This window comes from Methylobacterium sp. Leaf113 (genome assembly GCF_001423325.1).
Lineage (GTDB): Bacteria > Pseudomonadota > Alphaproteobacteria > Rhizobiales > Beijerinckiaceae > Methylobacterium.
This window is the reverse complement of the sequence record NZ_LMNJ01000003.1, coordinates 112,395-153,624: the sequence shown is the minus strand read 5'-3', so window position 1 is coordinate 153,624 and position 41,230 is coordinate 112,395. Positions and strand designations below refer to the sequence as shown.

Sequence of the window (41,230 nt, the reverse complement as noted above, 5' to 3'; positions counted from 1 at the left end):
GGCCGCGGTGGTGCGCCGCCTCAAGCCGGGCAGCCCGCTGCTGGGCACGCCCCTGGTGCCGGTGGTCTACCGCATCAACATGCGCGACCCCAACAGCCTATTCCTGACCCAGGCCTTCCGCATGCGCAATCGCGATCTCGTCTACGTCTCCAACGCCCCCTTCACCGAGGTCCAGAAGGTCCTCTCCGTCTTCTCTACCGTCACCGCGCCGGTCTCGGCCGGCGCTTCCCTCTACGCGACGGCCAGGTAAGCCGGTCCCGGATACGAAAAAAGGGGGCGCTGAACGCGCCCCCTGCAGCCGAAACTCAATCGATTTCGACCTAGAAGTACGACTTCAGAGTGCCGCGACGGCGAACGTCGAGGGTGGCACAGTGGAACGAGCCGCCGAACGGTCCATAGGACAGGAACGGCGCCGGGATCGGGTCGAAGCCCCAGTCCTTGAGCGCCTTGATCAGCGTCGGCTGACTCGCATCCACGACGATCTTTTTCTCGTCCAGCGCCAGCACGTTGATCGAGGTCCAGGGCGAGCACATGGAGATCTTGCTCATGAAGCCCTCGACTGGGTCGGGGCGCGGCGCGATCAGCACGTCCCACTTCTTGAGCACGGCCGGCAGCTTCTCGACGTCGATGTAGTCCGGATTGACCAGCACCTTGCCGGGGGCCAGCGGCATAAAGGATGAGTCGATGTGCATGGGTTGCGGGCAACGGCTCTCAATCTCGTGCACCCGGAAGCCCGGACCGAGGTGGCGCCGTAGCCACTCGATACCCATCAGGTTGGTCACGTTCGAGCGGGTCACGAACAGGTCGCGGCCGCACCGCACGAAGTCAGCCGCGTCGAAGACCGGCTCGAACTCGTTGACGGTGAACTGCATCGGCTCGCCGCCTTTGAGGTTCGGCACCCGGTAGTCGTAGTTGTACAGATCGTCGGTGAGCTGCGGACGCGGGGCTGAGGTCCAGCGCGCGCCATTGCGGAAGTATTCCTTAAACAGCGACCGGTAGGCATCGCCCTCGAAGTAGCGCGAGCGCCAGCACATCGGGCTCTCGATGATCTCGTCGCCGATGACGAGGTACGGATCACGAGGGCAGGCGACGCAGAAGCCGCGGGAGGACCATTGGGGGGCCTTGAACTTGCGCGAGAAATCGATCGGGTCCGGACGGCGGATCTTCACTCCTTCGCCGGCCAGAATCGAGATGAAGTTGTCGAGCTCCTTCTGGGCGAGCTTCTTCATGAACTTCGGATAGCGGAAGCCCGAGGCGAACCTGTAAAACGGCTGAGCAGCCCGCGGCAGGTTGAAGATCACGGTCAAGTGGTGTGTCGGAATGGTCGCACCGTCCAGACTTCCGACGATGACCTCTTCCAGCGGATCCCATTCGTTCCAGGCCATCACCGGGGAACTTGCAGCGGGCGCACGCGTGGCGCCGAAGCCGCCGCCGGCGTAGCGCTCCATCTGCGCGTCGTCGCGCACGACCTCGTCGGCCGTCATCTGTGATTCGCGGTCCATCTGATCCCGTTCCCCTGTCCGCCCGGACGGCTGATTCTCGGGCTTTTCGCCCTGCGCCGCTTTGGTCCCGACTGTGTCTCTCGGGTGATAGACAACGGTTCTCAAAGCTGCAACTTCCGAAGACATTCAACGTTTCCGGCGGTTTTTTGCGGTCGGAAACACGGCGGAATCTCGTTGTGATCCGCTGCACTGCAGGCCGAAAGGGGCCCATGAAGCGTCTCACGACATTGGCCCTGATCGCCGGTCTGTGCACAGTCGTCGGCCTGTTCCTGTCCTCTGGCCTGGAAGACGTGGCGGCCGCGGTCGTCAGCGCCGGTTGGGGCGCGCTGATCGTGGTTGTCGCCCGAGGTTTTGCCGTAGCCTGGGCCGGTCTCGGCTGGTTCGTGATCTTCCCGAAGGCGACGCGCCCGACACTGCGGGACTGCCTCACGCTGCGCTTCGTGCGCGAGGGTATCAACACGTTGCTGCCGGTCGCCCAGGTCGGCGGCGACTTCGTCGGTGCCCGTCTCCTGACCAAGCGCGGCGTCCCCGGCGGCATCGCCGGTGCCAGCATGTTCGTCGACCTGATGACCCAGGCGGTAACTCAATTCCTCTTCACCGTGGCGGGCGTCGTTCTCCTCGCCTGGATCGCGGGGGATGGCCCGATCGTCCGGACCGTGACCGGCGGCCTTGCCCTAGCTGCTCCCGCCCTCGGTGCCTTCTATCTCATCCAGCGCCGAAGCGGTCACAAGGTGATCCAGGCCTTGGTCAGCCGGTTCGCCGGCTCGCGCGAATGGCGCGCGCTCGGCGCTATCGACGTACTCTACGACAGCCTCAAACGACTTTACGGCCATCGCGGCCGTGTCGCCGGTGGTCTCGGCATTCACCTCATCGGCTGGTTCATCGGCACCGTCGAGGTCTACGTGGCCCTCCACTTCATGGGCTACCCTGTCAGCATCGTCGAGGCGGTGGTGATCGAGAGCCTGGCCCAGGCGGTCCGTGGCGCTGCCTTCGCGGTGCCGGGTGCCCTCGGCGCCCAGGAAGGCGGCCTCATCGCCCTGTGCGCGATCTTCGGAATCCCGGCCGAGGCGGCGCTGGCGCTGTCCCTGGTCAAGCGCTTGGCGGACTTGCTCGTTGGGGTGCCTGGTCTCTTCGCCTGGCATGCTCTTGAGGGATCGAAGCCCGATCCGATTATGGCACCGGAGCCCCAGAGCGAGCCTGGCTTGCGGCATGACCTCCTCGTCCCAGTGCTTGCCAATGATTTGGGTGGACGGCCCCGCACCGAACCCAAGCTCGGAGAACTCAAGAAGTGCGCCTGAAACGCGTTGCTGTCGCGAGCCTCGTCGCGGCCCACTTGCTCCTCGGCTCGGCCGCCCATGCGACCGACGATCCGGCCGCGACGTCGATCGGCAAGGTCTACGCGACCTTCGAAAGCGCCCTGAAGAACGCGCCGAAGGATGTCGGAGCCCGTGCGGGGACCATCGGCCCGACCCTGGGCGAAGCCTTCGACTTTCCGGCGATGATCCGTCTGGCCACCGGGGCCAAGTGGAAGACCTTCACACCCGAACAACAGGGTGCCCTCACAGACGCGTTCGGACGCTACTTCACCGCGACCTACGCCACCCGCCTCGCGCAAGCCTCCGGTGGCAAGTTCAGCGTGAAGCCGCAAAGCGAAGCGCGCGGTCCGAACCGCGTGGTTCAGACCGAGGTCGCCAACAAGGACGGCGATACCTCGCAGGTGGATTTCCTGGTCGGCCCGGAAAACCGGGTGCAGGACGTCTATCTCAACGGCAATGTCAGCGAGGTCGCGAGCCTTCGCGGCAGCTTCACGGAGCCGCTGAAGACCGGCGGGGCGGAGGGCCTTCTCACCTTCATGCGGGATCGTACCGCCGGCATGCTCGCCGTCAAACCAGCGCCTTAGAGTTGCGACAGAGACGCCCGGACTTTGTTCCTCCCGTACGACAAACGATTCGCGCCGCTCGACTTCGCGGCACTCTCACGAGCCCCGTGACCGAGCGATGCCCCTGATGGACCTGACTTGGCTCTCGCATCTCCTGCCGCTGATCGCCCTGGTCGGTTGCGTGTACGGACTGACTGCCGCTGCCTTAGCCGGGCGTTTTGCCCGCAAGGCAGCGCCGGCCCTGGGTGATGGGGCGCCGTCCGTCACGATCTTGAAGCCGCTCTGCGGAATCGAGCCAAACCTGTACGAGAATCTCGAGACTTTCTGCCAGCAGGCCTATGCCGCGCCCGTGCAGGTGATTTTTGGCGTTCAGAACGCCGCCGATCCGGCGATCGCCGTCGTCCGTCGTCTGCAGGCCGCCTATCCGGCGCTTCGGCTCGATCTTGTCATCGACGCGCGCCAGCACGGTTCGAACCGAAAGGTTTCGAACCTCATCAACATGTCGACCCGAATCTCCCACGAGATTGTGGTTCTTGCCGACAGCGACATGGTGGTGAAGCCCGACTACCTCGGCCGGATCGTCGGTGAGCTGAGGCAGCCGGGCGTGAACGGGGTGACTTGCCTGTATCATGGGGTCCCTGCGCATCGGGGGATCTGGGCCCATCTCTCGGCTCTCGCCATCGACGTGCAGTTCTTGCCCAACGTGGTGATGGGCACATCGCTCGGCCTCGCACAGCCTTGCTTTGGATCCACCATTGCCTTCTCCACCAGGGCACTTGGCGAGATCGGCGGCTTCGAAGCCTTCCGCGACGACCTCGCCGACGACTATGCCATCGGCGAAGCGTTGCGCGCCAAGGGCGGGGTCGTTGCAATCCCGAGCTTCACCATTGGGCACACCTGCGTCGACACGGATTTGGCGAGCCTGTGGAGCCATGAGCTTCGCTGGAACCGCACCATCCGCAACGTCGATCCTGCTGGCTATGCCGGATCGTTCGTAACCCATGCCTTTCCGCTCGCCCTGATCGGAGCTTTGATCCCGGATGCTGGAACCACCGCCCTGGCCGTGGCGGCCTTCGCCCTCGCGTGCCGGATCATCCTGTGCGTCCGCCTAGAGCGGGCCTTCGGCCTTGCTCCGCATCCCTACTGGCTGTTGCCGATTCGCGACATCCTATCCTTCATGAACTTCACCTGGAGCTTCGTCTCCGGTGCTGTGACATGGAAGGGCCATGATTATCGCGTGGTTGCGGACGGTACCTTGATCCCCGAGACGACGCTTGGGCGCGATGCTGGTGCATCGTCACTCTGACCTTCCGTTTATTCTCCCATTCAACTGTCCCCTGTTCTCGCTGAGGCCTTGAACCCCATGCGCACCCTCTTCCTGCAGGCTCCCACTTTCGACGGCTTCGATGGCGGTGCCGGTTCCCGCTATCAAGCCAAACGCGAGATCAAGTCGTTCTGGTACCCGACCTGGTTGGCCCAGCCTGCCGCCCTGGTGCCGAACTCGAAGCTGATCGATGCCCCGCCGCACAACATCAAGCTGAGCGAGATCGTGGCCCAAGCGCATGATTTCGACCTGGTTGTGCTGCATACCTCGGTTCCGTCCTTCAAGTCGGACGTGAAGACGATTGAAGCCCTCAAGGCCGAGAACCCGAAGCTCATCGCCGGCCTGATCGGCGCCAAGGTCGCGGTCGATGCCGCTGGCGCGATGGCCCAGGCCCCGGTGGTCGATTTCTGTGCCCGCAATGAGTTCGACTTCACCGTCAAGGAAGTCGCTGACGGCACTCCGATGTCCGAGATCAAGGGGCTGTCCTATCGCGATGCCAATGGCAACGTGGTCCATAACGAGGACCGCGAAATCATGACTGACATGGATCAACTGCCGTTCGTCACGAGCGTGTATAAGCGCGATCTCCAGATGGAGAAGTACTTCATCGGGTACCTGAAGCACCCCTATATCTCGTTCTACTCGGGCCGTGGCTGCAAGTCGCGCTGCACCTTCTGCCTTTGGCCGCAGACGGTCGGCGGTCATACCTACCGCACCCGCTCGGTCGCGCACGTGATCGAGGAGATCAAGTACTGCCTGAAGGAGTTTCCCCAGACCAAGGAGTTCTTCTTTGACGACGACACCTTCACCGATAACCTGCCGCGCGCCGAAGAAATCGCCCGCGAACTGGGCAAGCTCGGTGTGACTTGGTCGTGCAACGCCAAGGCCAACGTTCCGCGCGATACCCTGAAGGTGCTCAAGGACAATGGCCTGCGCCTGCTGCTCGTCGGCTACGAGTCCGGCAACCAGCAGATCCTGAACAACATCAAGAAGGGTATGCGCGTCGAGGTCGCCGAGCGCTTCACCAAGGATTGCCACGATCTCGGCATCGCCATCCATGGCACTTTCATCGTCGGCCTCCCGGGCGAAACCCGGGAGACGATCCAGGAGACGATCGCGTTCGCCAAGCGCATCAATCCGCACACGATTCAGGCCTCGCTGGCGGCACCGTATCCCGGCACTTTCCTGTACAAGCAGGCGGTGGAGAACGGCTGGCTGGACGTCGCAAACGCGGAACTCGTCGACGAGAACGGCGTGCAGATCGCACCGCTGCACTACCCGCACCTGTCACATTCCGAAATCTTCGCGGCTGTCGAGGAGTTCTACCGGAAGTTCTACTTCCGCGCTCCGAAGATCGCCTCGATCGTTTCCGAGATGGTCCGTTCGCCCGACATGATGAAGCGCCGTTTACGCGAGGGTGTGGAGTTCTACCGCTTCCTCAAGGACCGTCAGACCAGCGCTGCAGCCTGAGCTCGACGCAGGTTCGATTCGATACCCAGACACAATGAGGCGGCCGGGCTGGAAAGCCCGGCCGTTTCGCGTCGTGGGGCTACAGCCCCTACCTTAGGGGGAGGGTCCCGCCTCCCGTTACCCGGAGTCGTCCTGTGAAGCGCTTGGTCGTTACCGCCGATGATTTTGGCCTGAGCCTTCAGATCAATGAGGCGGTGGAGCAAGCGCATCGTGACGGCATCCTCACCGCTGCAAGCCTGATGGTATCTGCCCCGGCCGCCGATGACGCCGTGGCTCGGGCTCGGCGTCTGCCCTCCCTGCGCATCGGTCTTCACTTGGTGATGGTGGAGGCTTGGCCGACCCTGCCGCCTGAGCGTATTCCCGATCTCGTCACCCCGGACGGTCTGATCCGTAGCGACATGGAGCGACTCGGCCTCGACCTAGCCCTCAAGGCCTCGGTGCGGCGCCAACTCTCGGCTGAAATCGAAGCACAGTTCCAGGCCTTCCGCGCGATCGGCCTACCCCTGGACCACGTCAACGCCCACAAGCATTTCCACGTGCACCCGATCATTGCCGGTCTGGTGCTCGCAGCGGGCCGTCGTCATGGCATGCGGGCGATCCGAGTTCCGCGCGAGACCCGCGCTGTCCTGCGGGCGGCAGAGCCGGGCGCAAATCCGAAGCCGGCCCTCGACACAGCACCCTGGGCGGCCTTGCTGGCCGTACGGGCGCGTCATGCAGGCCTCCTGATTCCGGACAGGACACTCGGACTCGCCTGGTCCGGGGCGATGACGCCAGCCCGAGTGCAGGGGCTGCTGGCGCATCTGCCAGACGGATTGACCGAACTCTACACTCACCCTGCCACGGGGAGCGGGTTTCCCGGCGAGGCGCCGGGTTATGCCTATGTGGCGGAGCGTGATGCGCTCGTCGCCCCCGAGAGCCTCGCGGCGGCCGCCAGATTCGTAAGAGGGGGATTCTCAGACTTTCTCGCCTGAGGACGGATCAGGACTGGTGGCGAACGAAGAATGGGCGCGGAGGGGACCCGCGCCCATTCTTCGTCTTATGGAATTTCCGCGCGGCCTACTTGGCCGCGACCGTTTCCGCGGCCTTGGCCCGGGTTACGGGCGGTAGAGCGGCATCGCCCTCGGGACGCTTCGGGCCGGGATGCTTCGGCGGCGGCCCGAGGAACGCCGGAACCACGAAGAAGGCTGCCACCAGGGTGAAGAACAGGGACAGCGCGAGAAGCTTGCCCATGCTGGCCGTGCCCGGATGGCTGGAGAGCACCAGTGAGCCGAACGCAGTACCGGTGGTCAGCGCCGAGAAGAAGATCGCTCGCGTCAGGCTGGAGGCCAGCATGTCGGTGACGCCTGCCCGCCAAGCGATGACGTAGTAGATGTGGAAGGCCACGCCGACCGCCAGCATCAGCGGCATCGCGATAATGTTGGCGAAGTTCAGCGGCATCCCGACGATATGCAGGGCCATGAGCGTCCAGAGGGTTGCCAGCACCAGCGGCCCGAGGGTCATCGCAACGTCCCATGGCTTCCGGAGCGCCACCGACAGGATGATGAAGATCAGGACGAGTGCGGTGATCGCCGCCTGCAGGAAGGCGCCCAGGATCGTGTAGCTCGACGACGTCGTGGCTACCGGCGCGCCGGTGGCATGCGGCGCGACGCTCTGCACGTCCTTGGCGAAGTTCCGCAGCACCTGGTTGTCGTTGGCGTCCCCGCTTGGATGTACTTCGATGCGTGAACGTCCGTCTGCGGCGATCCATTCGGCCTTCAACTTAGGCGGAAGGTTGTCGAGGGTGATCTTCTCCGGGTTCAGGAGGCCGGACAGACGCGAGAGCAGGGTCTTCAGATCCGTCGTTAGAGCAACGCTCGCCGCCTCGCGAGTCGCGACCGGAGCAGCTGCCAGTTTGTCGAGATCGGTCGCAAGCTCGCCCGCTGCCTTGGCGCCCGGAGCCGTGGAGCCCGCCGCGATACCGCGCAGGGCCGTCACCGCCTCCTTCATCGCCTTGACGTTGTCGGCATCGGTCGGCGGCGGCGGCTTGCGGCCGGGATTCAGGACCGGCCCCAGCAACTGTGCGGTCTCAGCGATAATGGCCAGCTTCTGGTCCTGGTCCGGCGGCACGAAGGTGTCGATGTCGATGACCTTCGCCACGGATTTCAACTTCAGCAGCTTCTCCGCAAGCGCCGGCACCGCGGCCACCGAGGGTGCCATGACGTCGATGATGTTCGGGCTCGTGGCCGGGTCCTTGATCAGGTCGAGATAGGTCGAGATCGATTCCACTTTCGGGCTGCGCAGATGCATCGGGTTGGAATCGAAGGGCAGCTTGAACAGCAGCGGGATGCCCGCGAGCGTAATCAATCCGACGCCGATCAGGATCGGCTTTCGGTTGCGGATGATCCACGGATCGACGCCCGCGAGCCAAGCGGTCTCTACCGGCTCGCGCTCGCCCTTCGGCTTGAAAACCGCGATGAGGGCCGGCAGCAGGGTGAGGCTGAACAGGTAGGCGACGATCATGCCGACGCCGGCGATGAGGCCGAGCTCCGAGACGCCGCGGAAGGCAGTCGGCAGAAAAGCGAAGAAGCCGGCGATGAGCGAGATGGCCGCCAGGGTCAGAGACCAGCCGACGCCCCGAGCTGCCGCCCGCATGGCGGAGAGGAGGTCAGGCTGCTCGAACCGATCAGCACGGTAGCGCACGGCGAACTGGATACCGAAATCGATGCCGAGGCCCACGAAGAGCGCCGCGAAGGCGACCGAGATCGGGTTGAGTTCGCCGACCATCAGCAGGCCGAAACCCGCAGTCACGATGAGGCCAGCGAAGGTGGTGATCAGGACCGCGCCGATCAGCGGGGCCGAGCGGAGTGCAAGCCACAGGAACAGCACGATCGCACCGACCGTGACGCTATAGTTCAGCAAAGCGTCCTCTGAGAGGGTGGCGAACTCGTCGTCAGCCACTGCGACGGGGCCGGTCAGACGCATGCGTGGACGGTCGGCGAATTCAGGGCCGCCAAGGGTATTGATCTTGAGTTCCGACGCGACCTTGCGCACCGCCTCTGTCGCGTGGGCGCCGGGTTGTAGCGCGTTGTAGTCCAAGACGGGCTGGATCATCACGAACTTGCGCAGATCTGTGCTCTGCGTCTGTCCGTTGGAAAGCAGCGTCTGCCAGGACATGCGCGCCGGCTCGCCGGCCAGGACCTTGCGCACGGTGGCGTCGATCTGGGTCATCGGCAGCTCGAGATCCTCGAGCTTGGCATCGCCACTCTTGATGCCGCGGGCGCCAAGGCCGAGAACGCGCATGATGCCGCGAAGAGACGGGTCGGCCGCCAAAGGCCCGAGGAGGCCCTGCTGCTGGACGAGTTGCTCCGTGGTCTTGGTCAGCTCTTCCTGCGACATCAGCAGGAAACCGTTCTTCTCGTAGAAGGCACCGCCGTCCGGACGGTAGACCGACTCGATCATGGTCTTATGTCTGGCGATCGCCGCCGCGAACTCGGCCGCCGCCTCCTCGGCCTCCTCCGGCGTCTTGCCGTCGATGACGGCCACCAGGGTACCGGTCCGCTGCGGGAACGCAGCTTCATAGTTGATCTCGTCCTGACGCCAGGGGACATCCTTGTCGATCAACCGCTCGACATCGGTATTGATCTTGAAGAGATGAGCGGCCGCACCGGCGCTGGCAACGGTAATGAGTGCGACGAGAGCTATGACCAACCAGCGACGCTGGACGGAAAACGCGACGAGCCGTTCGATCACGAGTGTCCTACCTGCTTCAGCGATCTCATTCCGATGCAAGCACGCCGACTACCGGCGCTGCGGCCGACGCGGCTGCACAAGGGGAATCGATCTGTTCGATGCCGCCGGTTATCACCAGTCGCCGCGAATCCCGAATCTCAGCTTCCAGCGCCCCTAGGAAACCCAAGCGGGGCTCCCGGAAAGGCACTGATCAACCGAATCGCATGACATTGACGACATTGCGTGAATGGCCGGTTCACCTATCGACCCAACGGCAGGAATGCAACGCAAACAAGGCGAGCGTTCCGGCTTGGGACCTTTTGTGCGATCTCGCACCGCATCTTCGTCGCGTACCGCGTCTGGATACGGGCAGCTAATGCGCTTTCCCCACGGCCAAGCTGGGGCTCTGGCATGCGGCTTTCGAATAGGAATATGGGCATCCGATCGGGTTATAGGCGGTCCGTCATGGCGCGCTTCGGCACGAGAGTGCTGCATTCTGTGGCCGGATAGTTTCAGCTGCCGCCGAACTTGTCGGAACGGCGCCGTTTCGGGGCCTTTCGGGATGGTTCCAAGCTAGCTTGCTGGAATTTGGCCTTTTTTCACGCTAAGCAGCCCGATACATCGGGGCCAACAACAAGGAGCCGCGTCTTGGGCATCCCTATCCGGTACGTCGCGAAGATCGGCGGCTACATTCTGAAACAGCACCTCACCGGTCGCAAGCGCTATCCGCTCGTGATGATGATGGAGCCGCTGTTCCGCTGCAATCTTGCCTGCGCCGGTTGCGGGAAGATCGATTACCCGGACGAGATTCTGAACAAGCGCCTGCCGGTGGCCGACGCTCTTGAATCCGTGCGCGAGTGCGGTGCACCCGTGGTGGTGATCGCTGGTGGCGAGCCCCTGCTGCACAAGGATCTGCCGCAGATCGTCGAGGGCATCATCGCCCAGAAGAAATTTGCCATCGTCTGCACCAACGCGCTCCTCCTTGAGAAGAAGATCAAGGAGTATAAGCCCAGCCCGTACTTCACCTGGTCGATCCATCTCGATGGCGACAAGGAGATGCACGACCAGTCGGTGTGCCAGCGTGGCGTCTACGACAAGGCCGTGGCGGCCATCGCCAAGGCGAAGGAGATGGGCTTCCGGGTCACCATCAACTGCACCTTCTTCAACAACTCGTCGGCCGACAAGATCGCCAACTTCTTCGATAGCGTCACGAAGATGGGCATCGATGGCATCACGGTCTCGCCGGGCTATGCCTACGAGCGCGCGCCCGACCAGAAGCACTTCCTGAACCGCAAGGCGACCAAGGAGCTGTTCCGCGGTGTGTTCCGGCACGGCAAGGAGAAGGGTCGCGAGAAGTGGACCTTCCAGCAGTCGGGTCTGTTCCTCGACTTCCTGGCCGGCAACCAGACCTATCATTGCACCCCGTGGGGCAACCCGACCCGGACCGTGTTCGGATGGCAGAAACCCTGCTATCTGCTCGGCGAGGGATATGCGGCGACCTTCAAGGAGCTGATGGAGGAGACCGACTGGGATTCCTACGGCACCGGCAACTATGAAAAGTGCGCCGACTGCATGGTCCATTCCGGTTACGAGGCCTCGTCGGTGGTCGATTCCGTGAAGAAGCCTTGGAAGCCGCTGATCCATGCCATCCGTGGCATCAAGACCGAGGGCGACATGGCGCCCGAAGTCAGCCTCGAGAACCAGCGCCCGGCCGAGTTCGTGTTCTCGCGCAACGTCGCCCAGAAGCTGTCCGAGATCAAAGCTTCGGGTGTGGACACCAAGCGCGAAGCTCGCAACCGCACCGCGGCCTGATCCGCTCCACTTATGTCGAACGAGGAAACCCCGTCCTGCTCTGGCAGGCGGGGTTTTTCGCTTTGAACCGCCCTTGCGCAGGAGGGTCTGACGCCAGAGGGAGACAGGTGTAACTCAGGCGGGCTCGGAGCTTAGAAAGCCGAAATCCCGCGCTTGCGGGACGGAACGCCGAGCCCGCCGCCATCGGGAACGGCTGCCTGTGTCGTCGGTTCGGACGTCACCGGGACAGGCTGAGCAACAGGGGCTGTTGCGGCGGCTGCGGAAGGAACCTTGCCGACGCGCTCGATGCGGACCCCGACATAGTCGCCCCGCCGCCAGGCGACCCGGACGAGGCACAGAAAATCCCGGCCGATGATCCGCAGCATGAAGACCGGTGGAAGGTCCTGCTTGGCCCCGATGCAGATCCGGGCGCCGGATTTCGAGACGTCCTTGACGGTGCAGGGAATCTCGGTCCCGTCCCGGAACCGGATGGTGGCGATCCAATTGGTCGGGCTGCGCTCCTCGCGGCGCGGTACCGGCGCGTCCTGAGCCTGCTCCGAATGCTCCATGTCGGTCGTCAAAGCCCCATCTCCGCGATCGGCTCGCGCTCGAATTCTATAGGGCCGAGACTCTTTACAGATGGATAGTGTTTCTCGGGCAATGCCGGTTTGACTGCGCGGGAAACGGCTCTCCCTTCACGTTTTCGCGAAACCCGAAATCGAAAGGCTTGACGATGGTCATCCGCAGCGGGCGAGCGTCCCGGCCTTTCGAAGTGCAAGTGACGGACGGATCTGGTTTCCCTGACAGCCCAATCGAGCGCTACAAGCGCGGAGATGCGGCGGAAGCGCCCCAGGAGCCTTGCCTTGCCGGCGCGAATCCTGATAAGGCAACCGCCTTTCCGCGATGCATCGACACATCGCCGAGGCCGCCGTCAGGTGCCTCGTTCCCGAGACCCTATGGACAGGCGGCGGGCTGATCGCTCGACCGACGTGAGACCGATGAAGATTCGCAACTCCCTCAAGTCCCTCCGCGGCCGTCATCGCGACAACCAGATCGTGCGTCGCAAGGGCCGTGTCTACATCATCAACAAGACGCAGAAGCGCTTCAAGGCCCGTCAGGGCTGAAGGGTTCGCTGCCGCCCCCGACGGGACGCGGCAAGCGCGCACGTTGACGTGGCGATGCGGGGCGAGGAAGCTCCGCCCATGTCGCCACACGATCCCGCCCGATCCTGCCTGAGAGCCGCGCTTGTCGCGGCTTTCTGCGTTCTCTCCGTGCCGCTCGTCCGGGCGGCTCCGGTCCGGGAGGCGGCGAAGCCGGAGAAGAGCCAGCCGCTTTCCCTGGACGACCTCTATGCTCGCCTGAAGGCCGCCGGCGACGATGCCGAGGCCAAGGGCGTCGCCCGCCTGATCGAGCAGCGGCTGGGCCGGTCCGGCAGCGCCACTGCCGACCTTCTCACGGAGCGGGCCCGGCAGGCGATGTCCGGCCAGGATCTTCCGCTGGCGATCGAGCTGATGGACCGGGCGACGACCCTGGAGCCCGGCTGGTCCGAGGGCTGGAATCGGCGCGCGACAGTGTTCTGGATGCTGTCCGATCCGTCGGCGGCCATCGCCGACCTCCAGCGTACGCTCGTTCTGGAGCCGCGCCACTTCGAGGCCTGGGCGGCCCTGGGGCGGATCTACCAGAGCCTCGATGACAAGGGCCGTGCCCTGGAGGCATTCCGGCGGGCATCGGCCCTTTATCCCCGCATGGACCGGCTCCAGACCGCCATCGACCGCTTGGCGCCCGACGTCGACGGTCGCGACCTGTAGCCCCCATGTTCCTCCTCAAGCTGATCGCCGGTCTCCTGGCCGGCGGCCTCGTGCTGGCGCTGATCGCGGCCGGCATCACCCTGCTGATCTCGGCGCGCATCGATGCGCGCTATCCGCCGGCTGGCCCCTTCGTGGCGGTGACGGGCGGCCGCATCGCCACGATCCAGGCCGGCCCGAATCCCTCGGCGCGGGGCACCGTGGTGCTGCTGCACGGGGCCTCGGCCAATGCGGCCGATCCGATGACAGATCTCGGCCGGCGCCTCGCCGCCGAGGGGTTCCGGGTGGTGGCCCTCGACCGGCCGGGCTTCGGCTGGAGCGACCGCCCTGGCGGCAGCGCCCTGGCGACGCCGCGGGCGCAGGCCGCCGTGATCGCGGAGGCGCTGGCGAATCTCGGCATCGGCCCCGCCCTCGTGCTCGGCCATTCCTGGTCCGGAGCGCTGGCGACCGCCCTGGCCCTCGATCATCCGGATCGCGTTTCGGGGCTCGTCCTGGTGTCGCCGGCGGTGATGCCGCTGCCCGAGATGGGGCCGATCCCCTGGTACTACCGCCTCGCCCTGGTCCCGCCGGTGACGTGGCTGCTGAGCCGGACCGTCGCCACGCCGGTCGGTCTCTATTACTTGGGACCGGCCGGGCAATCGGTGTTCAAGCCGCAGAGCGCGCCGCCGGACTACCTGGAGGCCAGCCGCGCCGCCCTCGTCCTGCGACCGGCGACGATGCTGGCCAATGTCCAGGACCTGATGGCGCTGCCGGCCGCGCTCCAGCAGCAGAGCGCCGCCTACGGGCGCATCGCGGTACCGACCGTGATCGTCACCGGCGACCGCGACGCCATCGTCCCGGCCGAGCGGCATGCCCGTCCGCTGGCCAGGCTCATCCCGGGCGCACGGCTCGTGGAGCTGGCCGGCGTCGGCCATATGGTCCATGCGGTGGCCACGGAGGCAGTCGTCGACGAGGTGGTCCGCCTCTCCGAATCCGTCACCACCCACTGAGCCGCGCCGCCGCAACGAACCGGCGGCGCGGCTCCGTCGCGAACCTCACGCCTTGGCGGCGTGCTCGCGGGTCACGAAGGCGATACGCACCAGATTGGTGGCGCCCGGCGTCCCGAACGGCACGCCCGCCACCACGATGATGCGGCCGCCGATCTCGGCGAAGTTTTCGCGCACCGCGAACTTGGCGGCGCGGAACGCCATGTCGTCCACGTCGCTGGCGTCCTTGGTGACGATCGGGTGCGTGCCCCAGCACAGGGCGAGGCGCCGGGCCGTCTCGCGCTTCGGGGTCAGCGCGATGATCGTCGCATTGGGCCGCGAGCGCGCGAGACGCAGGGCGGTCGAGCCGGAATGCGTCCAGGCCATGATCGCCGTAAGGTTGAGGGCGTCGACCATCTGGTGCGCCGCCGCCGCGATCGCGTCCGAGGCGGTGGCGTCGGGCTCCGAGCGCTGGGCCGTCAGGATGGTCCAGTACAGGGCGTCGCGCTCGACCTGCTCGGCGATCCGGCTCATCATCGAGATCGCCTCGATGGGGAACGAACCCGATGCGCTCTCGGCCGAGAGCATCACCGCGTCGGCCCCCTCGTAGACGGCGGTGGCGACGTCGGAGACCTCGGCGCGGGTCGGCACCGGGGCGGTGATCATCGATTCGAGCATCTGGGTCGCGACCACGACCGGCTTGCCCATACGGCGCGAGGCGCGGGTGATGCGCTTCTGCACGCCGGGCACCTGCTCCAGGGGCATCTCGACGCCGAGATCGCCGCGCGCCACCATCAGGCCGTCGGAGATCTCGATGATCTCCTCGAGCCGGGTCAGGGCCTGCGGCTTCTCGATCTTGGCCATGATGAGCGCCCGGCCGGCCGCGACCTTCTTCACCTCGGCCACGTCCTCGGGACGCTGCACGAACGAGACGGCGATCCAGTCGGCGCCCGCCGCGAGGCCGGCTTCAAGGTCGCCGCGGTCCTTCTCGGTCATGGCGGCGACCGGGATCACGGTGTCGGGGAGAGAGACGCCCTTGCGGTTCGAGATCCGGCCGCCGACCTCGACGCGGGTCACGGCGCGGCCCTCGGACACCTCCGTTACGGTCAGCCGCAGCTTGCCGTCGTCGATGATGACCACGTGGCCCGGCTCCAGTGCGGAGAGGATCTCCGGATGGGGCAGGAACACCCGCGACACGTCGCCGGGGGTCGGGTCGCTGTCGAGCACGAAGGTGGCGCCGTTCGCCAGCATCGCCGCACCCTCGGCGAAGGCCGCCACGCGCAGCTTCGGTCCCTGGAGATCGACCAGGATCGCGATCGGGTGCTTCAGCTCCCGCTCGATCGTGCGGATCACCTCGATCTTCTCGGGCAGCTTTTCCCGGGGCAAATGGCTCATGTTGAGGCGGAAGACGTCCGCGCCGGCGCGAAACAGCTTCTCGATCATCTCCGGCGTATCGGAGGCGGGACCCAGGGTCGCGATGATCTTGGTGCGGCGTGAGCGTTTCACTGTGGTCTCCATCCCCGAAATCAGGCCTCGCCGGTTTCGGACGACCGGCGTTGAGCGAAGGGCCACAAGCACCGATGGGGCCGGCGCGTCAAGAACGCCGGGCCGCCCCCGACCCCCGTCCAGGGGGTCGCGATGCGCTGCCGGCATGCGCGCGCGGCCCCGCCGCCGATCCCGGCGCGGGGTTTCACCGACGCGGGAGACGCGGGACGCCGCGAAACCACGAAGGGAAAACGAAGCCGGTCTCCCGGCGTCCCTGGGCGCGGCCCCGAAGGGTCGAACCTGTCACGTCACGGCGTCCTCTACGGCGTCGGCGACTCGGCTTATGGCGGCCCTCCTCCACGGTCCGTCGCCCCCTATTGGAAGGCGGCGGCCCCTGGCGGCCGGCTGATCATGGCCCACGGCCCCGTACCCGCCTCGTAGTGGGCGGGTCGTCCGTTGTCTGGAGGTGCCCCAGGTTTGCGGGTCCGGCCTGAAGAGGCCCAACCCGCGCCGAGACACCCTGCGTCGCGCGGCGCTGCCCGGGGCGATGGCGAAACCGGGCCATCGGCGCGGGCGCCGTCTCGTCCTCCCAAACCCCTCGACCCGGTCCGCCGAAGGGCCTCCCGTCGGGGGGAGGCGAGTGGCGGCAGGAAAGCACGAAATAGGAATATTGTCAATATTTTTGTGGATGGACATTCGACGTTCTGCGCGGCCCTCCGCGCCCGGATTCACGACAGCCGGACTGCTGAAACGAGGACTTCGACGCGCGGTCTTGCCGGAACGGACCGGGATGGTATCGGACTTCAGGTCCCGACATCGGCCGCACGATTGCAAGATTCGGCATCCTTTCAGCTTGATTCGTCTCAGTATCGGCTGTGCTCATACCCGCCGGCGTTTCCCGAAAACCATGCTGATCGGCGAAGCTGTGAGCTGGGCTTAAAATGACCAGTACATTTTGACTGCGACGCTTTGCTCATGATCCGTCGAGCATATCAGCCCAATAATCAGGCACGGCAGCGATCGGCTGCCAAAATATTCACAGCAGCGACAATTGCCACCTCAACGGGCACATGCAACCTTCGCGCAAGGCGTTTCGGCCGATGCCGTCGTCGATAACTCGAACTCGCGCTTTGCCGACTGAAATCTTCAGTCCTGACCGATCGCGAGCACTTCGCGGACTCTTGCAGCGAAAGGTTTCAGGATGGATCACGATACCATGCGGCGCGCGACCGCCGAGTTCTTCGGCACCTTCTGGCTCACCTTCGGCGGCTGTGGCGCCGCCGTTCTGTCGGCTGCTTTCCCGGAACTCGGCATCGGCTTCCTTGGGGTGGCCTTCGCCTTCGGCCTCACCGTGCTGACCATGGCCTATGCGGTCGGGCACATCTCGGGCGGGCACTTCAACCCGGCCGTGACCCTCGGACTCTGGTCGGCCCACCGCTGCGCGAACCGGCACGTGCTGCCCTATATCGTCGCCCAGGTGATCGGCGCCGTCGTCGCGGCCGGCGTCCTCTACGTGATCGCGTCGGGCAAGGCCGGCTGGGTCCCGAACGGGTTCGCCTCGAACGGCTACGGTGATCTCAGCCCCGGCAAGTACGGTCTCGCCGCCTGCCTGATCATCGAATTCCTGACGACGTTCTTCTTCCTCTTCATCATTGTCGGCACGACCTCGAAGGGCGCCGCCACGGGCTTTGCCGGCATCCCCATCGGGTTTGCTCTCGTCCTCATCCACCTGATTTCGATCCCGGTGACCAACACCTCGGTCAACCCGGCCCGCAGCACCGGACCCGCGCTGTTCGCGGGCGGCGAGGCCGTGATGCAGTTGTGGCTGTTCTGGCTCGCGCCGATCGCAGGTGCGATCGCGGCCGGCGCCATGGCCCGGTGGCTGTACGAGCCCGCCGACACTGTCAACACGACCGTCGTCGAGAAGCGGGCGACAGCCTGAGGGCGAACCATGGCGAGCGAGCCCTGAGCCGGCCCGCGAGCCGGTGAGAACGATCCCCCGGCCCGGCGAACCTCTCAGGGTGGAGCTGGACGGGGGCTTATCGCCGCCGGGAGGGCGCCGGTGGCCCGAGCCGGAACGTCCGTTCCGGGGGCTCGCCGTTACGACACGGGCTTTGGCTGCCTGTCACGGCGTCGGCGTCACCGGCTGGTTGGGGTCGGTGAGCTGGATGGTCCAGCTCTTCTGCTCGCCGGTGTCGACCTCGTAGAAGCCGTTGCGGTCGAGACCCCGGGCGAGACAATCCTCGACGCCGCGGATCGTGAACTCACGGTCCTTGGTGCACATCAGCGAGCGACCGCTCCACTCGCCGCCGCGCGTGTAGTCGACCGCGTAGACGTAGTAGAACCGCGCCGCGAGGGCTCCCTTCACAAGCGTCTCGCAGACCTTGGGCGCGACGTCCCACCAGCCCTCCGTCACCCAGCCCTGCGGGTCGCGGTAGCCGAGCGCGATCCCGACCTTGCTGGCGGTCTGGTTGCACATGCGCAGGTCGGCGCGGGCCGGCACCGGCACGAGGATCGCCGCAAGGCACGTGACGGCGACCGTGCCAGCGACCGCGCGGGCGAGCCGGGCCAGCTGTCCGCCGCGTTGGTCGCCGTTTCCAGCCCGAAGCGCGGCAACCCAGGGCAGGACCCCGCCGGACGACGCCGCGACGCCGCTCCCTCTCCTGGAAGGAGAGGGCTGGGGTGAGGCGTGGGTCGTGTCCGGAGAATCCATACGCCTCACCCTGCCCCTCTCCGTCCAGGAGAGGGGACCCGAGGTGACCGTGGACCCATCGAAGACCCGGGACCGCCCGCCGGCGCACCTAGCCAACGAGGATGATGCGGCAATCGTTGACATTGGTGCGTGTCGGACCCGGCTGAACGAGGTCGCCGATGGTGGCGAAGAACTTCGTCGAATCGTTGTCGGCCAGCATCGCGGCGGGATCGAGCCCGGCGGCGCGGGCGCGGGCCAGCGTGGTCGGGTCGACCAGGCCGCCGGCCGGATCGGTCGCCTCGCCACGGCCGCCATCGGTGCCGTCGGTGTCGGCGGCGATGCCGAGGATGCCGGGGGCGCCGTCGAGCGCCAGGGCGAGCGCCAGGGCGTATTCCTGGTTCGGGCCGCCATGGCCTTCGCCCTTGATCGTGACCGTCAGTTCGCCGCCCGAGATGATGGCGACCTTGCGCCCGGCCGCCGCCATCTCGCGGGCCATGCCGGCGTGCTCGGCCGCGACCTCGCGGGCCTCGCCCTCGACGTCGGGTCCGAGCATCACCGGCTCGTAGCCGGCCGCGGCCGCCGCGGCCGCCGCGGCCTCCAGGGCGTCGATCGGCCGGGCGATGATGCGGTACTCGGCCCGGACGAAGGCGGGGTCGCCGGCCTTCGGAGTCTCGTTGAGGGGATCGTTGAGGAGCGCCTTGGCGGTCTCCGGCAGGGGGATGCCGCGCCGCTCGCAGATCGCGCGGGCATCGGCCAGAGTGGACGGGTCGGGTACGGTCGGGCCGGAGGCGATCACCGCCGGGTCGTCGTGCGGCACGTCGGAGACGGCGAGCGTCAGGATCGAGCGGGCGTTGCGCGCCATCATGGCGAGCCGGCCGCCCTTGATCCGCGACAGGTGCTTGCGCACGCAATTGATCTCGTTGATCGGCGCGCCCGAGCGCAGCAGGGCCTTGGTGATGGCCTGCTTCTCGGTGAGCGTCAGGTCGCCGGCCGGGGCGATCCAGTTGGCCGAGCCGCCGCCCGAGAGCAGCACCAGCACGTCGTCGTCCGGCCCCGCGTCGGCGGCGATCTTCAGGGTGTCGATGGTGGCGTCGATGCCGGCCTGGTCCGGCACCGGGTGTCCGGCCTCGACCATGCGGATCATCGGCGCCTCCTCGCCGTAGCCGTGGCGGGCGACCGCAAGGCCGACGATGCGGCTCGGATCGACGCCGTGCTCCTCCCGGTAGAACCGGCTCGCGACGGCCGCCATGCTGCCGCCGGCCTTGCCAGCACCCAGGATGATGAGGCGGCCCTGGCCGGGCGCCGGCAGGTGCGGCACGAGGCAGCGCGCCGGGTGGGCGGCGGCGATCGCCTCATCGAGGCAATGCAGGAGTAGGGCGCGGGCGGTCTCGGTCGAGTTGGAGCCGGTCGAATTGGAGTCGGTCGAGTTGGAGTCGGTCATGGCGTTTCCGTATTCCGGTGGTCGATCGCGAAGGCGGCCCGGTGGTTGTCCTCCGGATTGTTGTGCCCCCGGCATGGTGCCGGATTGTTGCCGTCGCGGCGCGATCCGCGATACGTGCTGTGCCCGACGCTCGCCGCCTCGGCAAGCCACGCATGACGGGTAAGCCGTGCGTGACGGCGCATCCCCCGCGATGCGGCCGGGGCCTTGCTTCCCGCCGGCGAAACCGGTGCCGTTCGTTCCAACGCCGCCGCCCGCGCTCAACCGGACCCTGCCTTCCCATGCAGCCACCGCATCCCGTCGAGACCATCCCGGGCGATCCCGCCCGGGGCCTGCTCCTGATCTGCGACCATGCCTCCAACCACGTTCCGGCCGACCTCGACCAGCTCGGGGTGCCGGAGCACGAATTCGCCCGCCACATCGCCTACGACATCGGCGCCGCCGCAGTGACGCGCCGGCTGGCGGCGGATCTCGGCGTGCCGGCGATCCTGACCCGGTTCTCGCGCCTGATCATCGATCCGAACCGGGGCCGGGCCGACCCGACCCTGGTGATGCGCCTCTCCGACGGGGCGGTGGTGCCGGGCAATGCCCGCATCGACGAGGACGGCAAGGCCGAGCGCATCCGGCGCTTCTACGCGCCCTTCGACGAAGCGATCGACGCCGGCATCGCCGAGGCCGAGGCCACCGGCAGGCGCCCGGCCATCGTCACCATCCACAGCTTCACGCCCTATTGGCGCGGCGTGCCCCGGCCCTGGGAGGTCGGCATCTTGTGGGACCGGGACGACCGCATGAGCGCGCCCCTGATCGCGGGCCTGCGCGCCGATCCGGCGGGGCTGACGGTGGGCGACAACGAGCCCTATGGCGGCGGCCTGCCCGGCGACACCATCGACCGTCACGCCATGGCGCGCGGGCTGCCGAACGCCCTGGTGGAGATCCGCCAGGATCTCATCGTCGGCGAGGCGGGACAGGCCGAATGGGCGACCCGCTTCGCGCGCCTGCTCCGGCCGATGCTGCCGATCGCCGCTTGACGGCGGGGCCGGGCCGCCCGACCTCAAGCCGACAAACGGAGACAGCGCACCATGACCGAGATCGACGCCGCCACCCGCACCGAACTCGAGGCCGCCGTGTTCCGGCGCCTCGTGGCCCATCTGCAGGCCCGGACCGACGTGCAGAACATCGACCTGATGAACATGGCCGGGTTCTGCCGCAACTGCCTGTCGAACTGGCTCAAGGACGCGGCCGAGGCCAAGGACCTGCCGATGAGCAAGGACGAGAGCCGGGAGGCGGTCTACGGCATGCCGTTCGCCGAGTGGAAGCGGCTGTACCAGTCGGACGCGTCCCCGGAGCAACAGGCGGCCTTCGCCAAGGCGGCGGCCGAGCCGCACTAAGGTCCCGGTAAGCTTGACGGCTTATCGAGGCGGTTCCGGCGCCCCGCACCGCGCCTCGCATGTCAGGGACTTGAAACCACCATGGCCGCATCCGCCGCACCCGCCGTCGACGCCTCCTCCGTCGCCGCCGACCAGCTGAAGAGCTTCATCGAGCGCATCGAGCGCCTCGAGGAGGAGAAGGCCGGCCTCGCCTCCGATATCAAGGACGTCTACGCCGAGGCCAAGGGCACCGGCTTCGACACCAAGGCCCTGCGCAAGATCATCTCCCTGCGCAAGAAGGACCATGCCGAGCGCCAGGAGGAAGAGGCGATCCTGGAGCTGTACATGCAGGCGCTCGGGATGGTCTGAGCCGGGACCGTCAGCGGAACAGGCGCAGACCGGCGCCGAGCAGGCCCAGCCCCGCGATCAGGAGCGTGCCGCCGGCCCATTCGAGGGCGACCCGGCGGCGCGGGTAGCTTTGCGCGACCAGCGCGAGGACGATCCCCGCCAGCAGGCACGTCGCGCTGATCGAAAACATCACGATCCCTGGTCCTCCGCACCGCCTGCAACGCCATCTCGCGAAAGACGGTTGCCAAATCCTCCCGATGTGAGGGATTCACACCTTGTCCCGAGCCAGCGGGGCGGCGTCATACACCATATGGGTGATGCGGGGGCGTTCCCCCCGTCCGGAAACTACGTATAGCGCCGGATCTCTCCAATTCTGCGCGGCGCTGGAGCCCGATAAATCGCAGTCGTTCGGATCAAGACTTGTCGAAGCGCCAAGCGCTGCTTCATCCGCGGGAGGCTGGCGGACTCGAGATCAGGAACGGTCAGGACACGGGTCCGACGCCCAAGGTCCGGTGTCGATGCCGTTGCTCACGTCCATCGCGGCGTGTCCGGCCGCCATCAGGACAGATCGCCTCGCCGAGACGGATACACACGGGGATCTCCCGTATTCCCACCGGATAACACCAGAACGGCATGGCGAAAGACTGTCCGGCGCCGACCACGGCACGCGGCGCCGACCGTTCCACATGCCCGGGCGGGACAGGGACGGAGCGAACTCCGCCCGTCCCGATCGTCCGATCGCGGACCGGACCCGGTCAGCGGGTGCCGGGAACGCCTCGGGTCGAGGACCCGGTGAAGCGGGTCGCGGCGAGGTCGTCGCCGGGGCTGCGAACCGAGAAGCGGGTGGCGACACCGGCCGGCCGCGCCACGACCGCACCGGGCGCGCCGTCGAGCTTGGCCTTCGCGTTCGCAAGCCTGACCGGCGCCGCGCGGCTGGCGGGCTCCGCGTCGGAAGCGGCGGCCGCGAACAGGGCGCGAAGTTGGGTGCGCGAATCGGCGTTGGCCGGCACCGGGATTGCCGCGGAGCGGCTCGGCGTGGACGAGGACGTCAGGTTGGCCATCCCGACGGCACCGAGGCTCGCCACCTGGACGGCCGGCCGCGACGGCGGCAGCGGCATGGTCAGGGCCGCGGTGACGGCCGCGAACTCCGCCGGACGCCGGGGCGGCAGCGGCAGGACGATAGTGGCCTTCGCGGGTTCGGAGGCAGCCGCATTCGGCGCTTCGGCAGTCAGCAGGCTCTGGGCGTCGCGTCCGTCGCGACGGAGGAGGGCGCCGTTGAGGGTCTCGTCGGCGGCGGGCGCCGCGTAGGCGAGGGCGGCGCGAGCCCCGACCGCATCCTCGGGGTCGGCGCTCGCGACGACGACGGGGGAGGGCTTCGCCCTCATTCGCTCGGACGTCCGGTCGGAGGCCTTGGCGGCAACCTGGACCGGCGGCGCGGTCTCCTGCGTGCGGCCACCGCCGAACAGGCTGGCGAAGAAGCCCTTGATGCTCGGGCCGTCATCCTCGTCCATCTGCGCCACTTCGGTGACGCCGAGCACGGTGCCGCCCCGCTGCAGGATTTCGGCCCGCGCCATCTCGTAGCCGGGGAGGGGGCGATTGTCGCTCGGCAGGTGGACGGTCTTGCCATCCGGAAACAGCCGGGCCAGCTGATCGTGGGTCATGCGCGGCCAGGACCGGACCGAGCCGACGTCGAGATGGACGAAGGGAGAGCCAGAGCGCGGATACCAGCCGACGCCGCCGCGCTGCATCCGCATGCCGATGGCGCGGATCTGATCGATCGACACGTCCGGCAGGTAGAAATCCATGGCCTTGCCGAGCATGTGCTGGCTGTACTCGGCCACCATCTTCGAACGCCGCCGCAGCATCGCGTTGGTGCCGGGTGAGCGATAGGCCGACACGACGTTGATCGGCTCCTGCGAGCCCACCGAACGATAGGCCTCCCACACCGTGTCGAAGAGGCGCGGGTCCATCTTGGTCGGCTCTTCCATGCGCCAGTCGCGCAGAAGCCAGTTCAACTGCTCCAGGGCGGCGCGGTCGTAGCGACCATCCCGCTTGAAGGTGACGGTCAGGCTTTCCTTCGTGTGGGTGTGATAGATCGAGAGGGTCCGGGTGTCGCCGTTGGCCACGGCATCCTGTGTACCACGGGTTCCGCCGACCACCGCGAGGCCGATGCCGGCCGCGATGACCGCGAGGCGCCGGAGACGCGCCGGAGCGGGGAAGCGTCGACGCGTGGTCTGACCGTGTCGCAGAAGCTTACCCACCGTTGTCTCACCCTCTCCCGATCGCATGCGGGGCACGGATCATGGTGAACGCAAGGTTGCCGAAAACCGTAAACGTCCGGTTATCGGGTCCTCGACGCGTCGTCGGTTCAGGCGTTAACGGCTAAGTCTCAACCGTGGCGAAATCGTGCCCGGCTGTGCGGAGACGCACACCCAGGCTTATGGTCCTGTCGTCGAGACTATTCGCCCGCGATGGGGATGACGTCGCCAAGATGTCGGCCGGTCGAAACGGTGCCGGCGCGGTCGATGAAACCCCGCTTCAGCATCGTCCCCGGCGCGTCGGGCCTACCACCAGCTGTTCAGGGGCCGGCCCGGACGCGGCGTCCACAGGTCGGGCTCGCCGAAATCGCCCGGAGCGCGGCCGGAATTCCCCCGCGCGGCCGATCCCGTCTCCGAGTTGACCTCGCGGACGCGCTGGCGCCGCGCCTCGGCCATCGGCTTCGGGGCGCCCGTGAGGGCGGGACCGGTCCGGCCGGTCACGGTCGGCTTCTGAGTGCCGCGACGTGCCTGATCCGGGCTCTTGCCCTCCTTCGCCTTGGCGACCAGGAGGCTGCCGGGGCTGAGGCCGAGGGCGATCTTCATGCGCGCATCGTAGCCGTAGAGATCCGGCAGGGTGCGCAGGCTCCCGGTCTCGTCCACCGATGCGGTGAAGTAGGCGAGGTGCACGGGCAGCTTCTCGGGCAGGCGGATCTGGCGCTCGCCCTTGCCGATGAGCTTCTTGAGGCGCTCGCTCGACCAGGCCTCGGGCAGGACCGCATCGGCGAAGCGGAAGGGGTCGTCGACGCGCACGCAGCCATGGCTGAGGGCGCGCTGGGACGACGAAAACAGGCTGCGGTTCGGTGTGTCGTGCAGGTAGACCGCATGGTTGTTCGGGAACATGAACTTGATGAACCCGAGGGCGTTGCGCTCGCCCGGCGGCTGGCGCACCGAGACGTTACCGTTGCGATAGACCACCTCGTAGCCGCGCCGCGCCGCGTAGTTCGGATCGCGGGCGAGCCCGGGCAGGAACTCGTTCTTCAGGATCGAGGGCGGCACGTTCCAGGACGGATTGACCACCGCGTATTCCATCATCCCGGAAAAGATCGGCGTCGGCGATTCCGTCTTGCCGACGATGACCCGCGCCTCATCCCGCTGCCGGCCGTCCCGGATCACCCGCAGGCGGAACTCGGGGATGTTGACCAGGACGTAGTCGCGGCCGAGGTCGGAGGGCAGCCAGCGCCAGCGCTCCATGTTGACGATCAGCGCGGCCTCGCCGGCATCGGGCCGGGCGGCGGAGTCCGGCCGGGCGAGCGCCGCCACGGTCTGCGGCGTCAGATGGCCGTTGGGTGCCAGACCGCGGGCGCGCTGGAAACCCGTGACGGCGGCGACCACCCGGGTATCGTAGGTCTGCGGATCGCCGGGACCGGCATCGAGGGTGCCGGCGGTCCGTGTCTCCAGGCCGAAGCGGGTGCGCAGGGCCGGCACCCGCGGATCGCTCATGCCGAGCTTCAGCACGGGACCGGGCGGCAGCTGTACGCTGGGGGCGGCCGGGGTCTCGCCGTGCCCGCGCAAGGTCGCCAGCCGCGCCTTGAGGGCGAGGTAGCCGGGCTGAGCCGGATTGTAGCCCTGCAGCAGCGCGCCGGCCTGGGTCCCCGCGGAGGCGATGCGGCCGAGGACCGCGTCGGGGGCGGGCAGGTCGAGGGTCGGGGTGATCAGCCGGGACAGGCTAGCGAGGTGGATGCGGCCGCCGCGCGCGTCGCGGGCGTAGAGCACCACCGCGGCCGACAGCTTCAGGTCGGCCTCGGCGATCTGTGCCTCGGTGGCGCCCTGCGTGCCGAGGACCGGTACCGGGTAGGCCGAGGAGGTGAGGCCGTCTTCGCCGGCGGCGGCGAGGCGGGCGGCGGCGGATTTGGCCGCCGGGGTCAGGGCGCCGTCGACGATCCAGACCGGCTTGAAGGCGCCCAGTGCGTAGAAGGCCTGGATGGCCTCGCGCTCCTTCGTGGAGAGGCGTGGCAGAAGCGGTGCCGGATCGAGGAGCCGTGCGGCGACGGCCGCCCCCTGGGGATCGGCGGGGAGGGGCGGCGGCGCCTCGGCGACCGGTGCGGACGCGGCGGCGTCGGGTGCGGATCCTGTCGATGGGGCCGCAACACCCGCCTGCGGCGCGGCCGGCTCGACCGCCGGGGCGGCCGCATCGACGGAGGCGTTTTTGACGACGGGCGCGTCGGCTGCTTCGGACGATTTGGCCTGGGCCGCTTCCGGCGGTTTGGCCTGAGCCGCTTCGGCCGATTTGGCCTGAGCCGTCACCTCATCGGAGGGCAGGGTCTGGGCCTGGGTCTGAGCCTGGGCCGTATAGCCGATGCAGCCCGCCAGCAGGGCGGACAGCGCAACGGAGGCGGAGCGCGAAACGCCCATGATGGCAACTCCTCAGGACCGACCCGGCAGGCCGATCGGATTAGGACAATCGGGCCAAGCGGGCGCGTGTGCAAATGCACCTGCGCCGGTGGGCCGTCCCGGGGCGATACGGGTGCATCGACCCGCACGCCATGTCGAGACCTCGGCCCGAGACCGCATCGTGCGGTCTCAAGCCGAGATTTCGGAGCAAGACCTCAGGCCGCGGCCTCGTCGGCCTTGTCGCCGTCCTCGAGGCCGAGGTCCTTGAGCTTGCGATAGAGGGTGGATCGGCCGATTCCGAGGCGGCGCGACACCTCGGACATGCGGCCGCGGTAATATTGCAGCGCGAACCGGATGATCTCCGCCTCCAGCCCTTCCATGGTCTTCATCTCGCCGGTCTCCTCGGCGACGAGGCTCATGGCGTGCGGATCGCGGACCTCGACCCGAACGATCTCGCGCACCGGTTCCGGGGCGCCGTGCTGCACCATCGGCTGCAGCGGAGCGGCGGGAATCCGGACGTCGAAGCCTTCGACCTGTGCGGCGATCTGCGGAAATTCCGACACCGTCAGCTCGTCGCCATCGGCCAGCACCACCGCCCGGAACAGCGCATTCTCCAACTGGCGGACATTGCCGGGCCAACCGTAACGGGTGAGCAGCGCCATCGCCTCGGGGGTGATGGCCCGGACGCGCTTGCCCTCTTCGGCGGCGAAGCGCGCGCAGAACGAGCGCACCAGATCGGGAATGTCCTCCCGGCGGGCGCGCAGGGGCGGCAGCGTCATGGGGAACACGTTGAGCCGGTAATACAGGTCCTCGCGGAAGCGGCCCTGCTTGACGAGATCGAGCAGCGAGCGGTTCGTCGCCGAGATCAGCCGGATGTCGACGCGCACGCTGCGCTTGCCGCCGACCGGATCGACCTCGCCTTCCTGCAGGGCGCGCAGAAGCTTGACCTGGGCGTCGAGCGGCAGTTCGCCGATCTCGTCGAGGAACAGCGTGCCGCCCGAGGCTTCGACGAACTTGCCGACGTGACGATCGGTGGCGCCGGTGAAGGCGCCCTTCTCGTGGCCGAACAGGGTGGATTCGACGAGGTTGTCGGGGATCGCGCCGCAATTGACGGTGACGAAGGCCTTGCCGCGCCGGTCGCCCGAGCCCTGGATCGCGCGGGCCAGCACTTCCTTGCCGACGCCGGATTCGCCCTCGATCAGGACCGGGATGTTCGATTTGGCCGAGCGCTCGGCGAGCCGGATCACCCGGTCCATGTCGGGGCTGCGCGAGGTCAGGTCCTTGAAGCTGAGGGCGCCGGAGGCGCGCCGGCGCATGCGGCGAACCTCTTCCTCGAGCTGATCGACCTTGAGGGCGTTCTTGATCGAGACCTGCAGCCGCTCGGCACCCGCCGGCTTGACCACGAAATCGACGGCGCCCGCCCGCATCGCCGTCACCACGGCATCGATTGAACCGTTCGAGGTCTGCACGATCACCGGAACGTCGAGGCCGGTCTTGCGCATCTCGGCCATCACCGCGAGGCCGTCGAGGCCGCCCGGCATGACGAGGTCGAGGAGCACCACGTCGATCGGATCGCCGGCGCGCAGGGTTTCGAGACCTTGCTCGCCGCTCTCGGCCACCTTGGCGTTGAAGCCGAGGCGCCGCACCATCGCCTCGGCGAGACGGCGCTGGACGGGATCATCGTCGACGATGAGGACCGTTGTCGACATGGGAGCGCCTCGCGTTTCGCAAGCGGAGGAGAGCGGGCGACACGGGTTCGCCCGGCTGCGCACCGCCGGTTTGTTTCGTTTCGAACCGTAGGGTGACCCAAGACCGTAAAGCCGCGCTTAACGACGATCAGACTTTTCGCGGTGAAGACCAGGGTGGGTGTGACCCTTTGCCGAATCCCCCCGGGAAAGCGCTGCAAGCGGCAGGATTCTCCTCACGCCGGATTGATCGCGCCCGCCGGGCGCTCGATATCAGCGCCTGGCACCGTCGAGTCGCCCAGGTCGTGTCGCGAAGAAAGAAACCATCATGCCGAGCCGAGCCGTCGCCCATGCCAGCCTGTCGGGCATCGTCGCGAATGCGGAAGGGGCCAGCGCGGCGCGGGCCGCCGCCCACGCAGCCGATCTCGGCGTGCTGCCCGAATGGGACCTGACCGACCTCTACGCGGGCATCGACGCCCCCGATTTCACCGCCGATCTCGCCCGCGCGGAGGCCGACTGCGCGCGGTTCTCGGAGCGCTATGCCGGCCGTCTCGCCGCGATGGCCTCCGCCCTCGACGCGTCGGCCCAGCTCGCCGAGGCGGTGGCGGCCTATGAGGGCATCGAGGACCTGCTCGGCCGGCTGATGTCGTTCGCGGGTCTCGTCTATTCCGGCGACACCACCGACGAGCGCCGGGAGAAGTTCTACGGCGACACCCAGGAGCGCCTGACCACGGCCTCCAGCCATCTGCTGTTCTTCGCCCTGGAGCTGAACCGGATTCCGGATGCGGAGATGGACCGGGCGATGGCCGACGGACCGCTGGCGCATTACGCGCCGTGGATCGAGGACCTGCGCCGGGAGAAGCCGTTCCAGCTCGACGACCGCACCGAGAAGCTGTTCCTCGAAAAATCCGTCACCGGCCGCTCGGCCTGGAACCGGCTCTTCGACGGCACGATCGCGTCGCTGCGCTTCCCCGTCCAGGGCGAGCAGCTGACCCTGGAGCCCACCCTCAACAAGCTCCAGGACCCGGACGGCACCGTGCGCAAGGAAGCCGCGGGCGCGCTCAGCGACGTCTTCCGGGCGAACCTGCGCACCTTCACGCTGATCACCAACACGCTGGCCAAGGACAAGGAGATCTCGGACCGCTGGCGCGGCTTCGCCGACGTGGCCGATGCCCGCCACCTGTCGAACCGCGTCGAGCCGGAGGTGGTCGCCGCGATGGTGGAGGCGGTGCAGGCGGCCTACCCGCGCCTGTCGCACCGCTACTATCGCCTGAAGGCCCGGTGGTTCGGCGTCGAGGCGCTGCCGTATTGGGACCGCAACGCGCCGCTGCCGAAGGTGGAACAGCGCACCATCCCGTGGACAGAGGCCCGCGACACCGTGCTGAACGCCTACGGGGCGTTCTCGCCGCGCATGGCCGACATCGCCCGCACCTTCTTCGACCGCAACTGGATCGACGCGCCGACCCGGCCCGGCAAGGCGCCGGGCGCCTTCGCGCACCCGACCGTCCCCTCGGCCCACCCCTACGTGCTGGTCAATTACCAGGGCAAGCCGCGCGACGTGATGACCCTCGCGCACGAGCTCGGGCACGGCGTGCACCAGGTGCTCGCGGGCCCGAACGGCGCCCTGATGGCGCCGACGCCCCTGACCCTGGCCGAGACCGCCAGCGTGTTCGGCGAGATGTTGACCTTCCGCCGCCTGCTCGCGGCGACCTCCAGCGTCTCGCAGCGCCGGGCGATGCTGGCCGCCAAGGTCGAAGACATGATCAACACGGTGGTGCGCCAGATCGCGTTCTACGCCTTCGAGCGCAAGGTCCACCTCGCCCGGGCGCAGGGCGAGCTGACCGCCGAGCAGATCAACGGCCTGTGGATGTCGGTGCAGGCCGAGAGCCTCGGCCCGGCCATTGCCCTGGATTCGGGGTACGAGCCGTTCTGGGCCTACATCCCGCACTTCATCCACTCGCCGTTCTACGTCTACGCCTACGCCTTCGGCGACTGCCTGGTGAACTCGCTCTACGGCGTCTACGCCAAAGCCGAGGACGGTTTCGTCGAGCGCTACTTCGCCCTGCTGTCGGCGGGAGGTGCCAAGCCCTACGGCGAACTCCTCGCCCCGTTCGGCCTGGACGCCCGCGATCCGGGCTTCTGGCAGATCGGCCTGTCGATGATCGAGGGCATGATCGTCGAGCTGGAGGGAATGGAAGACGCCTAGCGCCTGTCAACGTTGCGCACTGCGACATTGACCTCCGTAACGTGGCACACTACGTTCACTTCGTTACGGAGGGTCCAATGAATCCGAGTCACGCCGCGTTTTTCGAGCGCCCTGAAGCGCGCCTCCTTAAAGACAAGCTGACGCGCCCGGAGATGCTTCCGCAGTACGAACTGCTGAGTCGGCTGGAAATTCCAGCTGTTCAAGCGGCAATCTGGGACATCGAGCCGATCCTGGAACAGTTCGACCCAGCTACGCGCAATTATGCCATCCAGTCTTCGGGCGCGTTGATCGGAGACATCATGGCATCGAGAGGCTTCCGCATCGCGCGCGATGCGCGCGGCGAGAAGCGACGAGGTCGGGTTCGAAAGGCGCGCTTCGTGAAGTCCGGGACGATTTGGGAGCTTCCGATGCAAGCTGATGACGATCATCGGAAGAAGGTCGCGTCCATCATGGACGACATCATGATCCGCTACCGCGATACGCTTGCCGAGCTTGCCAAATGACTGTCGGATCGGTGGGCGATCAAGCGCCCGAGTGGTTGACCGCCGCCGACGTCATTGATGCACATGATCGCCAGCTGAAGATCTTCGGTGGCGCAAGCGGCATTCGGGATCAGGGAGCGCTGGAATCAGCCGTCGATCGACCCATCAACAAGTGGCGTTACGAAGGCGCGGATTTGCCGGATCTCGCAGCGGCTTACGCGTTCGGGATCGTCAAGAACCATCCGTTCATGGATGGCAATAAGCGGGCAGGCTTTATGGCGATGCTCGGCTTTATTTTGTTGAACGCGATTCCTTTCCAGCCGGATCCCGCCGAGGCCACCGCCGTGATCCTCGGCCTCGCCGCCGGCAAGATCGACGAGGCCGGGCTCACCCGCTGGATTCGCGACAACTGGCCGGAGGCGTAAGCGCGGGTCCGCGACCCATGAGCCCGCCGCCCTGGCAAGCGCGGGCGGCGCGCTTATCTCGGGAGAAGCCTCTCCCGACGAGTTGAATGATTCCGATGAGCGAGATCGATCGCGAAGCCAACCGCTTCTCCGCCCGTGCCGGCCGCTATGCCCGCGTCGGGGCCAATGTCGGCGGGGTCGCGGCGCGGATGGCCGGCGCCAAGCTGTTCGGCGGCAAGGAGGCCCCGACCAACGCGGCCGCCCTGGCCCAAGCCCTCGGCGGGCTCAAGGGGCCGATCATGAAGGTGGCCCAACTCCTCGCCACCGTGCCGGATCTGCTGCCGCCGGAATACGCCACCGAACTGCAGAAGCTGCAGGCCGATGCGCCGCCCATGGGCGCGGCCTTCGTCAAGCGCCGGATGATGGCCGAACTCGGGGCCGACTGGCAGTCGCGCTTCCAGGCCTTCGACCTGAAGCCCGCGGCTGCCGCCTCACTGGGCCAAGTCCATCGGGCGACGGCCCTCGACGGCACCCGGCTCGCCTGCAAGCTCCAGTATCCCGACATGCAGTCGGCCGTCGAGGCCGACCTGAAGCAGCTCGAGATCGCCTTCGCCCTGCATCGGCGCATGTCGTCCTGGCTCGACACGCGCGAAATCGCCAAGGAGATCGGTGCCCGCGTGCGCGAGGAGCTCGATTACGAGCGCGAGGCCAAGCACGCCGTGCTGTACGGCAACGTCCTGCGCGACATCGATGCCGTGCGGGTGCCGCCCATCCACAAGGATCTGTCGACGAAGCGCCTGCTGACGCTGGGCTGGCTCGACGGCGAGCGCATCCTGAACTTCGCCGAGTCGCCGGTGGAGATCCGCAACCGCCTCGCGCGGTCCATGTTCAAGGCCTGGTGGCATCCGTTCAGCCGGGCCGCCGTGATCCACGGCGATCCCCATCTCGGCAACTACACGGTGTTCTCGGAAGGCGGCGAGGCACAGGGTATCAACCTGCTCGATTACGGCTGCGTCCGCATCTTCCATCCGCGCTTCGTCGGCGGCGTGGTGGATCTCTACCGAGGCCTCCTGACCAACGACAATGCCCGTATCGTCCACGCCTATGAAACCTGGGGCTTCAAGAACCTCAACAAGGAACTGGTCGAGATCCTCAACATCTGGGCCCGCTTTATCTATGGCCCGATTCTGGAGGATCGCACCCGCACCGTCGCGGACGGCGTGAAGCCGGGCGAATACGGCCGGCGCCAGGCCTTCGAGGTGCATCAGGCGCTCAAGGCCCGCGGTCCTGTCACAATCCCGCAGGAATTCGTGTTCATGGATCGGGCGGCCGTCGGGCTCGGCGCCGTGTTCCTTCACCTGCGCTCGGAGCTGAACTACCACCGGTTGTTCGAAGCCGAGATCGACAAGTTCTCGCTTGCGGAACTCGAGACGCGCCAGAGCGAGGCCCTGACCAGAGCCGGGCTCGGGCTTCCGACCTGAACTGCGACCTGAATTGATGGTGCAGCGCAAAGGTGCTTGGCCGGCTTGAAAGCGCGGCCATAAAAAGGCGTTCGTGGCGAATGCGGGGCACGCATCTCGATTGCGAGCGACCTTGGCATGCGCTAAATCCCCTTGGAACAAATCAAGATGATACCCAAGGGGACGCCCACAAGATGGCCGATACCAAGACCGTGACCGGCGTGCATTACAGCCCGGCAATGGACGAGAAGACTCACGAGCAGACCTATCGCGGCTTCGTTCGTTTCGTCGAAATCGGCACCGGCGTGGTGCTGTGCTGGGTCCTCGCTCTCGCCATCGGCGGCATTCGCGAAGCGTGGCTGACCGCAATCTTCGGCGTGATCCTGTCCGGCGTCGCCGGCACCGTCGGCGCCCTGGCACCCGCCATCGGTTACAAGGCCCCGGCCGCCGTCGGCATCCTGCTGCTGCTGTACCTCTTCTTCGCCTGAACAACCTTGAATCTCTGACTGACTTTGCGGGTCGCCTTCGGGCCGTCCTTTAAGGAGCACTCCTGCATGCGCATCGCTGTATTGTCCGAAACCGATCCCGCGGAGCCGCGGGTCGCGGCGGTGCCAGAAACGGTCAAGAAATTCATCGGGCTCGGAGCCGACGTGACCGTCCAGTCCGGCGCCGGCCTGAAGGCCGGCGTGCCGGACGCCGACTACGAGGCCGCCGGAGCCTCCGTGGCCGGATCGGCCTCCGAAGCCGCCGGGTCCGCCGACCTCGTGCTCAAGGTGCGTCGTCCCTCGACCGAGGAGATCGCCCTGTTGCCGCGCGGCGCCACGGTCATCGCCATCATGGATCCGTACGGCCACGAGGCCGAACTCGGGGCCATGGCGGAAGCCGGTCTCGATGCCTTCGCCATGGAGCTGATGCCCCGCATCACCCGCGCGCAGGTGATGGACGTGCTGTCGTCCCAGGCCAATCTCGCGGGCTACCGCGCCGTGGTCGACGGCGCCTCCGAGTATGGCCGCGCCATGCCGATGATGATGACCGCCGCCGGGACCGTGCCGGCCGCCCGCGTCTTCGTCATGGGCGTCGGCGTCGCCGGCCTCCAGGCCATCGCCACGGCGCGCCGGATGGGCGCGGTGGTCACCGCCACCGACGTGCGCCCGGCCACCAAGGAGCAGGTCGAATCCCTCGGCGCCAAGTTCGTCGCCGTGGAGGACGAGGAGTTCAAGCAGGCCGAGACCTCGGGCGGATACGCCAAGGAGATGTCGGCCGAGTACAAGAAGAAGCAGGCCGACCTCGTCACCACCCACATCGCCAAGCAGGACATCGTCATCACCACGGCGCTGATTCCGGGGCGTCCGGCCCCGCAGCTGGTGTCGGCGGCGATGGTCGCCTCGATGAAGCCCGGCTCCGTCCTGATCGACCTGGCGGTGGAGCGCGGCGGCAACGTCGAGGGTGCCAAGCCCGGCGAAGTCGTGATGACCGACAAGGGGGTGAAGATCGTCGGCCACCTCAACGTGGCCGGCCGTCTCGCGGCGACGGCCTCCAGCCTCTACGCGCGCAACCTCTATGCCTTCGTCGAGACCCTGGTCGACAAGGACGCCAAGGCTCTGGCGGTTAAATGGGACGATGAACTCGTCAAGGCGACCAACCTGACCCGTGACGGCCAGGTCTCGCACCCCTCGTTCCAGACCCAATCCTGATCCCGCCGGAGGATACGATGGCTATGCTTCCCCCCGATCAGGCCGCCGAGCAGGCGCGCGCCGCCGCCGCCGCGGCCCGAACCGCTGCCGACATCGCGCAGCAGCACGCGCTCCAGGCCCAGAAATACGCAGACGGCATCGGCCACGGCCTCAGCGCCGTGACCCACGGCGCCGTCGACCCGACGGTGTTCCAGCTCGCGATCTTCGTGCTGGCGATCCTGGTCGGCTACTACGTGGTGTGGTCGGTCACGCCCGCCCTGCACACGCCGCTGATGTCGGTGACCAACGCGATCTCCTCGGTGATCATCGTCGGCGCGCTCCTGGCCGCCGGCGTTCCCTACATCGAGCACGGCACCGGCTGGGCCCGCTTCTTCGGCTTCGTCGGCATCATCCTCGCCAGCGTGAACATCTTCGGCGGGTTCCTCGTCACCCAGCGCATGCTCGGCATGTACAAGAAGAAGGCCTGAGACATGTCCCAGAACGTCTCATCCCTTCTCTACATCGTTTCCGGCGTCCTGTTCATCATGGCGCTGCGGGGCCTGTCCCACCCGACCACGTCGCGGCAGGGCAACCTGTACGGCATGATCGGCATGGGTCTCGCCATGCTCACCACCCTGGTCGGCCATCCGCCGGCCGGGCTCGGCGCCTGGGTCATCGTCATCCTGGGCCTCGCCATCGGCGGCGGTGCCGGCGCGATCATCGCCAAGCGCGTGCCCATGACGGCGATGCCGCAACTCGTGGCCGCCTTCCACTCCCTCGTCGGCCTCGCGGCCGTGATGGGCGCGGCGGCGACGCTCTACGCACCGCAGGCGGTGGGCATCCTCGAGAACGGCCACATCCACAAGGAGTCGCTGTTCGAGATGGCGCTCGGCGTCGCCATCGGCGCCATCACCTTCACGGGCTCGGTCATCGCGTTCCTGAAGCTCGACGGCCGCATGTCGGGCAAGCCGATCATGCTGCCCCAGCGCCACCTCATCAATATCGGCCTCGGCATCGCCCTGGTGGTGCTGATCGCGATCTTCATCGGCAACGAAAGCAAGGCGGTCTTCTGGCTGATCGTGCTGCTGTCCTTCGCGCTCGGCGGCCTGCTCATCATCCCGATCGGCGGCGCCGACATGCCCGTCGTCGTGTCGATGCTGAACTCCTACTCGGGCTGGGCCGCGGCCGGTATCGGCTTCACCCTGGGCAACCTCGCGCTCATCATCACGGGTGCGCTGGTCGGCTCGTCCGGTGCGATCCTGTCCTACATCATGTGCAAGGCGATGAACCGCTCGTTCATCTCCGTGATCCTCGGCGGCTTCGGCGGTGATGCCGCGGCGGCCGGCGCGGGCGGCGCGGTGGAGACCCGTCCGGTCAAGCAGGGCTCGGCCGACGACGCCGCCTACATCATGAAGAACGCCGAGCGCGTCATCATCGTGCCGGGCTACGGCATGGCGGTGGCCCAGGCCCAGCACAGCCTTCGCGAGATGGTCGACATGCTTAAGAAGGAAGGCGTGGACGTGAAATACGCGATCCACCCGGTTGCGGGTCGCATGCCCGGCCACATGAACGTGCTGCTCGCCGAGGCGAACGTGCCGTACGACGAGGTCTTCGAGCTCGAGGACATCAACGGCGAGTTCCCGCAGGCCGACGTGGCCTTCGTGATCGGCGCCAACGACGTCACCAACCCGGCCGCCAAGACCGACAAGGCCTCGCCGATCTACGGGATGCCGATCTTGGACGTGGAGAAGGCCAAGACCGTGCTCTTCATCAAGCGTGGCATGGGCTCCGGCTATGCCGGCGTCGAGAATGAGGTCTTCTTCCGCGACAACACCATGATGCTGTTCGGAGACGCCAAGAAGGTGGTCGACCAGATCCTCAAGAACCTCTGAAACGCGGCGGGTCGGACGACCTGCCCGCGAAACCGAGGGGCCGGCGCGCGATCGCCGGCCCCTTTGTCGTTTCGGATGCAGCCGTGCGGCCCGGTTGCGGCTATGCTCCGGCCCGTGTCAGCCGCCCATGCCCTCGACGCGCCCCGCGCGTTCCTCGACGTCACCCGCTCGGTCCTCGGGCGGCCCTGGCGTGACCGCTGCGCCGATCCGGCGCTCCAGGCCTACGCCGCCACCATGGTGCAGGCGCACGCTCTGCCGGAGATGCTCGCCCGCGTCCTTGCCGGGCGCGGCATCCGTCCGGCCGAGGCCGAGGCCCACCTGCACCCGCGCCTGCGCGACCTGATGCCGGACCCCGACTGCCTGGTCGACATGCCGGCGGCGACGGACCGCCTCGCCCGCGCGGTCATGGCCGGCGAGCGGGTCGCGATCTTCGGCGACTACGACGTCGACGGTGCGGCCAGCGCCGCCTTGGTCGCCGGATACCTGCGCGGCCTCGGCCTCACCGTCCAGATCCACATCCCCGACCGGATCACCGAGGGCTACGGCCCCAACGTCGCCGCCGTCACCGCTCTGCACGCGGCCGGCGCCACCCTGCTGGTCACCGTCGATTGCGGGACCAGCGGCCACGCGCCTCTCGAAGCCGCCGCGGCGCTCGGCCTCGACGTCGTGGTGCTCGACCACCATGGCGCGCCCGAGCAGCTGCCGCCGGCCTGCGCCCTGGTCAATCCGAACCGCCTCGACGACCTGTCGGGGCTCGGTCACCTCTGCGCCGCCGGCGTCGTCTTCCTCACCCTCGTGGCGCTGAACCGGCGCCTGCGCGGGCAGGAAAGTCTTGTCGGCTCGCTGCCCGACCTCGCCGAATCCCTCGATCTCGTCGCCCTCGCCACGGTGGCGGACGTGGTCCCGCTCGCCGGCCTCAACCGCGCCTTCGTGGTTCAGGGCCTGAAGGTGATGCGGGCGCGCGGACGGGTCGGCCTCGCGGCCCTGCTCGATGCCGCGTCCCTGAGCGAGCCGCCGGAGGCCTGGCATCTCGGCTACCTCGTCGGGCCGCGCATCAATGCCGGCGGGCGCATCGGCGACGCTGCCCTCGGGGCAACCCTGCTGACCACCACCGACCCGGCGGAGGCCGCCCGGATCGCCGCCGATCTCGACCGGCTCAATCGCGAGCGCCAGGCCATCGAGGCTCAGGCCGTCGCGGCCGCGGAGGCGGAGATGGATCATGCCCTGAGCCTCGACCCGGAGCGGCCCGTCCTGGTCGCGGCCTCGGCCGACTGGCATCCCGGCATCGTCGGGCTGATCGCGGCCCGCCTCAAGGAGCGCTTCGGCCGCCCGGCCTTCGCCTTCGCCCTGCGCCCGGACGGGACCGCGACCGGCTCCGGGCGCTCGATCGCCGGGGCTGACCTCGGTCAGGCCGTGCGGTCGGCGGTGGAGGCCGGCTTGGCTCTCAAGGGCGGCGGCCACGCCATGGCGGCGGGCGTCACCCTACCGGGCTTCGACGTGAGCCGCTTCGGCGACCATCTTGCCGGCGCCCTGGCCGTTACCGTGGCGGAAGCCCGGTCCGTGGAGGCGCTGCTGGTGGACGGGGCGATGAGCGCGGGCGGCGTCACCGCCGAACTGGTCCGGACGATCCACCGGGCGGGGCCGTTCGGTTCGGCGGCGCCCGAACCCACCTTCGTCCTGGCGCGCCACCGCATCGTCGATGCGGCCATCGTGGGCAACGGGCACGTCCGGGCCCGCCTGCGCAGCCGCGATGGCCAGGCCATCGGCGCCATCGCGTTCCGGGCGGCGCAGGGCCCGCTCGGACAAGCGATCCTCTCGGGACTCGGCCGCGAGGTCCATATCGCCGGCACGCTGTCGGTCGATACCTGGCGCGGGGCCGAACGGGCGCAGATGCGGATCTGCGATCTCGCGCATTTCGCGTGAGCGACGCGGTTGACTCGGACCCGACCCGTCATCATAAGGACGGCGCGCCGCCGGAAGGTGGCCGGTTTGGGGGAATGTCCCGAGCGGCAAAGGGGGCGGACTGTAAATCCGCTGCGTAAGCTTCGTAGGTTCGAGTCCTACTTCCCCCACCAAACCTGTCGAGATCTAGTCCCGATCCGGACTGTCTCGAACCTCGATGATCGGCTCGTCTGGTCATCGATGCGGGTGTAGCTCAATGGTAGAGCAGCAGCCTTCCAAGCTGAATACCCGGGTTCGATTCCCGGTACCCGCTCCACTCTCTTCAAAGCCGATACCCAAATTATCTCAGAGCTTTAGCCATCGCAGGCATGGAGCGGCTGGTATCGCCGTGATCCCCTTGATACCAGCCTGATACCAGCCTCGGGTCGAATCAGGCCTCGGACCACGACGACCCGTAGCGGGTCGAGGACCAACCGCGGGGTCCATGATGACGGAGCCGCCGCCCACGCTGCGATCCGGGCGCGGGTCGGGGCCGGCATCGTCGCGAACGAACACCCCGTCGGCGAGCGCCCGGATCGCGGGAGACATCTGGATCGACGTCATTCGGAACTCAGCCGACAGGTCCGTGGCGATCGGTCCAGGCGGGTGAGCGGGATCACGGACCGGGGTGAAACGAGCCCGGCGAAGCATACGCGTCGGCGCCGGGGCGATCCGGAATGTCACGGTGTCGACCTCCCCGAACCCGAACCCGATGTCACCGGACGGCATGACCTTCGGGAACACGAGGTCGCCAAGGTTCAGCCTGTAGGTGCCGTCCTCGTTCTGGGTCGCGTGACGGGCCGGGTATCCCCCGAGGCGGACCGTGATCGTTTCGACGGCAGGTTCGTCACGAGCGCTGAAGACCATGGAGGCCTCGTAGCCGGTGATAATGCCTTGCCTCATGGCGGCGCTGATCGCCTCCTGGCGTTCACGGCCCCTCAGGACCTGGAAAGGTTCACACGGCCCCGCCCTGTAGAGCACCGCCCCATCCGGGCACGCGGGTGTCTCGTCGCGGACGTCGCTGGCCGGGGCTGGCCGGGGCTAACGGTAGGAATCCGGACGAGCCGCCACCGACGAGCTCGAATTCCCGGAAGGGTCCATCCGACCCGACCGGGCGGTACATGATCCGTCCGATGGGGATCTCGTATGTGGTCGCTGCCTCGGCCTTCCGGCGCGCCTCGATGGCATCCTTCAGATCCTGGGGCGCCTTGTCCGGCCGCTAGGTCCGCCCGTTCGCTCCGGTCAAGGCGATGCCATCGCGAATGCGCAGGGTTGCACCGGCGTTGCGGAAGGCGATCACGAGGTGGCGTAGCTGCCGGCAGGACCAGGCGGATGGCTGGTTGTTCTTCGGGCCCTTCGCCTGGGTCAGGTGTCCGTCAGACATGCCGTGGGAGACGACCTTGACGAGCATGTGGCTCAGTCCGTCCACCTTCCTGAGCAACCAGAAGCCCGTCGACACCATCTCCTCGTTGCCGGCGAACTCTCCACCGTAGCTCTGGCTGTCGAGGCAGTTGCCCATGCAAACGCCCTCGCGCTTCATGGCCTGCTTGGTCACCAGGCGCACCCAGTACCCGCCGTTGTCGGCCTCGACGCGGTCGGCGGTGCCCTTGTCGGTGGCGGGCTGGCGGTCGGACATGCGGCTTCCTCGGGGCACTCTTCACCATTCTATGAGGAGGCCCGATTCGCGCCAGCGCCGCGTCATGCCGGGCGGATCGGCTTGCCGGTATCGACGTCCATCAGCTTGCCGCCTGGCGGAATGACGCGACCGTCCCTGATGACCATGGCCTGCTGGACGATGGGGTCGATGGCCCGCTCGCGACCGGCGAGGTGATCGGCCATGTAGGCACGGAGCCAATCCGGGTCGATGCTCGGACCGCCGTGGCGCTCGACCTCCGAGCACCACTTCACGTGACCATCGACCTTGGGCTTGTCTTTGAAGAAGTGCGCGCCCGCGTCCGCCACGCGGACCGCCAGGATGGGCACGATCTCCTCGGGTGGCGTGTCGGGCATGACCCGGCAGGACATGCGGGTTGACCACAACGCCATCGCGATCTCCTCGTCCTCGGCCTCGACCTTCCCGATCTCGGTCAGGCTGGAAGCGGTGGCCCGGGCAGCCTCGTTGGCCGCCTGGTGCTCGCGGATCTCGGTGAGCTGCGTCATCAGCCCCTTGGTCTGGAATGTCATCTCGTCCATGGTCGTCTCCGGAAGGTTTGGATGGTTGCGCGGGGTCGGCGCTAGAAGTCCGAGATCTCTTCGAGGGCTTTCCTGTCTTCAGCCGGGATCGCCATCCAATCGAGGTAATCGCTCACCTGCTTCCAGAGGTAGTCCCTGTTGCCGTTCACGTAGGTCTGAACCCTGCCGTCAACGAACGAGTAGTGGTATTGCGGCCAGTAAAGATATTCGGGGTTTTCGTCAGTCGTTAGAGGGATAGCCCGATAAGTGGCTATCGATTTTAGAAAGTGATAATTCGACAGTACGCCGTCCAACTTCACGAGTGTCGCGAAGGTTTTCTTCTCCCCAGGTAGCCTCACGAACCACGCGGTAAGCTTCATGCCGAGCATCGTGGAACGGGCCATACCAGTCAGGTTGGCCTGCTGGAACTCGGTGTCGCATTCCAGGTCGAGGTTCTTCGTCGTCTGAAGCGCCTCGACCTGGTGGCCGAAGATCTTGCGGGGGCGCCATGACGGGCCGCGGATGTAGGGCATCGGTGTCTCCGGATCGGGGGCACCTTAGCTTGGCCGGATTACCGCTCGCGGAATCGAAAGGTCGCATTTGATCGGATCGGATCAATCGAATGCGAACTTGGCTCCCCCGGAAGCCTTCCTGAAATCGATGGGCTCCCCGGCCTGGGGCTCCTTCCCGAAGACGGCGAGGTACGCCCACCGATTCACGACGCGCACCTGATCGGGCGTCAGGGTGGCCGCCTGCACGGCCTTCCAATCGGCGGTCAGGGCGGCGGCGTCCTCGTTCAGGGACAGGGGCGGCGCGTTGGTGAAGGTGCGATCCGTCCAGGGCATGGTCGCCGCCCTCAGCCGTAGTACCGGGAGAACGTGAGCTCGCGGGT

General features: G+C 67.3%; 38 protein-coding genes, 2 tRNA genes and 1 pseudogene (1 of these 41 running past the window's edge). 25 read left to right on the top strand and 16 right to left on the bottom strand.

Annotation, left to right across the window (positions count from 1 at the left end; all coding sequences use genetic code 11):
• Nucleotides 1–250 (top strand): annotated as a pseudogene (locus ASF60_RS04320) (polysaccharide biosynthesis/export family protein); the annotation flags it as partial.
• A 70-nt stretch (nucleotides 251–320) separates the two neighbouring features.
• On the opposite strand, the gene ASF60_RS04315 reads toward ASF60_RS04320, so the two are convergent.
• Nucleotides 321–1,502 carry a hypothetical protein gene (locus ASF60_RS04315; protein ID WP_056180897.1) on the bottom strand — a complete coding sequence of 394 codons (1,182 nt, stop codon included), beginning with the start codon at nucleotides 1,500–1,502 and terminating at the stop codon, nucleotides 321–323.
• A 209-nt stretch (nucleotides 1,503–1,711) separates the two neighbouring features.
• Between ASF60_RS04315 and ASF60_RS04310 the strand changes: the two genes are divergently transcribed.
• The 5 genes from ASF60_RS04310 (at nucleotide 1,712) to hpnK (ending at nucleotide 7,146) form a co-directional block, all read left to right on the top strand.
• Nucleotides 1,712–2,800: a flippase-like domain-containing protein gene (locus ASF60_RS04310; RefSeq protein WP_082507741.1), complete on the top strand. Its 1,089-nt coding sequence runs from the start codon at nucleotides 1,712–1,714 to the stop codon at nucleotides 2,798–2,800.
• The gene (locus ASF60_RS04305; RefSeq protein WP_056180894.1) at nucleotides 2,791–3,402 is read left to right on the top strand and encodes an MlaC/ttg2D family ABC transporter substrate-binding protein; all 612 of its coding nucleotides are present in this window, start codon (nucleotides 2,791–2,793) and stop codon (nucleotides 3,400–3,402) included. The genes ASF60_RS04310 and ASF60_RS04305 overlap by 10 nt, the downstream gene beginning before the upstream one ends.
• Nucleotides 3,403–3,508: 106 nt before the next feature.
• A complete protein-coding gene (hpnI, locus tag ASF60_RS04300; RefSeq protein WP_443136726.1) occupies nucleotides 3,509–4,687 on the top strand; it encodes a bacteriohopanetetrol glucosamine biosynthesis glycosyltransferase HpnI in 1,179 nt (392 codons plus the stop codon).
• Between the two features lie 57 nt (nucleotides 4,688–4,744).
• Nucleotides 4,745–6,175: a hopanoid biosynthesis associated radical SAM protein HpnJ gene (gene hpnJ, locus ASF60_RS04295; protein ID WP_056180889.1), complete on the top strand. Its 1,431-nt coding sequence runs from the start codon at nucleotides 4,745–4,747 to the stop codon at nucleotides 6,173–6,175.
• Between the two features lie 134 nt (nucleotides 6,176–6,309).
• The gene (gene hpnK, locus ASF60_RS04290; RefSeq protein ID WP_056180886.1) at nucleotides 6,310–7,146 is read left to right on the top strand and encodes a hopanoid biosynthesis-associated protein HpnK; all 837 of its coding nucleotides are present in this window, start codon (nucleotides 6,310–6,312) and stop codon (nucleotides 7,144–7,146) included.
• Between the two features lie 85 nt (nucleotides 7,147–7,231).
• On the opposite strand, the gene ASF60_RS04285 is transcribed toward hpnK, so the two are convergent.
• Nucleotides 7,232–9,904 (bottom strand): MMPL family transporter, encoded by a 2,673-nt coding sequence (locus ASF60_RS04285; protein ID WP_056180883.1) that lies wholly within the window; start codon nucleotides 9,902–9,904, stop codon nucleotides 7,232–7,234.
• A 627-nt stretch (nucleotides 9,905–10,531) separates the two neighbouring features.
• On the opposite strand from ASF60_RS04285, the gene hpnH reads away from it, so the two are divergent.
• Nucleotides 10,532–11,695, top strand: coding sequence for an adenosyl-hopene transferase HpnH (gene hpnH / locus ASF60_RS04280; protein WP_056180880.1), 1,164 nt, complete (start codon nucleotides 10,532–10,534; stop codon nucleotides 11,693–11,695).
• A 131-nt stretch (nucleotides 11,696–11,826) separates the two neighbouring features.
• On the opposite strand, the gene ASF60_RS04275 is transcribed toward hpnH, so the two are convergent.
• Entirely contained in the window at nucleotides 11,827–12,255 is a 429-nt protein-coding gene (locus tag ASF60_RS04275) for a PilZ domain-containing protein (RefSeq protein WP_244478321.1), read from the bottom strand.
• A gap of 417 nt (nucleotides 12,256–12,672) precedes the next feature.
• Between ASF60_RS04275 and ykgO the strand changes: the two genes are divergently transcribed.
• The 3 genes from ykgO to ASF60_RS04260 all read left to right on the top strand — a co-directional run bounded on the left by ykgO (nucleotide 12,673) and on the right by ASF60_RS04260 (nucleotide 14,468).
• The gene (gene ykgO / locus ASF60_RS04270; RefSeq protein WP_055886195.1) at nucleotides 12,673–12,798 is read left to right on the top strand and encodes a type B 50S ribosomal protein L36; all 126 of its coding nucleotides are present in this window, start codon (nucleotides 12,673–12,675) and stop codon (nucleotides 12,796–12,798) included.
• 78 nt (nucleotides 12,799–12,876) lie between these two features.
• Nucleotides 12,877–13,482 carry a tetratricopeptide repeat protein gene (locus tag ASF60_RS04265; RefSeq protein WP_156633848.1) on the top strand — a complete coding sequence of 202 codons (606 nt, stop codon included), beginning with the start codon at nucleotides 12,877–12,879 and terminating at the stop codon, nucleotides 13,480–13,482.
• Between the two features lie 5 nt (nucleotides 13,483–13,487).
• Nucleotides 13,488–14,468 (top strand): alpha/beta fold hydrolase, encoded by a 981-nt coding sequence (locus ASF60_RS04260; RefSeq protein WP_056180873.1) that lies wholly within the window; start codon nucleotides 13,488–13,490, stop codon nucleotides 14,466–14,468.
• A 45-nt stretch (nucleotides 14,469–14,513) separates the two neighbouring features.
• Here ASF60_RS04260 and pyk read toward each other — a convergent pair whose 3' ends face one another.
• Nucleotides 14,514–15,950: a pyruvate kinase gene (pyk, locus tag ASF60_RS04255; RefSeq protein ID WP_056180953.1), complete on the bottom strand. Its 1,437-nt coding sequence runs from the start codon at nucleotides 15,948–15,950 to the stop codon at nucleotides 14,514–14,516.
• 1,180 nt (nucleotides 15,951–17,130) lie between these two features.
• Between pyk and aqpZ the strand changes: the two genes are divergently transcribed.
• Nucleotides 17,131–17,871: an aquaporin Z gene (aqpZ, locus tag ASF60_RS04250; RefSeq protein WP_056180871.1), complete on the top strand. Its 741-nt coding sequence runs from the start codon at nucleotides 17,131–17,133 to the stop codon at nucleotides 17,869–17,871.
• A gap of 183 nt (nucleotides 17,872–18,054) precedes the next feature.
• On the opposite strand, the gene ASF60_RS04245 is transcribed toward aqpZ, so the two are convergent.
• Nucleotides 18,055–18,501, bottom strand: a complete 447-nt coding sequence (locus tag ASF60_RS04245; RefSeq protein ID WP_056180951.1) for a DUF1036 domain-containing protein — start codon at nucleotides 18,499–18,501, stop codon at nucleotides 18,055–18,057.
• A 229-nt stretch (nucleotides 18,502–18,730) separates the two neighbouring features.
• Complete coding sequence (locus ASF60_RS04240) at nucleotides 18,731–20,062, bottom strand: glycerate kinase type-2 family protein (protein WP_056180867.1); 1,332 nt, start codon at nucleotides 20,060–20,062, stop codon at nucleotides 18,731–18,733.
• A gap of 278 nt (nucleotides 20,063–20,340) precedes the next feature.
• Here ASF60_RS04240 and ASF60_RS04235 point away from each other — a divergent pair, with 278 nt between their 5' ends.
• The 3 genes from ASF60_RS04235 (at nucleotide 20,341) to ASF60_RS04225 (ending at nucleotide 21,795) form a co-directional block, all read left to right on the top strand.
• On the top strand, nucleotides 20,341–21,087 hold the full coding sequence (locus tag ASF60_RS04235) for an N-formylglutamate amidohydrolase (RefSeq protein ID WP_056180864.1): 747 nt from the start codon (nucleotides 20,341–20,343) through the stop codon (nucleotides 21,085–21,087).
• A gap of 51 nt (nucleotides 21,088–21,138) precedes the next feature.
• Nucleotides 21,139–21,447 carry a DUF1244 domain-containing protein gene (locus ASF60_RS04230; protein ID WP_056180861.1) on the top strand — a complete coding sequence of 103 codons (309 nt, stop codon included), beginning with the start codon at nucleotides 21,139–21,141 and terminating at the stop codon, nucleotides 21,445–21,447.
• 81 nt (nucleotides 21,448–21,528) lie between these two features.
• Entirely contained in the window at nucleotides 21,529–21,795 is a 267-nt protein-coding gene (locus ASF60_RS04225) for a DUF2312 domain-containing protein (RefSeq protein WP_056180857.1), read from the top strand.
• 10 nt (nucleotides 21,796–21,805) lie between these two features.
• On the opposite strand, the gene ASF60_RS24255 is transcribed toward ASF60_RS04225, so the two are convergent.
• From ASF60_RS24255 to ASF60_RS04210, 4 genes are all read right to left on the bottom strand, one after another.
• Nucleotides 21,806–21,967 (bottom strand): hypothetical protein, encoded by a 162-nt coding sequence (locus ASF60_RS24255; RefSeq protein ID WP_156633846.1) that lies wholly within the window; start codon nucleotides 21,965–21,967, stop codon nucleotides 21,806–21,808.
• Between the two features lie 562 nt (nucleotides 21,968–22,529).
• On the bottom strand, nucleotides 22,530–24,035 hold the full coding sequence (locus ASF60_RS04220) for a DUF882 domain-containing protein (protein ID WP_056180854.1): 1,506 nt from the start codon (nucleotides 24,033–24,035) through the stop codon (nucleotides 22,530–22,532).
• Nucleotides 24,036–24,338: 303 nt separating this feature from the next.
• The gene (locus tag ASF60_RS04215) at nucleotides 24,339–26,444 is read right to left on the bottom strand and encodes a L,D-transpeptidase family protein (protein ID WP_056180852.1); all 2,106 of its coding nucleotides are present in this window, start codon (nucleotides 26,442–26,444) and stop codon (nucleotides 24,339–24,341) included.
• Between the two features lie 194 nt (nucleotides 26,445–26,638).
• Nucleotides 26,639–28,132, bottom strand: a complete 1,494-nt coding sequence (locus tag ASF60_RS04210; RefSeq protein ID WP_056180849.1) for a sigma-54-dependent transcriptional regulator — start codon at nucleotides 28,130–28,132, stop codon at nucleotides 26,639–26,641.
• 304 nt (nucleotides 28,133–28,436) lie between these two features.
• Between ASF60_RS04210 and ASF60_RS04205 the strand changes: the two genes are divergently transcribed.
• From ASF60_RS04205 to ASF60_RS04155, 11 genes are all read left to right on the top strand, one after another.
• Entirely contained in the window at nucleotides 28,437–30,314 is a 1,878-nt protein-coding gene (locus ASF60_RS04205; RefSeq protein ID WP_056180846.1) for a M3 family oligoendopeptidase, read from the top strand.
• Nucleotides 30,315–30,391: 77 nt separating this feature from the next.
• Nucleotides 30,392–30,817: a hypothetical protein gene (locus ASF60_RS04200; RefSeq protein WP_056180844.1), complete on the top strand. Its 426-nt coding sequence runs from the start codon at nucleotides 30,392–30,394 to the stop codon at nucleotides 30,815–30,817.
• On the top strand, nucleotides 30,814–31,221 hold the full coding sequence (locus ASF60_RS04195) for a type II toxin-antitoxin system death-on-curing family toxin (protein ID WP_056180841.1): 408 nt from the start codon (nucleotides 30,814–30,816) through the stop codon (nucleotides 31,219–31,221). Before ASF60_RS04200 ends, ASF60_RS04195 begins: the two co-directional genes overlap by 4 nt.
• Nucleotides 31,222–31,316: 95 nt before the next feature.
• Nucleotides 31,317–32,681 carry an ABC1 kinase family protein gene (locus ASF60_RS04190; RefSeq protein ID WP_056180949.1) on the top strand — a complete coding sequence of 455 codons (1,365 nt, stop codon included), beginning with the start codon at nucleotides 31,317–31,319 and terminating at the stop codon, nucleotides 32,679–32,681.
• A 173-nt stretch (nucleotides 32,682–32,854) separates the two neighbouring features.
• Nucleotides 32,855–33,148 carry an aa3-type cytochrome c oxidase subunit IV gene (locus ASF60_RS04185; protein ID WP_056180837.1) on the top strand — a complete coding sequence of 98 codons (294 nt, stop codon included), beginning with the start codon at nucleotides 32,855–32,857 and terminating at the stop codon, nucleotides 33,146–33,148.
• Between the two features lie 66 nt (nucleotides 33,149–33,214).
• Nucleotides 33,215–34,354: a Re/Si-specific NAD(P)(+) transhydrogenase subunit alpha gene (locus ASF60_RS04180; RefSeq protein ID WP_056180834.1), complete on the top strand. Its 1,140-nt coding sequence runs from the start codon at nucleotides 33,215–33,217 to the stop codon at nucleotides 34,352–34,354.
• A 17-nt stretch (nucleotides 34,355–34,371) separates the two neighbouring features.
• Nucleotides 34,372–34,821, top strand: coding sequence for a proton-translocating transhydrogenase family protein (locus tag ASF60_RS04175; RefSeq protein WP_056180833.1), 450 nt, complete (start codon nucleotides 34,372–34,374; stop codon nucleotides 34,819–34,821).
• A gap of 3 nt (nucleotides 34,822–34,824) precedes the next feature.
• Nucleotides 34,825–36,225: an NAD(P)(+) transhydrogenase (Re/Si-specific) subunit beta gene (locus ASF60_RS04170; RefSeq protein WP_056180830.1), complete on the top strand. Its 1,401-nt coding sequence runs from the start codon at nucleotides 34,825–34,827 to the stop codon at nucleotides 36,223–36,225.
• Nucleotides 36,226–36,327: 102 nt separating this feature from the next.
• Complete coding sequence (gene recJ / locus ASF60_RS04165; protein WP_056180827.1) at nucleotides 36,328–38,148, top strand: single-stranded-DNA-specific exonuclease RecJ; 1,821 nt, start codon at nucleotides 36,328–36,330, stop codon at nucleotides 38,146–38,148.
• 68 nt (nucleotides 38,149–38,216) lie between these two features.
• Nucleotides 38,217–38,300 (top strand) — tRNA-Tyr (locus ASF60_RS04160).
• Nucleotides 38,301–38,369: 69 nt separating this feature from the next.
• A tRNA-Gly gene (locus ASF60_RS04155) sits at nucleotides 38,370–38,443 on the top strand.
• A gap of 29 nt (nucleotides 38,444–38,472) precedes the next feature.
• Here the strand turns inward: ASF60_RS04155 and ASF60_RS04150 are convergent.
• The 6 genes from ASF60_RS04150 to ASF60_RS04125 all read right to left on the bottom strand — a co-directional run.
• Nucleotides 38,473–39,069, bottom strand: a complete 597-nt coding sequence (locus ASF60_RS04150; RefSeq protein WP_156633844.1) for a hypothetical protein — start codon at nucleotides 39,067–39,069, stop codon at nucleotides 38,473–38,475.
• A 316-nt stretch (nucleotides 39,070–39,385) separates the two neighbouring features.
• On the bottom strand, nucleotides 39,386–39,802 hold the full coding sequence (locus ASF60_RS04145) for a hypothetical protein (RefSeq protein ID WP_056180823.1): 417 nt from the start codon (nucleotides 39,800–39,802) through the stop codon (nucleotides 39,386–39,388).
• Between the two features lie 62 nt (nucleotides 39,803–39,864).
• Entirely contained in the window at nucleotides 39,865–40,359 is a 495-nt protein-coding gene (locus tag ASF60_RS04140; protein WP_056180820.1) for a hypothetical protein, read from the bottom strand.
• A 41-nt stretch (nucleotides 40,360–40,400) separates the two neighbouring features.
• Nucleotides 40,401–40,871: a hypothetical protein gene (locus ASF60_RS04135; protein ID WP_056180817.1), complete on the bottom strand. Its 471-nt coding sequence runs from the start codon at nucleotides 40,869–40,871 to the stop codon at nucleotides 40,401–40,403.
• A gap of 81 nt (nucleotides 40,872–40,952) precedes the next feature.
• Nucleotides 40,953–41,183, bottom strand: a complete 231-nt coding sequence (locus tag ASF60_RS04130; RefSeq protein ID WP_056180814.1) for a hypothetical protein — start codon at nucleotides 41,181–41,183, stop codon at nucleotides 40,953–40,955.
• A gap of 11 nt (nucleotides 41,184–41,194) precedes the next feature.
• A protein-coding gene (locus ASF60_RS04125; protein ID WP_056180811.1) for a hypothetical protein crosses the window boundary here: on the bottom strand, nucleotides 41,195–41,230 show its final stretch. The gene runs 597 nt beyond the window's last position; only the last 36 of its 633 coding nucleotides appear in the window; the start codon falls outside the window, past its right edge — the gene reads right to left on this strand; it ends in the stop codon at nucleotides 41,195–41,197.

Excerpts from the sequence above, each read along its gene's own strand:
- ASF60_RS04315 (WP_056180897.1), bottom strand. The coding sequence starts at position 1,502 with ATGGACCGCGAATCACAGATGACGGCCGACGAGGTCGTGCGCGACGAC.
- ASF60_RS04310 (WP_082507741.1), top strand. The coding sequence starts at position 1,712 with ATGAAGCGTCTCACGACATTGGCCCTGATCGCCGGTCTGTGCACAGTC.
- hpnI (WP_443136726.1), top strand. The coding sequence starts at position 3,509 with ATGGACCTGACTTGGCTCTCGCATCTCCTGCCGCTGATCGCCCTGGTC.
- hpnJ (WP_056180889.1), top strand. The coding sequence starts at position 4,745 with ATGCGCACCCTCTTCCTGCAGGCTCCCACTTTCGACGGCTTCGATGGC.
- ykgO (WP_055886195.1), top strand. The coding sequence starts at position 12,673 with ATGAAGATTCGCAACTCCCTCAAGTCCCTCCGCGGCCGTCATCGCGAC.
- ASF60_RS04265 (WP_156633848.1), top strand. The coding sequence starts at position 12,877 with ATGTCGCCACACGATCCCGCCCGATCCTGCCTGAGAGCCGCGCTTGTC.
- ASF60_RS04260 (WP_056180873.1), top strand. The coding sequence starts at position 13,488 with ATGTTCCTCCTCAAGCTGATCGCCGGTCTCCTGGCCGGCGGCCTCGTG.
- aqpZ (WP_056180871.1), top strand. The coding sequence starts at position 17,131 with ATGGATCACGATACCATGCGGCGCGCGACCGCCGAGTTCTTCGGCACC.
- ASF60_RS04240 (WP_056180867.1), bottom strand. The coding sequence starts at position 20,062 with ATGACCGACTCCAACTCGACCGACTCCAATTCGACCGGCTCCAACTCG.
- ASF60_RS04235 (WP_056180864.1), top strand. The coding sequence starts at position 20,341 with ATGCAGCCACCGCATCCCGTCGAGACCATCCCGGGCGATCCCGCCCGG.
- ASF60_RS04230 (WP_056180861.1), top strand. The coding sequence starts at position 21,139 with ATGACCGAGATCGACGCCGCCACCCGCACCGAACTCGAGGCCGCCGTG.
- ASF60_RS04225 (WP_056180857.1), top strand. The coding sequence starts at position 21,529 with ATGGCCGCATCCGCCGCACCCGCCGTCGACGCCTCCTCCGTCGCCGCC.
- ASF60_RS04215 (WP_056180852.1), bottom strand. The coding sequence starts at position 26,444 with ATGGGCGTTTCGCGCTCCGCCTCCGTTGCGCTGTCCGCCCTGCTGGCG.
- ASF60_RS04210 (WP_056180849.1), bottom strand. The coding sequence starts at position 28,132 with ATGTCGACAACGGTCCTCATCGTCGACGATGATCCCGTCCAGCGCCGT.
- ASF60_RS04205 (WP_056180846.1), top strand. The coding sequence starts at position 28,437 with ATGCCGAGCCGAGCCGTCGCCCATGCCAGCCTGTCGGGCATCGTCGCG.
- ASF60_RS04200 (WP_056180844.1), top strand. The coding sequence starts at position 30,392 with ATGAATCCGAGTCACGCCGCGTTTTTCGAGCGCCCTGAAGCGCGCCTC.
- ASF60_RS04195 (WP_056180841.1), top strand. The coding sequence starts at position 30,814 with ATGACTGTCGGATCGGTGGGCGATCAAGCGCCCGAGTGGTTGACCGCC.
- ASF60_RS04190 (WP_056180949.1), top strand. The coding sequence starts at position 31,317 with ATGAGCGAGATCGATCGCGAAGCCAACCGCTTCTCCGCCCGTGCCGGC.
- ASF60_RS04185 (WP_056180837.1), top strand. The coding sequence starts at position 32,855 with ATGGCCGATACCAAGACCGTGACCGGCGTGCATTACAGCCCGGCAATG.
- ASF60_RS04180 (WP_056180834.1), top strand. The coding sequence starts at position 33,215 with ATGCGCATCGCTGTATTGTCCGAAACCGATCCCGCGGAGCCGCGGGTC.
- ASF60_RS04175 (WP_056180833.1), top strand. The coding sequence starts at position 34,372 with ATGGCTATGCTTCCCCCCGATCAGGCCGCCGAGCAGGCGCGCGCCGCC.
- ASF60_RS04170 (WP_056180830.1), top strand. The coding sequence starts at position 34,825 with ATGTCCCAGAACGTCTCATCCCTTCTCTACATCGTTTCCGGCGTCCTG.
- recJ (WP_056180827.1), top strand. The coding sequence starts at position 36,328 with ATGCTCCGGCCCGTGTCAGCCGCCCATGCCCTCGACGCGCCCCGCGCG.
- ASF60_RS04150 (WP_156633844.1), bottom strand. The coding sequence starts at position 39,069 with ATGAGGCAAGGCATTATCACCGGCTACGAGGCCTCCATGGTCTTCAGC.
- ASF60_RS04145 (WP_056180823.1), bottom strand. The coding sequence starts at position 39,802 with ATGTCCGACCGCCAGCCCGCCACCGACAAGGGCACCGCCGACCGCGTC.
- ASF60_RS04140 (WP_056180820.1), bottom strand. The coding sequence starts at position 40,359 with ATGGACGAGATGACATTCCAGACCAAGGGGCTGATGACGCAGCTCACC.
- ASF60_RS04135 (WP_056180817.1), bottom strand. The coding sequence starts at position 40,871 with ATGCCCTACATCCGCGGCCCGTCATGGCGCCCCCGCAAGATCTTCGGC.
- ASF60_RS04130 (WP_056180814.1), bottom strand. The coding sequence starts at position 41,183 with ATGCCCTGGACGGATCGCACCTTCACCAACGCGCCGCCCCTGTCCCTG.